Source organism: Sporosarcina sp. P2 (genome assembly GCF_002743255.1).
GTDB lineage: Bacteria > Bacillota > Bacilli > Bacillales_A > Planococcaceae > Sporosarcina.
The window spans coordinates 115,344-173,014 of record NZ_PDYY01000007.1 but is presented as its reverse complement, the minus strand read 5'-3'; the positions used below and the strand labels follow the sequence as shown (position 1 = coordinate 173,014).

General features: G+C 39.6%; 53 protein-coding genes (1 of these 53 only partly in view). 15 read left to right on the top strand and 38 right to left on the bottom strand.

All coding sequences use genetic code 11. The features are described 5' to 3' along the window. Positions 1 to 131: 131 nt before the first annotated feature. The 3 genes from adhP to CSV67_RS09410 all read left to right on the top strand — a co-directional run bounded on the left by adhP (position 132) and on the right by CSV67_RS09410 (position 3,288). The gene (gene adhP / locus CSV67_RS09420; RefSeq protein ID WP_099631359.1) at positions 132 to 1,151 is read left to right on the top strand and encodes an alcohol dehydrogenase AdhP; all 1,020 of its coding nucleotides are present in this window, start codon (positions 132 to 134) and stop codon (positions 1,149 to 1,151) included. A gap of 209 nt (positions 1,152 to 1,360) precedes the next feature. Then, positions 1,361 to 1,591 (top strand): hypothetical protein, encoded by a 231-nt coding sequence (locus tag CSV67_RS09415; protein WP_099631342.1) that lies wholly within the window; start codon positions 1,361 to 1,363, stop codon positions 1,589 to 1,591. 314 nt (positions 1,592 to 1,905) lie between these two features. Then, positions 1,906 to 3,288 (top strand): SGNH/GDSL hydrolase family protein, encoded by a 1,383-nt coding sequence (locus tag CSV67_RS09410; RefSeq protein WP_099631341.1) that lies wholly within the window; start codon positions 1,906 to 1,908, stop codon positions 3,286 to 3,288. Between the two features lie 246 nt (positions 3,289 to 3,534). Here CSV67_RS09410 and CSV67_RS09405 read toward each other — a convergent pair whose 3' ends face one another. The 7 genes from CSV67_RS09405 to CSV67_RS09375 all read right to left on the bottom strand — a co-directional run bounded on the left by CSV67_RS09405 (position 3,535) and on the right by CSV67_RS09375 (position 11,426). Next, a complete protein-coding gene (locus CSV67_RS09405) occupies positions 3,535 to 3,750 on the bottom strand; it encodes an excalibur calcium-binding domain-containing protein (RefSeq protein WP_233192588.1) in 216 nt (71 codons plus the stop codon). Positions 3,751 to 4,040: 290 nt separating this feature from the next. Continuing rightward, positions 4,041 to 6,575 carry a S8 family serine peptidase gene (locus CSV67_RS09400; protein WP_143560702.1) on the bottom strand — a complete coding sequence of 845 codons (2,535 nt, stop codon included), beginning with the start codon at positions 6,573 to 6,575 and terminating at the stop codon, positions 4,041 to 4,043. 224 nt (positions 6,576 to 6,799) lie between these two features. Beyond that, a complete protein-coding gene (locus CSV67_RS09395) occupies positions 6,800 to 7,186 on the bottom strand; it encodes an STAS domain-containing protein (protein ID WP_099631338.1) in 387 nt (128 codons plus the stop codon). A gap of 14 nt (positions 7,187 to 7,200) precedes the next feature. After that, a complete protein-coding gene (locus tag CSV67_RS09390) occupies positions 7,201 to 8,610 on the bottom strand; it encodes a methyl-accepting chemotaxis protein (RefSeq protein WP_233192583.1) in 1,410 nt (469 codons plus the stop codon). A 319-nt stretch (positions 8,611 to 8,929) separates the two neighbouring features. Further along, on the bottom strand, positions 8,930 to 9,334 hold the full coding sequence (locus tag CSV67_RS09385) for an ATP-binding protein (RefSeq protein WP_099631337.1): 405 nt from the start codon (positions 9,332 to 9,334) through the stop codon (positions 8,930 to 8,932). 15 nt (positions 9,335 to 9,349) lie between these two features. Next, positions 9,350 to 10,471: a PP2C family protein-serine/threonine phosphatase gene (locus CSV67_RS09380; RefSeq protein ID WP_099631336.1), complete on the bottom strand. Its 1,122-nt coding sequence runs from the start codon at positions 10,469 to 10,471 to the stop codon at positions 9,350 to 9,352. A gap of 220 nt (positions 10,472 to 10,691) precedes the next feature. Beyond that, the gene (locus CSV67_RS09375; protein WP_158232916.1) at positions 10,692 to 11,426 is read right to left on the bottom strand and encodes an IclR family transcriptional regulator; all 735 of its coding nucleotides are present in this window, start codon (positions 11,424 to 11,426) and stop codon (positions 10,692 to 10,694) included. A 254-nt stretch (positions 11,427 to 11,680) separates the two neighbouring features. Between CSV67_RS09375 and CSV67_RS09370 the strand changes: the two genes are divergently transcribed. After that, positions 11,681 to 13,366 carry a M20/M25/M40 family metallo-hydrolase gene (locus CSV67_RS09370; RefSeq protein WP_099631334.1) on the top strand — a complete coding sequence of 562 codons (1,686 nt, stop codon included), beginning with the start codon at positions 11,681 to 11,683 and terminating at the stop codon, positions 13,364 to 13,366. Between the two features lie 211 nt (positions 13,367 to 13,577). Here the strand turns inward: CSV67_RS09370 and CSV67_RS09365 are convergent, their stop codons facing one another. The 6 genes from CSV67_RS09365 to CSV67_RS09340 all read right to left on the bottom strand — a co-directional run bounded on the left by CSV67_RS09365 (position 13,578) and on the right by CSV67_RS09340 (position 19,276). Further along, positions 13,578 to 14,546 (bottom strand): C-terminal binding protein, encoded by a 969-nt coding sequence (locus CSV67_RS09365; RefSeq protein ID WP_099631333.1) that lies wholly within the window; start codon positions 14,544 to 14,546, stop codon positions 13,578 to 13,580. Between the two features lie 15 nt (positions 14,547 to 14,561). Further along, complete coding sequence (locus tag CSV67_RS09360; RefSeq protein WP_099631332.1) at positions 14,562 to 15,503, bottom strand: L-lactate dehydrogenase; 942 nt, start codon at positions 15,501 to 15,503, stop codon at positions 14,562 to 14,564. Between the two features lie 67 nt (positions 15,504 to 15,570). Then, positions 15,571 to 16,848, bottom strand: coding sequence for a TRAP transporter large permease (locus CSV67_RS09355; protein WP_099631358.1), 1,278 nt, complete (start codon positions 16,846 to 16,848; stop codon positions 15,571 to 15,573). 5 nt (positions 16,849 to 16,853) lie between these two features. After that, positions 16,854 to 17,345, bottom strand: coding sequence for a TRAP transporter small permease (locus tag CSV67_RS09350; protein WP_099631331.1), 492 nt, complete (start codon positions 17,343 to 17,345; stop codon positions 16,854 to 16,856). A 71-nt stretch (positions 17,346 to 17,416) separates the two neighbouring features. Next, the gene (locus tag CSV67_RS09345) at positions 17,417 to 18,454 is read right to left on the bottom strand and encodes a DctP family TRAP transporter solute-binding subunit (RefSeq protein ID WP_158232915.1); all 1,038 of its coding nucleotides are present in this window, start codon (positions 18,452 to 18,454) and stop codon (positions 17,417 to 17,419) included. 57 nt (positions 18,455 to 18,511) lie between these two features. Further along, positions 18,512 to 19,276 (bottom strand): dimethylarginine dimethylaminohydrolase family protein, encoded by a 765-nt coding sequence (locus CSV67_RS09340; RefSeq protein WP_099631329.1) that lies wholly within the window; start codon positions 19,274 to 19,276, stop codon positions 18,512 to 18,514. 263 nt (positions 19,277 to 19,539) lie between these two features. Here CSV67_RS09340 and CSV67_RS09335 point away from each other — a divergent pair, with 263 nt between their 5' ends. Both CSV67_RS09335 and CSV67_RS09330 read left to right on the top strand, forming a co-directional pair. Further along, positions 19,540 to 20,274, top strand: coding sequence for an IclR family transcriptional regulator (locus CSV67_RS09335; protein ID WP_099631328.1), 735 nt, complete (start codon positions 19,540 to 19,542; stop codon positions 20,272 to 20,274). A 24-nt stretch (positions 20,275 to 20,298) separates the two neighbouring features. Beyond that, entirely contained in the window at positions 20,299 to 21,471 is a 1,173-nt protein-coding gene (locus CSV67_RS09330) for an aminotransferase A (RefSeq protein ID WP_099631327.1), read from the top strand. Positions 21,472 to 21,938: 467 nt separating this feature from the next. On the opposite strand, the gene CSV67_RS09325 is transcribed toward CSV67_RS09330, so the two are convergent. The 3 genes from CSV67_RS09325 to CSV67_RS09315 all read right to left on the bottom strand — a co-directional run bounded on the left by CSV67_RS09325 (position 21,939) and on the right by CSV67_RS09315 (position 24,843). After that, positions 21,939 to 22,913, bottom strand: a complete 975-nt coding sequence (locus CSV67_RS09325) for a sensor domain-containing diguanylate cyclase (RefSeq protein ID WP_099631326.1) — start codon at positions 22,911 to 22,913, stop codon at positions 21,939 to 21,941. Then, the gene (locus CSV67_RS09320; protein WP_099631325.1) at positions 22,906 to 23,736 is read right to left on the bottom strand and encodes an alpha/beta fold hydrolase; all 831 of its coding nucleotides are present in this window, start codon (positions 23,734 to 23,736) and stop codon (positions 22,906 to 22,908) included. Before CSV67_RS09320 ends, CSV67_RS09325 begins: the two co-directional genes overlap by 8 nt. 327 nt (positions 23,737 to 24,063) lie before the next feature. Then, a complete protein-coding gene (locus CSV67_RS09315) occupies positions 24,064 to 24,843 on the bottom strand; it encodes a DUF2935 domain-containing protein (protein WP_099631357.1) in 780 nt (259 codons plus the stop codon). A 388-nt stretch (positions 24,844 to 25,231) separates the two neighbouring features. On the opposite strand from CSV67_RS09315, the gene CSV67_RS09310 reads away from it, so the two are divergent. Beyond that, positions 25,232 to 25,507 (top strand): YqhV family protein, encoded by a 276-nt coding sequence (locus CSV67_RS09310; protein WP_099631324.1) that lies wholly within the window; start codon positions 25,232 to 25,234, stop codon positions 25,505 to 25,507. Positions 25,508 to 25,574: 67 nt separating this feature from the next. On the opposite strand, the gene CSV67_RS09305 is transcribed toward CSV67_RS09310, so the two are convergent. Together CSV67_RS09305 and CSV67_RS09300 are read right to left on the bottom strand one after the other, a co-directional pair. Continuing rightward, positions 25,575 to 26,807: an MFS transporter gene (locus CSV67_RS09305; RefSeq protein ID WP_099631323.1), complete on the bottom strand. Its 1,233-nt coding sequence runs from the start codon at positions 26,805 to 26,807 to the stop codon at positions 25,575 to 25,577. Between the two features lie 140 nt (positions 26,808 to 26,947). After that, a complete protein-coding gene (locus tag CSV67_RS09300; RefSeq protein ID WP_099631322.1) occupies positions 26,948 to 27,574 on the bottom strand; it encodes a LysE family transporter in 627 nt (208 codons plus the stop codon). Positions 27,575 to 27,822: 248 nt separating this feature from the next. Here CSV67_RS09300 and CSV67_RS09295 point away from each other — a divergent pair, with 248 nt between their 5' ends. The 3 genes from CSV67_RS09295 to CSV67_RS09285 all read left to right on the top strand — a co-directional run bounded on the left by CSV67_RS09295 (position 27,823) and on the right by CSV67_RS09285 (position 30,432). Then, positions 27,823 to 28,683 carry an MBL fold metallo-hydrolase gene (locus CSV67_RS09295; protein ID WP_099631321.1) on the top strand — a complete coding sequence of 287 codons (861 nt, stop codon included), beginning with the start codon at positions 27,823 to 27,825 and terminating at the stop codon, positions 28,681 to 28,683. A 240-nt stretch (positions 28,684 to 28,923) separates the two neighbouring features. Continuing rightward, positions 28,924 to 29,367, top strand: coding sequence for a hypothetical protein (locus CSV67_RS09290; protein ID WP_099631320.1), 444 nt, complete (start codon positions 28,924 to 28,926; stop codon positions 29,365 to 29,367). 240 nt (positions 29,368 to 29,607) lie between these two features. Beyond that, on the top strand, positions 29,608 to 30,432 hold the full coding sequence (locus tag CSV67_RS09285) for a conserved phage C-terminal domain-containing protein (RefSeq protein WP_099631319.1): 825 nt from the start codon (positions 29,608 to 29,610) through the stop codon (positions 30,430 to 30,432). A 72-nt stretch (positions 30,433 to 30,504) separates the two neighbouring features. On the opposite strand, the gene CSV67_RS09280 is transcribed toward CSV67_RS09285, so the two are convergent. The 8 genes from CSV67_RS09280 to CSV67_RS09245 form a co-directional block, all read right to left on the bottom strand. Further along, positions 30,505 to 30,891 (bottom strand): HsmA family protein, encoded by a 387-nt coding sequence (locus CSV67_RS09280; RefSeq protein WP_099631318.1) that lies wholly within the window; start codon positions 30,889 to 30,891, stop codon positions 30,505 to 30,507. 128 nt (positions 30,892 to 31,019) lie between these two features. Next, positions 31,020 to 31,589 (bottom strand): competence protein ComK, encoded by a 570-nt coding sequence (locus tag CSV67_RS09275; RefSeq protein ID WP_099631317.1) that lies wholly within the window; start codon positions 31,587 to 31,589, stop codon positions 31,020 to 31,022. Between the two features lie 142 nt (positions 31,590 to 31,731). Next, positions 31,732 to 32,775 (bottom strand): DNA sulfur modification protein DndB, encoded by a 1,044-nt coding sequence (locus CSV67_RS09270; RefSeq protein ID WP_099631316.1) that lies wholly within the window; start codon positions 32,773 to 32,775, stop codon positions 31,732 to 31,734. After that, entirely contained in the window at positions 32,762 to 33,871 is a 1,110-nt protein-coding gene (locus CSV67_RS09265; protein ID WP_099631315.1) for a DNA sulfur modification protein DndB, read from the bottom strand. The genes CSV67_RS09270 and CSV67_RS09265 overlap by 14 nt, the downstream gene beginning before the upstream one ends. Before the next feature lie 552 nt (positions 33,872 to 34,423). Next, the gene (locus CSV67_RS09260; RefSeq protein WP_099631314.1) at positions 34,424 to 34,717 is read right to left on the bottom strand and encodes a transposase; all 294 of its coding nucleotides are present in this window, start codon (positions 34,715 to 34,717) and stop codon (positions 34,424 to 34,426) included. Continuing rightward, a complete protein-coding gene (locus tag CSV67_RS09255) occupies positions 34,704 to 35,138 on the bottom strand; it encodes a magnesium chelatase subunit ChlI family protein (RefSeq protein WP_099631313.1) in 435 nt (144 codons plus the stop codon). Before CSV67_RS09255 ends, CSV67_RS09260 begins: the two co-directional genes overlap by 14 nt. After that, positions 35,139 to 35,282, bottom strand: coding sequence for an ATP-binding protein (locus CSV67_RS17120; protein WP_099631312.1), 144 nt, complete (start codon positions 35,280 to 35,282; stop codon positions 35,139 to 35,141). Positions 35,283 to 35,418: 136 nt separating this feature from the next. Next, complete coding sequence (locus CSV67_RS09245) at positions 35,419 to 39,240, bottom strand: S8 family peptidase (protein ID WP_099631311.1); 3,822 nt, start codon at positions 39,238 to 39,240, stop codon at positions 35,419 to 35,421. 251 nt (positions 39,241 to 39,491) lie between these two features. Between CSV67_RS09245 and CSV67_RS16805 the strand changes: the two genes are divergently transcribed. After that, positions 39,492 to 39,710: a hypothetical protein gene (locus CSV67_RS16805; RefSeq protein WP_199173162.1), complete on the top strand. Its 219-nt coding sequence runs from the start codon at positions 39,492 to 39,494 to the stop codon at positions 39,708 to 39,710. 219 nt (positions 39,711 to 39,929) lie between these two features. Here the strand turns inward: CSV67_RS16805 and CSV67_RS09235 are convergent, their stop codons facing one another. The 5 genes from CSV67_RS09235 to CSV67_RS09215 form a co-directional block, all read right to left on the bottom strand. Beyond that, complete coding sequence (locus CSV67_RS09235; RefSeq protein WP_099631310.1) at positions 39,930 to 40,349, bottom strand: HTH domain-containing protein; 420 nt, start codon at positions 40,347 to 40,349, stop codon at positions 39,930 to 39,932. Positions 40,350 to 40,481: 132 nt separating this feature from the next. Then, positions 40,482 to 40,868 (bottom strand): recombinase family protein, encoded by a 387-nt coding sequence (locus CSV67_RS09230; RefSeq protein ID WP_158232914.1) that lies wholly within the window; start codon positions 40,866 to 40,868, stop codon positions 40,482 to 40,484. Between the two features lie 542 nt (positions 40,869 to 41,410). Further along, on the bottom strand, positions 41,411 to 41,716 hold the full coding sequence (locus CSV67_RS09225; protein WP_099631308.1) for a hypothetical protein: 306 nt from the start codon (positions 41,714 to 41,716) through the stop codon (positions 41,411 to 41,413). 335 nt (positions 41,717 to 42,051) lie between these two features. Then, positions 42,052 to 43,629, bottom strand: a complete 1,578-nt coding sequence (locus tag CSV67_RS09220; RefSeq protein WP_099631307.1) for a hypothetical protein — start codon at positions 43,627 to 43,629, stop codon at positions 42,052 to 42,054. Between the two features lie 990 nt (positions 43,630 to 44,619). Continuing rightward, a complete protein-coding gene (locus tag CSV67_RS09215; RefSeq protein ID WP_099631306.1) occupies positions 44,620 to 46,440 on the bottom strand; it encodes a hypothetical protein in 1,821 nt (606 codons plus the stop codon). Positions 46,441 to 46,844: 404 nt separating this feature from the next. On the opposite strand from CSV67_RS09215, the gene CSV67_RS09210 reads away from it, so the two are divergent. Then, on the top strand, positions 46,845 to 48,371 hold the full coding sequence (locus CSV67_RS09210; protein ID WP_158232913.1) for an ATP-binding protein: 1,527 nt from the start codon (positions 46,845 to 46,847) through the stop codon (positions 48,369 to 48,371). A 472-nt stretch (positions 48,372 to 48,843) separates the two neighbouring features. Here CSV67_RS09210 and CSV67_RS09205 read toward each other — a convergent pair whose 3' ends face one another. The 7 genes from CSV67_RS09205 to CSV67_RS09175 all read right to left on the bottom strand — a co-directional run bounded on the left by CSV67_RS09205 (position 48,844) and on the right by CSV67_RS09175 (position 54,916). Next, entirely contained in the window at positions 48,844 to 49,743 is a 900-nt protein-coding gene (locus CSV67_RS09205; RefSeq protein ID WP_158232912.1) for a hypothetical protein, read from the bottom strand. Between the two features lie 29 nt (positions 49,744 to 49,772). After that, on the bottom strand, positions 49,773 to 50,663 hold the full coding sequence (locus CSV67_RS09200) for a tyrosine-type recombinase/integrase (protein WP_099631303.1): 891 nt from the start codon (positions 50,661 to 50,663) through the stop codon (positions 49,773 to 49,775). Between the two features lie 131 nt (positions 50,664 to 50,794). Continuing rightward, positions 50,795 to 51,442, bottom strand: a complete 648-nt coding sequence (locus CSV67_RS09195; protein WP_099631302.1) for a hypothetical protein — start codon at positions 51,440 to 51,442, stop codon at positions 50,795 to 50,797. A gap of 14 nt (positions 51,443 to 51,456) precedes the next feature. Beyond that, positions 51,457 to 52,302 (bottom strand): tyrosine-type recombinase/integrase, encoded by an 846-nt coding sequence (locus tag CSV67_RS09190; RefSeq protein ID WP_158232911.1) that lies wholly within the window; start codon positions 52,300 to 52,302, stop codon positions 51,457 to 51,459. Positions 52,303 to 52,381: 79 nt separating this feature from the next. Beyond that, complete coding sequence (locus CSV67_RS09185) at positions 52,382 to 53,902, bottom strand: hypothetical protein (RefSeq protein WP_099631300.1); 1,521 nt, start codon at positions 53,900 to 53,902, stop codon at positions 52,382 to 52,384. Further along, complete coding sequence (locus CSV67_RS09180) at positions 53,895 to 54,725, bottom strand: bifunctional DNA primase/polymerase (protein WP_099631299.1); 831 nt, start codon at positions 54,723 to 54,725, stop codon at positions 53,895 to 53,897. The genes CSV67_RS09185 and CSV67_RS09180 overlap by 8 nt, the downstream gene beginning before the upstream one ends. A gap of 2 nt (positions 54,726 to 54,727) precedes the next feature. Further along, positions 54,728 to 54,916, bottom strand: a complete 189-nt coding sequence (locus CSV67_RS09175; protein WP_099631298.1) for a hypothetical protein — start codon at positions 54,914 to 54,916, stop codon at positions 54,728 to 54,730. A 139-nt stretch (positions 54,917 to 55,055) separates the two neighbouring features. On the opposite strand from CSV67_RS09175, the gene CSV67_RS09170 reads away from it, so the two are divergent. The 3 genes from CSV67_RS09170 to CSV67_RS09160 form a co-directional block, all read left to right on the top strand. Beyond that, positions 55,056 to 56,015 carry a S24 family peptidase gene (locus tag CSV67_RS09170; RefSeq protein ID WP_099631297.1) on the top strand — a complete coding sequence of 320 codons (960 nt, stop codon included), beginning with the start codon at positions 55,056 to 55,058 and terminating at the stop codon, positions 56,013 to 56,015. A gap of 399 nt (positions 56,016 to 56,414) precedes the next feature. Continuing rightward, positions 56,415 to 56,840: a S24 family peptidase gene (locus CSV67_RS09165; protein WP_099631296.1), complete on the top strand. Its 426-nt coding sequence runs from the start codon at positions 56,415 to 56,417 to the stop codon at positions 56,838 to 56,840. Position 56,841: 1 nt separating this feature from the next. Continuing rightward, positions 56,842 to 57,671: the 5' portion of a replication-relaxation family protein gene (locus tag CSV67_RS09160; protein ID WP_158232910.1), read on the top strand. Its footprint extends 442 nt past the window's final position; the window shows 830 of its 1,272 coding nt (coding positions 1–830); the start codon lies at positions 56,842 to 56,844; the stop codon falls past the right edge of the window.

Genomic DNA, 57,671 nt, shown 5'->3' with positions numbered 1-57,671 from the left:
ATTTTTCACGTAACGTGTACTAATCTGTAATCCTCCCACGTATAGATAGTCGGTAAGAGAAAAGGGAGGAATCATTCATGAAATCAGCAATTCAAAACAGTAACGCAAGAGGGACTACAAAACAGACCACAATGAAAGCAGCGATCGTTAAAGAATTCCAGACAAAGTTGCAGATTGAAGACACACCAAAACCAACACCTGGAGCCGGTCAGGCACTAGTCAAACTAGAGGCATGCGGCGTCTGTCATACAGACTTACACGCGATCAACGGTGACTGGCCTGTCAAACCGAAACTTCCTCTCATTCCAGGTCATGAAGGTGTAGGAATTGTTGACGCTATTGGACCGAACGTCACGGCTGTTAAAGTCGGAGATCGTGTCGGTATACCTTGGCTCTACTCTGCATGCGGTGAATGTGATTATTGTCTACAAGGGAAAGAAACTCTGTGCCACAATCAAGAAAACGGTGGCTATTCAGTGGACGGTGGATACGCGGAGTATTGCCTCGCAGCAGCGGATTATGTCGCGAAAATTCCAGAAAACCTCAGCTCTGTTGAAGCCGCACCCATCCTCTGCGCAGGAGTGACAACATACAAAGCGTTGAAAGTATCTGGTGCAAAACCAGGAGACTGGGTCGCGATTTACGGCATCGGCGGATTGGGCCACGTAGCGCTACAGTATGCGAAAGCTATGGGATTCAATGTAGTGGCGGTAGATATTGCGGATGAAAAGTTAGAGCTCGCGAAGAAACTCGGAGCTGACATAACAGTGAACGGCAAAAAGGAAGATCCTGCCGAAGCCATCCAACAACAAATCGGTGGCGTACAGGCGGCTATTAGTGTAGCTGTAGCACAAGTACCTTTCGAGCAAGCGTATCGTTCCGTCAAACGTGGCGGCACATTGGTTGCGGTCGGATTGCCACACGAAGATTTACCGATCCCTATTTTCAACACCGTGTTAAACGGAATCACAGTAAAAGGTTCCATCGTGGGTACACGAATCGACATGAAAGAAGCGCTTGACTTTGCGGCACGAGGAAAAGTGAAAGCACAGATTGAAACGGCTCCCCTTTCCGATGTGAATGCAATTCTTGAAAAGATGGAAAAAGGTCAAATCAATGGCCGTATTGTGTTGACGTTTGATAGAATGTAAGTAGAGTCGGCACCACATAATCGCATATCGAGAGCATCACAACGAGGCTTCCTATCGGTTTATCGATGGGAAGCCTCGTTTTTTTAATGATGTAGTTGGTAGAATCGCATGTTTTGTAGATAAATACTCTTTTATTATCGCAAACCGAGTGTATTGCATTACATCGCCTTGCTGAACGCGACATATAGTACAGCAAGGAGGTGAAATATATGTCGAAATGTGCAAAACTAAGCAATGAATGGCTTTTCTTCTTCGGGATTTTAGCCGGATATGCTTTGCTCGGCTTATTTTTGATCGTTCCGGGCCTATTGGCAACTCTCGCTGGAAGCTTATTGCTATTTGCTCTTGCTGTGATTTTGGTGATCAGTATCGTCTTGTTCGCCTTGGCGATCATTTTGAAAGGCCTTTCCCGGCTGTTTCATATTCGTAAACACAAATAAGAAAATAACCGTCACTTTAATAGTGGCGGTTGTTTATACATATAACGAAATGAATGATGTCAACGTCCTTTTGTCTTGTGCGTACGTATCAGGAATAACTATCTTAAATTTCTTTAAATTTTCCTATTTAAGCGAACCAATCCGCACTATGTATCCTGCATTTTCCGTTTCTTTAATTATGTTGAGACTTGAAACTGATTTTAAAATTTGCAGACTTTTCAGTATTCGTGTATATTATTCTAGTACGAAAAAGTCAGAAAACTCTTTCGTACACACAACGTATCACGATTCTTACTATCAGACAGGGGGATTCAATGAAAATCAAATCATGGGTAGCACTACTTTTTGCATTCTTTTTAAGTGTAGCGGTTGCTACAACAGGATTCGCGGCACAACCGGCGGAAGGGTATGACCCGGAAGACGGCATCTATGTAAAAGCGGAAAGCGATTACTATTATAAAGGCCGCTACTCTAACGGGCGTGTCTTTCCCGAATATCTGGCAAAGGCATTGACCGGAGATTATGACAACTTGACAAACTATGCAGTTGGCGGTGCTTTTTCAGGCGTTCTATTTGGAACAGAAGGCAGCGAAGATGAACGTTCCAACTATTCCACTTTCCTAAAAGGCTGGAGCGCGGATCAGCAAGTGAAGACGTTCCTCGCAGAACATAACGGGAAAATCGATCCAGACGCTCTGTATATCATAAGCGTAGGTGGAAATGATGGCTATGCAGTTGAAGATCTTGGCGTAGATCGCACCGCCGAACTTGCCAGTGACTTTTACTTGAAGATGGTACAAAATCTACTAGAAGGCGGTGCGAAATACATACTACTGCCGAACCGCTATGAAGATGACCGTAAAGGGTTGACTGAATTTGAAGACATAAGAAATCAGCAAACTGTCCAAAAGATCAATGACTACTTGGCGCTGGATTCTACGCCAGACGATGTCCATGTTCTATATGGACATAATCAGCAGCTCAAAGAAAACATTGACGAACAAGGTTTCGAAAAATTCGGCTACAAAAGTATGGGATTCTATTTAATTTCCGACTGGGTACCAGCATACGGCTATGCAGTGGCTTCTGAAGATAACAGCGATGTTTTCCCGACTACAGAAAATGAGGAAACATACGGTGGCTATGGTCTCTACTCTACCGATAGCAAATACTACACGCCCGAAACTGCAGGATTTGAGCCAAATGATTTTTACTTGTATGACGAATATCATGTAAGCAACAAAACGCACCGCCACATGGCAGCCTATCTACTAAATAAAGATATAGAAACCGAAGACGGCCAGTTCAAGAACATCTACAACGGAGAACCCAACCCATTTGCCGAAGCACTTGCAGATGGCACCATCCTGTCCAAGTATTCAACGATCTATACATTCGGTGATAGCAGTATCGATTCAGGTCGTGGTCTCAGTATAACGACGGAACTTGTAAACAATCGCGATAAACAAACTTCAACTTCAAGTGAAGAATCCCAACAACAAAACCCGTTAGCTTATACTGTAAAACGAGGCGACAATTTGTGGACAATCGTCAAAATCCACTATCCTAATTTGCAGACGAACATAGCAATTTCACGGCAAGTTCAAGAAGTGTACGATGCAAACAAAGTTCAAATTGCACATCCCGATTTGATTTACCCGAACCAAACGTTCACTCTTCCGGCTGCCAACGACTAATTAATCTATCGTGATAATTATGTTGAGAACAAGTAGCTATTATAAAACTGAAAAAGGTTTTCTGATTATATCCATGATCAGAAAACCTTTTAATTATATAGAGACCGGTATCTCGTCTAGATGACACTATAGACGATTCACTTTGGAAATCAAAAATCAGATAACTACGCGATGATCTGTTACTTTCTTTGACATTTCCCTACAGATCTACTATCCAAACGATAGTATGCTAGTAACTATTCTGCCTTATCTCTCGCAAGCAATACCATCTTTATCTCGATCAAGTTTTGTGTGTGAGTTATATATACTAGCCGCTACAGTAGGCTTCAGTTTGGTCTTACCACCTTTATTTTTCACACTAGCATTCTTTGCAACGCCGCCAGGATATGTTTTATTCAACTCCGTACAATTCTTAAACTTCGCTGCTGCCGCTTCGGTTGATTGGACCGGTAGTAAAACCATACTGCATGCTAATAGTGCCGGTAAAACTCTCTTCGTAAATTTAATCATAATCTCTTCTCCTCTTTCTACCACTCTCATTTTTACATCTTATACTGTTGCTTCACCAGTATCCCATCACTATCGTAAAGACCAACAGTTAAATATTTGATTAAACGGATGGAAAATTGAGATAAAGAGTATCCTGACTAGTTACCCGGTCAAAAGACTCTTCTCTCCGTCACGCCCGGAAATTAGTATAACCTCTAATTAGAGGATAAACCGGTACCTATATTGTACAGAACCCGTTGCCCTCAACGCACTTCCTCCAACACACGTACATACTCATCAGGTGCCTCTAATGTTGAAACACTAGACACCACATCAAACTTCATACGAATATTTTTGCCTAATGAAACTAGTTTGTTGTTTTGCAGATTCTGTTTTATGGTCAAATAATGAACCCCTTCATCCCATGCAGAAGTAGGTGTAATCAACAGCTTGTTAGGCGATGTCGGATCCACTTTAGCAGTGAATTTTTTTACAACATTGCTTCCATTTTCGGAACGTGAAATTAGTATGTCTTCACTATAATCTTTGCCTATCTGCAAATCTTTAGAAAATGTTACAGTAAATACTTTTGTAGGTGGCACTTCCATTTCGGGGAAGTCACCTTTGAATTCAGGCTGTACCTCTCCGCCTACTACAGTAACAGTTGTGTTGGCAGTGAAGCTTCCGTCATTCGTTGTAACTGAAATAACGGCTACACCTGACTTTTTCCCTGTTATGATGCCATACTCGTCCACTTCAGCAACCGCTTGATTCGATGAGGTCCACGTGACCGATTGATTAGTTGCATTAGTAGGAAGAACATTTTCAAATAATGCAACTGAATTCGAACTGTTCGCACCTGTTACTTTCACTTTCGCTTCTTTGACCGCCACTTCACTGTTGTAACGAATTGTCGTCACCCCACGACTCAACGCACGTACTAAGCCGCTGGAATCAATAGTCGCAACTTGCGGAACAGAAGAAGTCAATTTTGCGGAAGCCTCCACATTTTTCACAAAGGACCGAGATTGTCCTATTGTCATAAACGCATTATCGAATAGGAATTCCGGCTTCGCTATGGGTTCAACCGGTTGGTCTGGTGTAAATAATGTAGAAATTAGATATCGCTCATTTGTAAACAAGTATTTATAGGATGAGCCTTGAAAAGCTACAAGATAATACGTGCCCTTCTCTAACTGATCTGAATAGTACAACGCACGTGTACCGTCTGATAACCTCTCCAAGTTCGCTACACCTATTATTTTTTGCTGGCTATTGTAAATAGCTACCCGTAAATATTGATTATCTAAGTGGCTGACGTATTTTGATTCCAACCAACTTGCAAGTAAAGAAAATCTTCCTGGTTTGTCAACAGTAAACGAATAATGATCAAGATCATAATAATAATCCGTGATAGCCCCTGCCATTCCTGTTCCTGGATTCAATCGATTAGCAGTAGCAAACGTGTTATTAGGTTCGCGCTCATAATCAACCGCAGCCTCCACATGCTTTTTCTCCAACTCGATCGCGTCAGTTGACATGACACTCGTAGAATTCATTTTTTTATCCAGATTAATCGTCAGTGCATTCGTATTCAATGTAACTCCACGTACGGGAACAGTTGGATTAGATGCGGCTAGTTCTGAATTCAGTTTTTCTAAATTCAACACGCCTCTTCCATAATATCTATCTATGCCAATCGACCCTAAGTCAGTCGCTGTATCCTCCAACATTTTTTTGATTTGCGATGGAGTGGCTTCCGGACGGATCGATTTCACTAACGCTGCTGCCCCCGCCACAATAGGTGACGAAAATGAAGTGCCATTCACCGATTTATAGCTATTGTAATTACTGGTAGTGAAGATGTCCATTCCCGGCGCGACCAAGCTGACGTAGTCATTGTAATTGGAAAAATACGCACGGTTATTTTGACGATCTACAGCACCCACAGAAATTACATTAGAGTAAGAAGCTGGGTAAGAAATAGGATTCCCTTCTTCTGCCTCATTTCCTGACGATGCGACCACTGAGATGCCCGCTTGAATGGCACGCTGTATGGAATCATTAAATATAGCGGAATAGTTTGGACCACCTAAGCTTAGATTAATAACATCAACGTGATGATCGATAGCATGACTCATAGCCAGAAGCAATGTGGCTGTTGAAGTATAGCCTCTACTATCAAACACTTTTATCGGAAGGATTTTCATATTATACGGACCAGTCACTCCAGAAACGCCTATATTATTTCCAGTCGTGGCAGCGATTACTCCCGCTACTTGTGTACCGTGCCCATCCAGATCCGTGATATTCGTATTGTTATCGGTAAAGTTATAACCTCCGGATTGAATACGCCCTTGTAAGTCTTCATGACGGCTATCCACACCTGAGTCAACTACCGCAACGATTGTATTCTTCTTTTGTTGCTGGACATTCGACCATATAGACTGTGATTTAACATGCGGTATCCACCATTGCTGACTTAAGTATGTGTCACTTAACGCAGTACTATGTTTACGGTATTCATAGTTGGGTTCGACACGTGAAATACTCTTCTCTTCAAGCAATTGCTGTTGAAGAGTTTCTAAATCCACTTCGTCACTAATACTCCATAACTCGACTTGAGAAGTAATGTATTCCCGCTTCTCAACCCCTGGTGCCGCTTCATGGATAGTAGATGACCGATAGCCTTCTGCATATTCTACTAATAACTCAGAACTATGAGTCTCTCCTTGCATTTCTGCATTGCCAGTGGCAGGATGAATACCTAACATTCCCAGTAATACAAACAAAAACACACGTACAATACTCCCCTTTAATCTCAACACATCCCTCTTCTCTAGTTATTAATAATCTTATAATAACACAATATTACATTTTTATAGCATAAAAGATTCGTGTTAGGTTCTAGAACCTTCCTCCATATACGTCAATTATCAAAAGCGTCAACTCCGATAATTTGGAATTGACGCTTCTTCTTTACAAGGGGTATTATGTGGAGACCTAGCACCTCTGTTACCATTCAATAATCCGTAATAGACAACTCCGTCTCAATCGGTTGCTTAATAATCCCTAACGCTGCCGCTTCGCTTTCGACAATCGGGAAAATTTTATCGCATTGGGAAATGGAGAATAATCTGCGGACAAATTTATCTACGATAATAATGGCGATTTTCTTATTTTTTTGAGAAACTTTTTTGGCAAAGTTGACGATCATGCCAAATCCTGTACTGTCGATATTTTGTACATTGCTCATATCGAGGATGAAGTTCCGTCCTTCTGTAAGCGGTGTCGTCTGTAACTGTTTTTTTAGCTCTTCTATCAAACCGTATTGCAAATGACCTGAAAACTCGATAATCATATACGTATCTTTTTCTGCTACTTGCAATGTTGCAGTTTTCTGTTCCATACTATATCCCCCCATTACATTTTAAATTTATTAACTTCTTCACGTAAATGATCAGCGACCTCTGCCAAACTGGTTGTATTGTCAGCAATTTCAGCTACTGTGGCATATTGTTCTTCAGATGAAGCGGCAATTTGCTCTGTTGCTGCGGCAGACTCCTCGATGATTGCGGAAATATGATGGATAGCATCTTGGACATTCTGTGAATTGGAATGAACCGCGTCAAATGCATCTTTTATATGCAAGATGCTCGACTCTGTCACGCTAACTTTCTCCACGATATGCTTAAGCGCTTCTCCACCTTGATTAATAATGACCCCTTGTTCTTCCACCGCTGTTAAATTACTTTCCATCGTTCGCACAGTCACCGATGTCTCCGCTTGAATATCCGTAATCAGATCGGTAATTTGCTGGGCAGCTCCTGTTGATTGTTCAGCCAGTTTGCGAACTTCTGCTGCAACGACAGCAAATCCTTTTCCGTGTTCCCCTGCTCTAGCTGCTTCAATTGCCGCGTTTAGCGCGAGAAGATTTGTCTGTTGTGAAATTGCTGTAATGACGGTAATAATACCGCCGATTTCTTCTGAACGCATACCTAATTTTTGAATCGAATCCGTTGCATAGCTAACCGTTTCTGTTACCGTGCCTAAATGGGCAATCGCTTTGCTAATTGCCTGTTCGCCTACATGCGCAATAACTGTAGATTCCTGTGCATTCAATAAACTCTGTTCGACATTATCTACATTTCCTACTACTTTTAAGATCGTATCACGCATCATACCTGCGATTCGTTCCGCTTGTTCAGATTGATTCGTCACACCTGATGCGATTTCATTCATCGTAGAAGCGATTTGGCTAGCGGTTTCATTCGTCTGCTGGGATGATTCCGCTAATGCGACGGATGAATGAGCAATTTTATTGGCATTACGCGCAACGTTTTGCATCGTTGCGGTTAACTGCTCTTTCATATCCCGAAAAGCAACGGATAATTCAGCAATTTCGTCCGTTCCTTTCGCTTCGTAAAGCTCGACGTTCAAATTCAAATGGGACAATTCGTTCGCATTATCACGCAACCGGTTGATTGGCCTAACCAGCATACGCTGGATGAAAAAGCTCGCGCTTAGAATAATAAGCAACGCAAGTCCAAGCGAAATAACGATGGTCTGTATGGCAGAAGACGTCGCGATTTTTATATAAGGCGCTGTAGGAACCGCTACTGCGATAATCCCGATCACTTCTCCGTCTTTATCTAGAATCGGATTATAAGCTGCTTGAAATGACTTGCCGAGAACATCTGCGGTACCAAGAAAACGTTCTTTTTTCCCTAGTACGAGATCTCCCACTTCCTTCGCTATCTGTGTCCCTAAGCGTCGCTCCCCATTTTCTATAATATTTGTCGCAATACGTGTATCCCCTTGGAATATGGACATCGTATTACCTTCCGTTAATTCTCCTAACTGATCAGGAATAGCTTATGCCTCGTACATATCCATTTGGCCTTTATGCAATGAACCATTCGTAATGGACCATTCGTAATGGACCACTCGCCCGGCACGGAAGAATCCAACAACTCCAAACTTAGCATCAAGTCAGATCGCAGCTTAGCCTCTGCCGCCTCCAATAAATTGTCTTTCGTCGCATTATAATTCAGACCACTTAAAATGCCTGAAAGCAGTAAAATTGCTAGTAAAATAACTGCGTTAACCCTTCTCCCAATGGATCACTTCATTTAACTTTCCCCCGCTGTCACTATTTTTTCTCCACACCGACTAAAAACTGCGCATCGGACACTTGTTCAAACCACAGCTGGTCCACCATATGCTGAATGAACAAAAAACCACGGCCACGCTCACAAAAACTGTCACCCTCCGCACTCATATCGAGCACTACCGGCCACTGTTCTTCCGGAATTCCTTTCGCAAAATCAGACACTGTAATCCGCAATTTCTCGTCTTCATTTCGCATATGTACTTCAATTGACTCGGACCGTCCTTCTTTCTCCATTGCCTCAACTGCATTAATGACCAGCTCGTGCATCACAAAACAAATTTCTCTGGCACATGGAATCGAATACAGCTCCGAATAGCTCTCCATTAATTGGTCAATCAACAGGACCGATTGCTGGCTTGGTGTAATAGCGAACGTGAATTCCATAATTGCTTCCCCCACTTATAATGAAGTAGTTCTCGATACTACTGTAATATCATCTTCCAATGGCAAATGTGACAATCCATACTTTTCAGTGAACTTCCGCAACATGGCGCGACTAGTTTGTGAACTGTACGAATGAAAAAAGCTCCAGTCAATTTTTTGTGTGGGATATAACGTAACTAATCCGTCCTTATATAAAATAATGCGGTGCCAACCCGTCAAACGGATACTTTTCGCTTGCACTTGAATCGACGGAAATAGCCTGAGAATAGGAGAATTCGCATGCAACATCACAGTCTCCCCATACTTCCCGAACATGACCCCTTCAGGATGTGGAGCGTTTACATATTGCAATGTACCGTTTTTCTTATCAATTACCGCATAGATGGCCGTCACTAAAAACGAATCCAATCCGTCAGTGGAAAACAGCTCATAGATTTTTCTGTTTACTTCCTTCATCACACTAACGGGATCGATCAACTTTACGATGATTTCCTTCAATAAAGAACGAATCGACATCGTAACAAGCGATGCCGCCACCCCGTGCCCCATCACATCAAACAGCATGACCGCTGTTAAATCATCATCGAGCTGAAACCAGCAAAACATATCACCGCCAAGAGACTGGGAAGTGAAATAAATACCATTCACTTCAATATGAGGTAGCGATAATCCAGGAGTCAATGCGCTTTTCTGGACATTCCTCGCTATAGATAAATCTAACGCAAGCTGAAACTCATGCTCTTTCCGCTTTTTCGTTTCCTCATAATATTTGAGCGCAATGCGAATCCGCGTCTTGAGCTGAAAAAAGTCAAACGGCTTTAGAATAAAATCAAATATCCCAACCTCCAATAAACGCTCAAAGACAATCAGCTTCTCACAAGACGTCGACAACAAAATAGGTACATCCCGCCATACACACAGCGCTTCAATTTCCCGGCAATGCGCTTCACAATTATCTACATCTAAATTTGCATCATATATAATGAGCTTAATCTCTTCTTGTAAAAATAAATGCTCGTATTGAATCGCTGTATAGGCACTTTGAAATACATGAATCGTATGCAAGTCTAGTTGTAGTAAGTTTTTTTGAATTTTAAGGACATCATTACCTACTTCACCGATAATTAAAATCATCATGATTCAGTGGCTCCTTAAAATTAGTAATTTACTGGTTCAAATTAATTATACTTTATGACCATGTGGAAAGATATAGAACTTTTATGAAAAAAGCCTTCCAAATCATTTTTATGATCGGAAAGCTTCACTCTTTCACTATATTTTATTGGATAATTCATTCCAATGAAATATGGTGAATGTGACATAATTGTATGGGGACCTGGTAGCTGTTTTACACTTATTAATGTTTTCCCATCTCTCCCGAAATCTTCTCGGCGACTTCGACTACTTTTTCGATAAACAAATCTTCTTGCTCAACTGTCACCTGGCTTTCGATCGCCTCTACACTTACAGCGGCGAGTACGCGTCCTTCGAAGTCAAATATAGGTGCGGCAACAGCAACAGTACCTGCTGTTTTCTCTCCTCGGCTGATTGAGAATCCCTTTCTTTTAATCTTTCTTAATTGTTTTTTAAATTCCTCCTGCTCTTCTATCCTTCCGACCAGCTGACAAAGTATCTTTTCTGATTCTATTTGAGGTAGATTTGCAAGCATCACCTTATTGGCAGCTCCCAGGTGCATGGGAATTCGCTCTCCTATACCGTCTATGATTCGAATACTGCGCGGGCTATCGATGCGGTCAATAATAATAGAGACTATTTCGTTCGGAACGTTTAAATAAACCGTCTCACGCACATCTACGGCTAGTTTCTCCAAGCTCGGCCGTGCAACGGCACGGACGTCAAGCTTCTCATATTTTTGCAAACCAATTTCTACCCATTTATAACCTAGTTCATATTGTTTCGTATCTGAGTCAAGGGAAACGAGGGCGTGCGACTCCAAAGATTGTAAAAGCCGATAAACTGTGCTGATTGGTAAACTTGTAGACTCGGCCAACTCTGCTGGCAACCACTTAGTCTTCTTTGTATCTGACAGTACATTTATAATTGCCATTGCCCGATCAATCGATTGAATCATAGCCATTTCTCCTCCTATCTTTCCAATATTGTATCAAATATCTTCCATTTCGTCCGCAGTAAGTTCATAGTCGTTTAAAAGACGTAAATGATGTTGACATGAACCATCATTAAGAGCTAAAATAAAAGTATTATTCCGATTAGTGGAATTAATTCCACTATGCGGAATTCAATAAAAACTCTTATAGTAAAGTGACCTTTTGGTAATACATTCTTAAAATCACTTAAATGAAATGATAAAGGGAGGAATAAATTATGTATGAACAGCTAAAGAATATGAAGACACATGAGCAAATTGAGTTGATTACTCAATATCTTGTTGGATTAAACAGCATTAACGGTACTCTCGGAGAAGTACGTATTGTCCAAGAGATTTACAGAATTCTTTCCACATTCCCGTACTTCCAGGAACACCCAGAAAACCTCTGGTTGCAGAAGATTCAACATGATCCGATAGGACGACAGAATGTCTTTGCGTTTGTTGAAGGTGCACACAATTCTTCCCAGACCGTGTTATATCACTCCCACATTGACACAGTTGCGGTTGAAGACTTCGGACCTTTAAAAGAATACGCATTTTCACCAAATGAATTGGAAACTTTCTTCCGCAACTATGACAACGACCCAGAACTACAAGCCGAAGCAAGCTCCGGAGACTGGATGTTCGGTCGTGGTTCAGTTGATATGAAAAGCGGAGCTGCTGTTCATATCTCAAATATCCTTTATTTTTCAGAACATCTTGAAGAGTTGGAAGGTAATGTGCTTTTGCTTTGTAATGGAGACGAAGAAAGCGAACATCGTGGAATGGTCGGGGCTCTTAGTGAGCTTAACCGTATACAACTTGAACTGGGGATTCATTTCATTGCTGCGATCAATACTGATTTCATCACGCCACTATATGACAATGATACGAATCGTTATATATATACAGGCGCTGCTGGCAAAATTCTACCTTGCTTCCACATCTATGGACGTGAAGTACACGTTGGAGACACTCTTTCAGGGATTGACCCGAACTTTATTTCAGCTAAAATTACTGAACGCATTCATAACCGCTACAAGCTTGCCGAAAAAATTCCTGGCGAGATGGTCTTGCCGCCGACTGTATTAAAACAGCGTGATATGAAAGAACTTTATACTGTTCAAACAGCTATTTCGAGCCATCTGTATTTTAATTGCTTCGTATATGAAGATTCCGTTGGTATTATCTTGGAGAAATTTATGCGTGAAGCGAAGGAAGCTTGTCTGGAAGCGGAAACTTATCTGAAAGCGCAGTTTGAAGAATATATTCAAGTAACAGGCCTTCCGACTCGTGATTTATCGTGGAAAATTGATGTCACTACTTATGAGGATTATGTAGCTTACCTGACAAGCAGAGACATTGATGTTCGTGCGATCATTGACGGTGTTCTTGCAGAAAAGCAACCGGCTGACTTACGAGACCTCTGTTTTGATATTGTCAGAGCACTTCAAGCAGAAGATCCTGAAAAAAAGGCAAGGGTAATTTTATTCTTCGCACCGCCATTTCTTCCACATAACTATTTGAGAGCGGAAGATGATCACGATACACATATTCAATCAGTAATTTCTAGTGTACTCCAAGAGGTCGGTGACGCGACTGGTGAGAGCTTTGAATTAAAAAAGTTCTTCCCTTATCTTGCGGATGGTAGCTTCTTGTCCCTGCATGAAAAAAGGGATGAACTGGAACCACTCACACATAATCTCCCGGAATGGGGCAACTTGTATGAAATTCCTTTTGACACAATAAAAAAACTAAACATCCCGTCTATTAATATGGGTGTATACGGCAAAGATGGACATAGATGGACAGAACGTGTATATAAGCCTTATTCATTTAGTATATTGCCTGACTTGATAAGAAAAACCACATTAAGAATGCTCGAGCAACAAACAAGTATGGATATTCCAAAAATTGGTTGAGTGGGTAAATCTTATAACAACTCCCTTTTAAAATTTTCTTGTAGATATATGAATAGAAGCGGCCTGCAAATCCTTTAATGGAGAGTAGGCCGCTTTAAGTCATGATTGAATAGCAAAAAGAGCCTGCACCCCCTAATTTATCGAGGATGAAGACTCTTCTTTTGAGTTGGATGGCGTCTAGACATGCATTACCTTCTCGATTAACATAACTCTATAACCTTACACTATTAACAATTTGACATTTGCTGTAGTCGCCTTCCGCAAAATGTTTTACATTCATAGCGCATTCCATGGTCGCCTCGCGTAATGATTCCTGCGAGTAATAGGCTATGTGTGGAGTAAGTATAATATTTTCCCTCTGTACAAATGGATGTGTTTGCAGATTCGGATCTTCTTCCTGTAAAACATCAGCTGCATAATATGCCATCTTCCCCGAATCAATCGCATGTACAATAGCATCCTCATTTATCACTTGACCCCTTGCCGCATTAACTAGAATGACACCGTCTTTCATCTTTGCAATACTAGAATTATTGATGATTTCCTTCGTCTGCTGATTGGCTGGCAAATGAAGACTGATTAAATCAGACTGCTGTAGAACATCGTCAAAAGAGAGAAGTTCCACACCATATTCCGCCGCTTTTTCATCACTAACAAACGGATCATAGGCTATTACCTTGCAATCGAATGGTCTTAAGCGTTGTGTAACAAGCCTAGAAATATTCCCAAACCCTAGTAGCCCGACAGTTTGGTTCTCAAGTCTTCGCATAGCCGGAAACAGGTTATAATCCCAAACAAGATCTTCTTTAACACTTTTATTGAAAGGTAGTATCATGCGATTCAACATGATCAGCATACCTGCCGTATAATCGGCAACTTCTTTGACACAGTATTGCGAAATATGCGTAACAGGGATATTCTTCTTTCTTGCATAGTCGACATCCGCATAATTAAAACCAATCGTTCCAAAAGCAATTAATTTTAATTTAGGAAGCGCATCAATTACTCTTTTTGTAAATGGTTCATATGCACAAATGACAGCATCCGCATCACGACAGTTCTCAATGATTTCATCTTCAGTTGCAGAGGGGATCTCAAGTATCTCCAACTGATTACCAAATATCTCTTTTTCTATTTCCAATGCACCTGGAAATGTAAAGGTACGCACAACTTTAAACAATTATAATCGCCTCCTTCAAACCTCGTCTTGATTCAACATTTTCAGTAGCGGGGCCAGTGTCTCTTTTAAAGTATCGGCTGATGTTTTAAATTTACGATGTTCGTCTTCGTTCAAAGAAAGTTCATAAATTTCCTGCCATCCATTACGGTTCACCAAAGCGGGTACACCAATATAAATGTCGCGTTCCCCATATTCTCCGTTTACATATGCCGAGATTGGTAAAATCGCATTTTCATTCTTTACTATAGCTCTTGTCAATCTCATCAACGACATTCCTATACCATAATACGTAGGGCCTTTCAATTCACTGATTAGATAAGCGGCCTGTTGAGCTTGAATAGCTATTTCATCTATATCAGACCAATTATACTTTTTATTATTTTGAATTAAATCCTTAATATTCTGTCCGCCGATTGTCAATTGGCTCGTGACAGGGAATTGAGAATCTCCATGTTCACCAAGAATATATCCTTGAATATTCTTGGTGTCGACTTCGAAATAGCTACCTAATAAATGCACGTATCTCGCTGTATCAAGTATAGTACCAGAGCCCAGCACTTTATTCTTTGGAAGACCTGAAACCTTCCAAGACATGTATGTCATGACATCTACTGGGTTGGAAGCTATCAACAGTATACCATTGAAGCCTGATGTCATAACACATTCAACGATTTCAGTAGTAATTTTAGTATTTTTCTCAGCAACTGTCAGGCGTGTTACTTCTTCACTTTGACTAACACCGGCAGTAATGCAGACAATGTTGGCGTCTCTGCAATCATTATAATCTCCTTGCCATATTTTCGTTGGAGAAGATGCGAAAGGAACGGCATGGTTCAAGTCCATAGCTTCTCCTTCTGCTTTTTTACTGTTCATATCAATGAGAACTATCTCTTCAGTAACCGATTGATTTAATAAAGCAAAGGCAAAAGTAGATCCGACAAAGCCGGTTCCAACAATAACTACTTTTTTCTAGTTACTTCCAGAACTGGTCACCTCCCGTCATAAGTATCCAATTCATTTTAATTTACTTTGCAAATGCAAGTGAAAGAGCTGGTAAGTAGGTAATAATCATAAGCCCAACTATCACGTACATGATAATCGGAACCATTTTCTTTATAATGTCTTCCAATGGAGTTTTCCCGACATTGGAAGCTATGAACAAATTCACACCAAAAGGAGGAGTGATGAAGCCGATTGCAAGATTAACCACCATAATGATCCCGAAATGAACCGGATCTACACCCGCTTGCACTACGATTGGCAATAGAATCGGTGTTAACATTGCGAGAGCAGGAATCGTATCAACAAATGCACCTACCACAAGTAAAAACAAATTAATTAAAAGAAGTATAATAATCGGATTAGTCGAAAACGAAGCGATTGATTCGGCTATAGTCGCGGGAATTCGTTCAACTGATAATAGATAGGCAAATGCGATTGAAGTTCCAATCATATACATTGTAGCGCCTGTTAAATTGATTGTTTCAAGCAAGCTCTCTTTGATTTCTTTCCACTTTAATTCCTTATGAACAAATGCGCCAATAATAAATGAATAGATTATTGCAACTACGGATGCTTCGGTAGGAGTAAAAACTGAACCGTAGATTCCACCTAAAATAATAATGGGTGCAAGCAGTGCCCATTTTGCATCCCAAATTGATCTCACTAATGCAGAGAAACTGATATCAATTTCTTCTTTTACAATCTCATCGCCCTGTTTCTTAATTGTCCTGTAAGAGACGAACATTAAAATCACAGCAATTAAAAGTCCTGGCAAAATACCTGCTTTAAATAACTCGCCAATGGATGTACCACTGATGACACCATAAAGTATTAACGGAATACTTGGAGGAATAATAACGCCAATACAACCAGCTGCTGCTGTAATAGCCGATGCAAAAGCGGGATTGTAATTTTTTTCTTTCATTGAAGGGATCATGAATGAACCAATTGCTCCCACAGTAGCAGGTCCGGAACCTGACAACGCAGCAAAAAATGCGCATGCAACAACAGTAACCATTGCCAGACCCCCAACCATCCAACCGACAAGCTGTTTAGCCAGGTTTAGTATTCTCTCCGAAATACCACCCTTCCCCATCAACAGACCACCTAGCATAAAGAAAGGAATAGCCATTAGCGGAAAGGAATCAAGAGAAGTAAAAAGTTTCTGAATGAGCATGGGAAGACTTACTGAGTCCAAGAAAAAAATAACTAGCATGGAAGATAGGCCAATTGCCACACCTATCGGTACACTTAATAGAATAAAAGCAAAGAGACTCCCAAATAAGATCAACATAGTCATATGCATCAATCCCCACTTACGACAATTTTTTCAGGCTTAAAAATAAAGTACAGTCGTTGAACTAAACGTATGAGCATTAACACTCCACCAATTGGAATGATTAAATATACTACCCACATTGGCAATCCAAGCGTTGAAGTTTTTTGTCCCATTAATTTAATAGTTTGCACAACCTGAGTCCCTACTATAGCCATCACAAAAGCAAATACAGACCACAGTAAAATTACAATTACTTGTACTATTTTTTGTACATTCACTGGAAGTCTGTCTACAAGAAAGGTTATTTTAATATGATCATTTTTACGAATTGTGTAACTCATACTGATCCACGTAATCCAGATAAGCAAATAACGTGCCAGTTCAGCGCTCCAGCCAACCGATATATTGAAAACATAACGGGCGAGAACTTGAAGAAATACAAGTACTACAATAAAGAGCGTTGAAATTATAAGTAACCATTCTTCCATTTTAATATCTATGAGCTCTTTCCATCTCAAGGCGTATCCCCCCTTAAAGGCAACTTTAGGATTTATGAAAAAAAAGGAGGCTGGCCGCCTCCTGTTTTTTATTATTCACTATAGCTTTTAGCTAAATCAATTAAATCTTTTCCAATAATATCTTCATACTTTTTATAGACCGGTTGAACCGCCTCGATAAATTTCTCTCTCCCATCCGCTGTTAGTTCAGTAACTTCAATTAAATTCTCACTTTTGAATTTTGTAGACATGGATTCTTCGTCTTCATCAACAAATTGATAGTATTCTGCTTCTGTTTTTTTACCAGCTTCTGTAATAATATCTTGAATATCAGCAGGCATCTCATCAAATAACTTGTTATTGAACAAAATGGCTAAACCTGAATACTGATGGCTTGTTAATGTCAAATATTTTTGCACTTCGTAAAACTTACTTGAATCGATAAGTGATAATGAGTTATCCATACCGTCATACGTCTTCTGTTGCAATGCGCTATAAAGTTCGCCAAATGCTAACGGAGAAGCATTCGCGCCAAGATTATTGAATATATCCTGTTGAATTTCAGACTCTTGTACCCGAATTTTTAAGCCTTTCATATCTTCTGGCTTTTTGATCGGCTTTTTATTATTTAAGACATGTCTAAATCCATCATAGCCGTAACCAAGAGCTTTTAGATTGATACTTCCTAAGCCATCAGAGAGCTCTTTTCCTAAATCACCCGCTAGAGCCTCTCTAGGTGCTTCTTTACTTGCGAATAAGAAAGGGAGATCTAGTACATAGAAACGTTCATCGAATGTTCCTAGTGACGGTGTTCCAACCATACTAATATCCGCATTTCCAAGCTGTATGGCTTCAATAATTTCACGATCTGAGCCATACAACTCGCCATTCGCAAAAACTTCTACTTTTACCTTGCCGTCGGAGTTCTTTTCTACTTCATCTTTAAAAACAAGAGCTGCTTTATGGGCTGGATGATCAGTCGGTACAATATGTGGAAACTTTAACGTATAAGTAGCGTTTTCACCCTCAACTTCTTCGCCTGAAACAGGTTTGACGTTATCACCGGAACAAGCAGACAGGAAAACCGCGAATAATGCTGACATTGCTATCAATGACCATTTGTTCTTCATACAATTACCCCCTATTTTTTTCATAAGTATGGAACAAAGACGTGAATGCTTACTTAGTTAAAAACGCAGTGACAAACAACTTAGACCACCATCATGTTTCTGAAACTCTGTCATCTCTACTTCAACTACATTAAAGCCTGCTTCTTCTATTTTCTGTTTTGTTTCAGGAAAACCGCTAGGAACGATAACTTTGTCATTCACACGAATAGTATTTGCTGTATATTCTTCTCTAGCCGGCACAACTATTTTTTTATATCCAGCAAATGTCGGATGGTTGATAAATTCCCCTGCTACCACTACTGTTTGATCACCAAGGAATGTAATTCCTGTTTTCAAGTGGAAAAATTCTTCCAACGTCAAAATCGTTACATGATATCCCGCATCTTCAAGAATTTTCTCAAGCTGATTCGCTCCCTCTTGATTGGTCCGATCGGAAATACCGATATAGAAATTTTTATCAATTTGCATAACATCTCCGCCATCCAATGTGCCGGGCCCCTGTATGTAGCGGAATTCATCGTAATAATTCTTTAACACTTCTTCTATCTCAATAATTTCTTTGTTACGTGAATCCGCTCCAGGGTTTGTAATCACCGCAAACTCCGGTACGACCACCGCCGCATCTTCCACAAAGCAAGAATCCGGAAACTCTTCACTCGGATCCAGTTCATGAACTGCAACTCCGCAACTTTTAAGTGCTTTCACATATTCTTCATGTTGTTGAAGAAGCTTTTCAAAGTTTGGTTCCCCTAAGTCTGAAGTCGTCAATCCATTTAAATAACTTTTTCCGGGCTTCTTTACAATTGTCTGTTTAAATAACATATTGCATTCCTCCTAATTTTTTGTAAAAAACTAAAATGTAAACGGTTTCAAACACGAACAAATTTATTAACAAAACAACATTCCACTATACGGAAAGTTTTTGTTGTAAACGAGATATATTTTCATTATAATGAAACAGAATTGAATGTCAATACAGAATTTTCAGTAGTTTTTAGAAATTTATTTTAAATATATTTTTCTTTATAGGGTTCTGAATATTCTACTCTCTCTAGAATTTTATTGTAAAGAAAGGCGAGGTGCTTATGCAGACAATTACTCGGGCGATGAAAATAGTTGATTGTTTTATTACTAGCGAACCAAATCGATTCTTATCAATTACCGAGCTCTCCAAACAATGTAATTTACCTGTCAGTTCTATTCATCGCATACTTAACGCAATGATCAAGCACGAATTAATACAACAAGATAAAGAGCGTAAATTATACGGACTCGGCATCACTTGGTTGGAATATGGATTGAAAATGTATGACACTATGGATTATGTCAGTATAGTACGGCCTGATTTAGAATATTTAATGAAGCAAGCAGAAGCTAGCGTCTATTTACGAAAGCCGATTGGTTCGGAATCAATCATCATTGAACGAATTGATTGTACGAACCAAACCATTCTTGCTCATGAAAAACTAGGATTGCGAGTTTCTTTGCATGAAGGGCAAGCTAATTTGGCTATGTTAGCTCATATGAAAAGAGATGAAATAGAAGAAATCATTCAAGAGTTGATTCCAGAAAACGAAAAAGATGACTTTATTCTTCAGTTAAACAACATCAAGCGAGATGGCTATGCTATTGGCGAGGATAATGACGACCAGATCACTACTGTTGCAGCGCCTGTATTGAATCATTATGGGGATATTATCGGAGCCGTGAATGTGAAGATTAAAAGTTCTACAATGACCTCCGAAAAAAAAGAACAGGTCATTGACCAAGTCACTAATACAGTAAACAAAATCTCTTGGAAAATGGGATATCAAAATTAAAAGCATAGAAGGGAAGAAACAGTTATGAAACACTTACTGAATAAAAACGTGAAAAACATCGAAATCTCAGGTATTCGCAAGATTTCAAACATGATAGATAAATCGTCTGACACCGTCAATATGACCTTTGGACAACCTAATTTCTCTACACCTGATTACATTAAAGATGCGGCGATTAAAGCTTTGAAGGATAATCATACAGACTATACAGAAACAGCAGGAGTATACGAACTCCGCCAGGCCGCTTGTGATTACGTGGAAAAACTGTATGGATTGAATTACAACCCTGAAAACGAAGTAATTGTCACAGTAGGCGCAAGTGAGGCTTTGGATATTACACTACGGACGATTCTCAATGAGGATTCGGAAGTCATTATGCCTGCTCCAGTGTTTGTTGGCTACGAACCTTTAATTAAAATGTGTAACGCGAAAGTCGTCTATGTAGACACAACTGATACTGATTTCAAAATGACCGCCTCTATGATTGAAGAGAAACTTACAGACAAAACCCGTTGTGTTCTACTGCCTTATCCAAGCAATCCAACAGGTACCGTCTTGACAAAAGAAGAAGTAATGGAGATTGGCGAATTACTTCGAGGGAAAGATATCTTTATTATTTCTGATGAAATTTATAGTGAACTAGTGTATGAAAGTAAGCATTTTTCAATCGGAGCAGTACCAGGATTAAAAGATCAGACCATTATCATTAACGGTCTTTCAAAGTCCCATGCGATGACAGGATGGAGAATTGGTTTCGCCTTTGCACCGGCTTATCTAGTAGATCAGTTTTATGCCGTTCACTCGTTTAACACTATTTGCGCCCCTTCAATAAGCCAGTATGCATCCATCGAGGCTTTAAGACAAGGCGTAGAACGTGAAGAAATTGTGATGATGAAAGAGGATTATAAAAGAAGAAGAGACTTCGTCTACTCGCGGATAAAAGAAATGGGTCTGACAGTGACTAAACCTGAGGGTGCTTTTTATATTTTCCCTTCCATTAAGAATACCGGGCTAACTTCTGAAAAATTCGCCTCTCGCCTGCTTGAAGAAGCGAATGTGGCCGTCATTCCGGGTAGTGCATTCTCTTCATACGGAGAAGGATATTTACGAATCTCATACGCACAGTCTATGGAGGAATTAGTAAAAGGCATGGATGGTCTAGAGCGCTTCTTGACTAAACTGGCACAAGAAGCTTAAATTCCTATTAAAATACTTTTTTTAAGCGTACCTGTAAAACAGAATCAGAACAAGCGCTGTAATAAAGCGTTTGATGTATCCTCATGACATTGGCGAATCGTACTATATGACCACCAATTGCGATATACGCATGGTCAGTCAACTTCCCTGTTCCTTCAAACGTCGATAGCGTGTATTCATTTTAGGATTACGATGGGCTACATATTTACCAGTCGACGCTTCACTTGGTTCTTTCCATCCTTCCGAACATTCATAACTTTATCTGAATACCATGATGTATCCTTTCATTAATTGGGTAAACATACATGAAGTTTTCCAAACAAGTATTGTTTTTTTATACGCTAAATGTTAAAAAGCGTCAACTCCGAAGTTTTGGAGTTGACGCTTTTTTCTTTATAGTGGCTGTTTTCATTTTCCTTTCCAATTACCCGAATTGTGTTTGAATTGTGTGGGGACCTGGCACCTCCTCACTCTTCCGTCCCAAATGTAACTCGATTCCGTCCATGATCTTTTGAGTAATACAATGCCCAATCTGCCCTAGATTGCAAGGAATTCTCTGTATCTCCCGGCACCTTGGTCGCTACCCCGATACTGATCGTAACACCATAAGTATTCCAGTCCGCATTCTCGACTTGGCAACGAATTCTCTCAGCTATTTCTAACGCCTCTACTTTCCCTGTTGCGGGGAGAACTAACGCAAATTCTTCTCCCCCGTAACGAGCAGCCACATCATCTTTTCTCGTTCCATCCCTCAACAAATTCCCCAACTTCTGCAATATGCTGTCGCCTGTCAAATGACCATATGTATCATTGACCTTTTTAAAATAGTCTATATCGATCAACAGAAAAGAAAGAGTCAGGAACTGTTCAGTGTCTGGCATGAAATATGAAGAAAGACACTCTTGTAGATAGTGACGGTTCCTAAGACCTGTCAGTCCATCCGTATTGGCCATCTCCAGAAGCGATTCATTTACTGCCAATAACTTTTTCTGCTTGGACTCCAATTCGATTCGCAAGCTCTCTAACTCTGCTATTTGCTTCGCCTTGAGTAGATTGCGTTTTTCGGTGTCTTTTTTGGCCGCAAGAATCACTTCCTCGTACTCGATCCTGTTTTTCATGCGCAAACATGCACAGTCATTGAACACCTTTCCATCTCGTTCATTACGCAGTGCGTTCAATAGCACGGAAATTTCCTGCCCATCTTTAGACTTAAATGAAAAATACATCTCTTCTACTTTATTTTGTAATCGAATCATTGGAAAAAAGTACAGCTGGTAAAATGACCGGCTAGCGTTTGGCAATAGTAAATTGATGTGTTTCCCCTGTACCTCATGAAGCTGATAACCGAGTAAACGAAGCAGCGTTTGATTGACTTCCATCAACATCCCTGCATCATCAAGTGTGAAATAGCCGAACGGCGCAGAATCTAGCTGTCTATCCATTTGTGACGGGACGTTTGTATGCGGAAGTCAAATAATGGCTAATCAGCTGAACGGTTTCTTCTGGATGACTCATATGAGGGCAGTGGCCAGTCGCCTCCATGATTTCGAGCGTGCTATTCTGTAAGTGTCGATGCATATAACGCCCTACTTCAATAGGCGCAATACTATCATCCGAACATTGGAGAATGAGCGATGGCACCCTAACCTTCTTCACATCCTCCCGATGGTCAGAGAAGAAAGTCGCAATCGCAAAACGGTGGGCGACTTCTGGGTCCGTCGAGCAGAAGTTATCCTCCAATTGCTGTGAAAGTTCTGGTCTTTCAGGGTTTTTCATAATAACTTGTGCTAGATAATTCGCCCAACCGATATAATTCATGTCCATCATCTGAATCAAACCTTCTAAATCTTCCTTCTCAAACCCGCCGTAGTAATTGGGCAATTCATTTAAATAACAAGGAGAAGGACCTATTAATATGAGATGTTCAAATAAATCAGGCTCCTGAATAGCCGCTAGCATACCGATAATACCGCCGACAGAATGTCCAACGAATATCGCTTCCTTTAATTCTAAAGCATCACACACATCGAGCACGTCTTGCGCATAGCCATTGAGATCTTGATATTTTTCCGCACGGTACGCTTGATAATCAGACTGTCCCGAACCGACATAATCGAATAAGACCACTTGGAAATGGTCTTCAAAGTAAGGCGCTGTCAAGCTCCACACGTTCAAATCACATCCGAAGCCCGGTGCAAACAGTATGGTCTTTTCCCCTTTCCCCGTAACTTTCACATTATTGCGTAAGAGAATATCTTGATTCATCGAACAACCTCCATTTTTCAATTTACTATATTTAGTCATATAGTCGCTATATATCTAGTTCATTCATCCCAACTTCAGTATATAGTAAATTTCGATCTCTTACAATTCAGTATATTTATTGTGTTCATAACTCGTGGATGAATCATCATGCCGTTTTATTCCTAACGGTTCATACCCGGCGCGACTTCTTTCGCTAGTATGTGGGGAGCTGTACATCACATAAAAAAAAAGCGTCTACTCCGAAATTACGGAATGGATGCTTTCTTCTGTATAACGGTTTTATTTATCTCATGTTTAACTAACCAAATGATGTGAGGGCCCGGTACTTCACTCTCGTGATTTCGTCGGATCTCCCTTTGGCGCTGGAATATCCGTTAACTCAGCTAATTTCATTAAATAATAGATTTCTTCACGCGCCATATGATCAGCCATTAAAGGAGTGAGGGTTCCGAGCGTTTCTTTCTTCAAATCCATCTCTTCCAGCTCTTTCAAAAACGCTTTGAAAATCGTCATTTCTAAGTTAATGTCCTGGTGAAATCTATTTAACGCGGGGAACTCCATCAGATTCGTACGTACATAACCCGCCATCTCAATCGCTTTTAAATAAAAGGCTTCCCACTCTTTAGTAAATCTTTCACTTTTCTTTTTCAAATGCGTTTCCACACGGTCTAAATTTGTATCCAGAGCGTTTGCATGCCCCACCGCATCTAGCAACCAAAGCAAGTCATGATGAAGAGGATGCACGGTGGGCGGCTTCTTTCCTTTCGCAAAACATGCGAATAGACGTATAGCTTCTTCTACTTCATTCACCATATGATTAATAAAGGTAGGCGGCAAAGAAATTTTGATGTTTCCGACTAAATGCCGCTCGATCAATAGCAATTTAAACTTGCGGATTTCTTCAGCCGCTTTTTGAGTTTCTTGCGCTACTGTTTGCAGGGTTTGTGTATCAGCACCTTCTTTTGCTTTAGCTAGAAGACCATCAAACACCTGTATAAAATAACTTGCCGTCTGAATAGTTTCCACTTCATCCGGCGCTAATGAATCATGAATGAAGCGTGCATGATCACCTAATATCTGCAACCAAAAACGCAGTTCAAAGGACATCTCTTCCTGTAAACTCTTCAATACATTCCCTCCCTATTCGTCGAGGTTCCTGGCGAAAACCTTCTCTTCACACCAACAAATGTGAGGAGCTTTCCATTTTCAGTCACCTGCAACCTTCTTCCCTATTCATACTATGTTGCGTTGCTGATTTTATGTATGTTTGGCCAGAGTACTCATGTCATCAGTTGAGCATGCAATGCGCATATAACCGATCTATATTCAGGGCACAAATAACTCATGGACACCTTGCATATAGATAGCATTAATACAATTAAAGGACGTGGTTTCCATCATAGAAAGAACGCTACTTTTCATTATCATATTATGAGTAAATTGTGTGGGAATTGTGTGGGGACCTGGTACCTCCCACCAAATACAATGAAAGGACGTGATTTCCATCATAGAAAGAGCGCTACTTTTCATTATCATCTTACGAATCATTTCAGGAAGCATCGAAATATCCGCTGCTGCACTCATGTTTAAATTCAACGACTTGGAAAAGGCGTTTTACATTAACTCGTTACTAGCATTAGTCGGTCCATTTATATTAATCGTGACAACAGGAATCGCCTTGCATGGCCTCACGGAAAAAGTATCTTTGTTACGTATGATTTGTCTATTCGCAGGGATCTTCCTCATTCTTTTTAGTTTAAAGTCCAAGTAACTTCTTCCCCTTGTACATACCTGTAAATGAAAATGAACCTGACAGCAATGAACTGTCAGGTCCTTTTTCAATTTTTTTCATTAGATTCTTCAATTTCTTCGACTTGTATGAACTTAAAAACCAGAACAGTCAAAATAACTCCCAGTACAGCGGCCAAGATATAACTGCCGTTCAGAAAATCTTTCATAGCAATCGACATCAACGGAGGACCTGCTGCTACACCGATAAATCTGGCTGAACTGTAAAAAGAGGAAACGGTGCCGCGCAGTTCTTTTTCAATATTCTCTGTAATAATGGCATCCAACGCGGGTAACAATGCGCCAATCGCTATTCCCACTATACTCGTCACGATCAACAGGAGAATTAATTTTCTGCTTGTAAATCCAACAAAAATGACACTAGCAGACATGGCGATTAAGCAAATGACCATGACTCTTTTTATCGTTTTTAGCTCTCCTTTAATTTTCCGGCCCGATAAAAAGGAAGCAATACAAAGGAATAATAACGGAATAGCCAACACAAAGCCTTTCTTAATCCCTTCAATATCGTGGGTTTTCTCCAGGTTTTCCGATAAAAAAAACAACATACTGAATAATACTAGCATGACCAGAACACCATTCAAGAACACGGTATACAACCATTTACCTTCTGACGCAAATATGTCCTTCGTGTTCTGTAGAAATACCTTAAACTTTACTGGTTCATCTTTTTCTTTCGGAACTTTAACAAAGAACAAGATTAGAACAAACGAAATGACACTGAGTGCAGAAATAGAGAAGAATGGCAAGAACCATAACGCAGCGGCTAATGCTGAGCCTAAGATAGGAGCTAATACTTTTCCAAATGTGTTCGACGTTTCGATAATCCCTAAACAATTACTGCTTTTTTCACCATCATCTTTATACAAATCACCCACGAGCGGTAAAACGATTGGCATGGCACCGGCCGCTCCTATACCTTGTAATACTCGGCCAATAATAATCATCGTATACGGGTCATCCATCTTCCACGACGCAAACCCCGCAATCAGACCTCCGATCAACGCAAAGACCAAACTTGGCAATATGACCATCTTCCGTCCGAAACGGTCTGACAAATACCCAGCTACCGGTATAAGAAATATAGCCGCTACCGAATAACTAGTAATGATCATACTCGATTGAAACGATGAAATACCCACTTTATCTTCCAATAAAGGAAGCACGGGTATCAGCATAGAATTCCCAAGCGTCATAATTAGAGGAATTGAAGCCAGACTAACAATGCACCAGACACTTACTTTGTCCGCACCTTTTTCCATTACCACACCTCGTCTTATTGTGTTCAAATAATTACAGGTATGGTCTCCTAACTTGATCTTTTTATACTTCATGACTTATTTTTCATCGTCGCTAACCGTATAGTATGTAAAAAATTACGCAAATACCCAGTGGAAATTGATTAAAATAACGCTTGATACGCTTGAATGCCGAAGTATAGTCCAAAACCGATCATAGATAGAGAAGAAATAAGGGTAACGATGATTAACAGCCTGACAGATAAGAACTTACGTGCTCCACTGGATAAACAGGCCATCATCACATCCACAATGATAATTCCCAACATAATCGCACCACTGTTGAGGATGATTTGATATCCCGTTGATCCACCAGCTGTTTTGGCAAGAATCGAACCATATATACCTAACCAAAAAATAATCGTAAGCGGATTCATCAATGACATCAAAAAGCCGGTCAACATAGAAGTTCGTAGTCTGACTCGTTTACCGAATTTCAAACTCATTTCCACTTTATTCAACGTAAGCAAATTTTCTATCCCTGTGTACAGTAACACAAAACAACCAAACGACCAGAGAATGATTTTAATTAAAGGTGATTCAATAAATTGTCCCACTCCAAAGTAGACGATGAACATATACAGAATATCCGCCGCCACCGAACCCAAACTAAAAGCCCAGGCGTGAAAAAAACCTCTTTTAATTCCTGTATTTAGCAGAACCGTTTTAACAGGACCGATTGGCGCAGCTAAAGATGCTCCAAGGAACATATAGACAACTAGTGAATTCACAAATCAACCTCCTATAAAATGATGTCCTACATTTTATTCGAAGATAATGACTAATAGGACTTTATAAGAGGTAATTTTGAGGAAATATTTTAGCATACATAACTCGTCATAGTAGTATCTTTCTGATGAAAATTGTGTGGAGACCTGGCACCGGACTGCATAATCACTCCCCTTTTGTGAATACTACAATCGAAAAAGGGTATGCATAAGGCAAGTGACTTTTTAAAGACAATGAAAGAGGTGTTTTCTTGGATAAACAACTATCTAACGGAGAAGACTATAAATATATACCAGCTACGTCCATTGGAAGTGGAAAAGGACTAGAAGTGTTACCGGATCTATATTGCCACACCATACAAATTGTGAATATTGTTTTAGTGGGCCATCCGAACTCAAAAGACTTCGTGTTAATTGATACCGGCATGCCGTACTCGGCTGAGAAAATTATAGCGGTTGTAGAAGAGCGTTTTGGTGTGAAGAGTCGGCCGAAAGCTATTCTATTGACGCATGGACATTTCGATCACGTTGGCGCAGTAATTGAACTAGTGGAACATTGGAATGTGCCCGTGTATGCCCATGAATTAGAGCTGCCATTTTTAACCGGCGTATCCAGTTATCCAGACCCCGATACGAGTGTAGAAGGCGGGATGATTGCCAAAATATCCTCTATTTTTCCAACCGATCCTATTCAATTAGGAAGCCATATCCAAAGCTTACCGCCAGACGGCAGTGTACCTTTTTTGCCGGAGTTTAAATGGATTCACACACCAGGGCATTCACCGGGCCATGTCTCGTTCTTCAGGCAGAAAGACGGTGCTTTAATTGCCGGAGATGCATTTGTGACTGTAAAGCAAGAATACCTCTATAAGGTGCTAACGCAAGAACAAGAAATAAGTGGACCACCGCGCTATTTAACTACAGATTGGGGCGCCGCTTTACAATCCGTTATGAAACTGGAAGCCTTACATCCATCTGTCGCCATCACGGGCCATGGATTACCTATGGAAAAGGAGTTACTTGCCAAGAGTCTAAAGAAATTAGTGAATGAATTTGAACGTATTGCTGTTCCGGATTATGGGAAGTTTGTCGACGAAGACACGGATGGATAAGTCATCCTGCTCGCTACATCATCTTCTGTATAATGAAAATTACATGCGTACAGGCATAGTAATTTCATTATACAGAAGTTTTTTTATGACTACTTATCGTACAGTCAGCATGGTCACCATCCTTTATTTTATCCTTATAGAACCCCAACTAAAGTGCTGAAGGACTATTGCACCTTTCATTAAATATCTAAACTATTAGACTAGTACGGGAACGAGTAATGAAGAAATGGGGAATGTCTAATGAAAACAATGAAAAGAAATTGGATGATGATCATTGCGTTTGCGGTAATCATTAGTGGTATCGGAGGTTTAGTTTCACCTAAGACAGAAGCAAATTGGCTTTATAAAAGCAGAAGTGGTTATTTTACTAATTACGTCGAGACACAAAATTATCAAGGAAGTTATGGCAGTAATGTAAAAAGTTTCACTGTAATGGAAGGTGCCATCACAGCGAATAGTACAGCGAGCGGATCATTCATGCTATACATACAGAAGAGACCATACGGCAGTTCCAACTGGCAGACAATTAAAACGGTTATAGCCAATAAAAACGGAACCACTCGTTTTGATTCCCCTAAATTCTCACCACGGGATGGATATAGATTCAAGTTGGTGAATCTTGGAATAAAAAATAGAGTAAATTACAAAATGCAATGGATTCCATGGGCTTCTGCTTATAAATAAACAGCAAGTCATCACATGCGCAAAAGTCTAATAGTAAAAAGGATCAACCGTATCGATATGGTTGATCCTTTTGTTATGAAAAATACTAGGTGTTTATTGGATTCAGAATGGCACTTGCAACAATCCATGACCTTTTACCTTCTTTTAAAAACAGAGTATCCTTTTCGAGAAATCTCCCTATATGGAGTATAAGAAGTACAAATTGAGTACTCCAAAAATTTTCTCTAGGGGGATCACGATATGAAATTATTAATCAATGAAGAGCCGATTCCATTATTACCGTCATTGGCAATGAAAGTTGGACTAAACGCAGCGCTATTTCTGCAGCAACTACACTACCGCTTGAACATTTCAAAAAACATTCGTGAAGGTCATAAATGGGTCTTCAATTCATACGACGACTGGAAGGAAGAATTTCCATTTTGGTCACTAAATACAATCAAACGAATTACATACGACCTAGAACAAAAAGGATATCTAGTTTCCACTTCGAAGCACAATAAGATGAAAATCGACAATACGAAATGGTATCGAATCGATTACGAACAGCTGCCTTTTTCCTATAAGCCAAACGACATACCCACTAACCCAAAATGGGATGCGGCACCACCCCAACACGAGACGACTGCCAACCCACAATTGGACGCTGTGCCCACTCAAACTGAGACGGTGGCGTATCCCACTATGGGACGGCCTATAACCAAAGAACTTAAGAATATAAAGAATAAACCCATTGTCGAGAAGAATCTCGACGTCGCACATTCTGTGATACAGTACCTGAATGACAAAACCGGAAAACAGTTTAAACCACAATCCGCAGCCACCCGTAAATTCATCAATGGGCGAATTAAAGAAGGTTATACACAGGAAGACTTCATTCGTGTCATCGACCTTAAGGTCAACCAGTGGTTAAACCGCCATGAATTCAGTGCATTCCTGCGACCTTCCACGTTGTTTAACGCAACGAACTTTGAAAACTATGTCAATGAACTCGTCACGTTTAAGAAACAAAAAAGACACCTACTCGTTGCACCCGTGCTCGACTTCAACAGAGGTGATGAGTAAGTGTCTTATATCATTCTAGTGGATAATAGTTATCAGGATTGTGTGGAAGTTGTGTGGGGACCTGGCACCGATTTAAATAACCCCAATCCCAAGCAAAATACCCAGCACAAACGAAATAACCCAAAGTATCCACACACCTAAGCTAAACTTGTGAAATTGGTGCTTAGCTTTTTCATCGCCTTTGTTATAGACCCGGATTGCCCACACTAAATGAAAAGCCATTAATACAAGCGCGGCACCACCCGTGATTTGATGAAGTCCAAATGTCGAACCTCCGTCTTGCGTAGCAATTCGGTTCATAAGCGTAGTACCGATCGTATCGAAAATCAGCCCACCCACAAAGAATACTAGATGTTTGAATTGAATCGTGCCACTGATTTTCTCACCGAATACGCCAATACTGTATAAAATGAGAGCGACTACCATTGCAGACGATGCAACTATTAATAAAGTACTCATGTTCTTCATCTCCATTCATTCTGTATAGCTATACTATATACGGTGAATATGAACAGAAGATAAACTATTCTGAACTACTGAAACTATATTTGATGACTAAATAATTGTATTAAGAACTGGTACTTTCTTTAATTGTGTGGAAGTTGTGTGGGGACCTGGTACCCGCTGTCACTCGTATCCCGACTGATCAAATACGTCGCAGACTGCGGACTCTCACATACCATCAGGGACTCTGTCCTTCTATCCATCGCGTGCATCAGCCTGCAAGCTCGTACATATTTGCCATCAAAATTCGTATACGAAATGTCCGCAATAAAGTATTCCCCATTATCGAACATGACACGTGTTTGTTTTTTATTCAGACGATGATAGCTGTGGATCCGTTGCAGTGCAAACCATGCACAATCTGGTCGAGATGGAGAGTAAAGAGGAAACCAATACATATTCAGCTTCTCATTGACTATAACCGGTATCATGGCGAATCTTCCGCCCAGAATGACGCGTGATCCTTCCCACGCACCTCGCAAACTGGATCCATGGTAACGAATGTTTTGGTCCAGTAAATCTGTCGGCTTGAAATCAACATGAATCAACTCTTTGTTTTCCATCGCCACCGACTGTAGTTTACCTACCTCGTTGAACGTAGGATAAATCATGCATGTTGCCTTCGTAATCATAAAGTTCGTTTCGACTTTCATTGTGTTTCCCCCTTTTTTCTTTATCTCTTTAGAAATTAATAAAAAAAGAGTATACTTGATATAGATTGGTATACTCCAATCGGTAATCCCCGAGTGAGTCTCCGCAGACTGCTAACACTCGGGGATTTTTTCCTGTCATTACCTACTCACCTCCTTCAAGGCGTAGCCAGTCAATCAATGCCTTATTGGTTTTCTTATCGTGTTTTAGATAATAGAATTTGTCCTTCCCTCTTACATCGCCGTCGAACTTCTTCCAGACATCCCGTTTGGGTGACCAGTCCACATGAGAAAGCTTTCGCATACGCTCCTGGATCGTTTGCTGTTTCACTGCGTACGTTTCGTTTTCCACTCCACTGTAGGCATACTGAGTTAGTGCTGACAAGACTGAATAGCTTGCCAACATAGATACCGTATAGTCTCCTATCGTTTTCGCATCGTGCAAATTGAACAATTCATCAAACCATGTCATCAGTAGTTCGTAAGTTTCTTCCACTTCTCCTGTATTTTCACTATGCATCGCAATCTTTCCGCTCACTACTTTACCTGTCATAAAATAGCCAACCAATCGTCTCAATTGCGATAACGAAACCAAATTGGTATTACGTGGTCTCATGACGGCAGCCTTCTCCAGCTCCACTCCCGCTTTTCGAAGCAACTGATGACTCTTAAGTAGCCTATTCGTAAGCGAGTTTACTTCATTGCGCGAGTCATAAGAAATCCGCTTCGACAGTGACACCTTTTTACCTTTTGTATTGAGATCTATGTATAGCTGATCCATTTCTTTTGGCGACAGCCCTTCAAACACTTGCACGGCTACTTCGATTTGATTGAGCATATAATGTAACGTAAAACCTTTCTTCTGCTCCGCTGTATCATCACTACTCGTCATGCGAGAAACTGCCGATTCAAGTTGTGAGAGCGCTTTCATACGCTGCGAACCATCTATTATGATCAATGAATCCGGCCGGCCGTCTGCAAGACTTCCAGATTCGATTGCCGCAACGATAGGTGGAAGATAAATTTGTTCCTGAATAACATTGTCAAGTATATACCGTCGAATCATTCGAGCCTGCCCCGCATTGACTTCCCTAAGTACCAAACGTTGATCGTCAAGCATTTTCGTCAACTCTTTCACCGTATAGACGACTATGGTCTGTCTCTTCGCAAATATCTCATTGACGATCATTCAAACGCTCCCTTTCCTCACGAATGATGAGTAAAAACTCCAGCATCGTTCGCTTAATCGCTGTGGAATTCGAATGATTCCGTACTTGTTTGGATGGTTTATTGTACATATGGTCAAATGCAGGATCATCATGTTTCCATGTGCATCTCTTCTTCAACAGTTGCAGTTGCTGAATAGCTTCCATATGCGTCAATGACTGCTCTCGCGTTAGCGTATAAACCGTATAAGCAAGAGCTACTTGAACTCCCGTCACGCCACACGCATAATTCTTTCGGTCCGTCATGCGTTTAGGAAACAGTTGCAACCAAGAGGAAAAGAATGCTTCTGCAATAGCTGGTACTTCACTCGCTTTACAACCTTTGTAATACGGATTACCTGTTTTCACCGTTAAGCATCCTTCAAATAACGCTAGCAGACACTTCTTCATCGTAATCAAAGAAGTAATAGACGTGTTCGCTTCCGTGAGCCGCGAACGCACCTGATCAATATCTAGCCGCGTCTTCATCTGCTCTGCTATAGTACGCGTCAGCTCGGTATAGGCGTCCCGTTGATCATACAACAACATGAATCCTGGATGCGCTTCTCGTCGTTCAGTATTATAATCCGTAAACAACTGCCGTTCTTCCTGTTGATTCAAATCCAAATACACTTGCATCGAAACAGGATATCCCGCTAGTATTTGAATGAACTTCCGCGCCTCCTCAGCTTCCGCCTGATTCCCCGTCTCTTCCGCTGCTTCCTTCTTCGATTTCAACTGACTAATAGCAGAAGCAATCGCAGACATTCTGTGCTGTGCGTCAAGGACATAAATACTACATCCCGGTTTCAACATGAAACCGCCATCTATTTCTTGTATATTTCCCCGACTAGAGAACACAAATGGTGAAAAGTAAAACGGCTCCCCTTTTTTCAGACTATCAAGTATGAAATCCCGAATATCCCTACGCTTCTTTGGGTCCAATTGCCTTTGCACTTCATGATCTACTTCGAACATCGCCTCCAGCATGGAAAAGTGTATTTGAGTGCAAAGAACTTCTTTTCCGAACTGTTTATAACTACTACCACTCATCCGGGTAGTAAGCCCTGCATCCAACATGAGCCTTCCTCCCCGTGCCATTTTGATTAGTATAGCGCAAAAATAATGCTTAGTCCACACAATATTCTAACTAGTCGTTTATTTTAGTGTGAAATTTATTTTAACTACACATTTTTCTTAGCTCTTGACGGAAACTTGATATCGTGATAATTCACATTTTCTTGAAATAAAAAACAACACTCCACTTCACAGATTTAATCTGTAGGGTGGAGTGTTGGGATTTGATACTTCTTTTTCAAAAGGAGGATTTTTACGTTACTGGAAGATATACTCCTCCACACTGACTATTTCTTTAACTTCCATCAAACAGTACCGAACATAGCCTGAATTGGTCTTTTCAAACGGTGGTGGCAATCAACACAAAATGGTTTTGTTATCCAAGTAAAGCGGGGGAGTTGTGTCGGAAGAAAGATAATACCGAAAATAGCCAAACGGATAATCTTCCAGTCTTTCCACCATTGGCACCTTGGTTTCAATCGGATTGCGATGAATATAGTGGCTGACTGCAAGCAATGCTTGAGGAGTATCCACTTCTTTGGAAAAATAACGACTTTAATAAATACGACCTACATGCCGATAGCGCTTCGAGTAATAATCACTGTACCGACGATTGACCTCGCGCATAATTTTGGACATCTCATCTTCAGACCGGATTAGCAAATGATAGTGATTCGTCATAATACAGAATGCAATCAAAGAAAATGTATATTTCTCATGGCTATATGAAATACAACGCGTCAGGTGATACGTATCCTCTTCGGTAGAAAAGATATTCTGTCGGTTGTTTCCACGCATCACGACATGATAATACGCATTCGGCTGCCAATTTCGTTTACGTCTGACCAACTCCTTCACCCCCTATTATCTGCAATCTTGAAGGTGGATTTTTCCATTCAATAGCTTCTTCTAAAGCCATCATCGATTTATCAGGCGTTCCTTGCAAGTCTGCTATAGTTCGAGCAATACGAATAAGCTTCACCTGCGTTCGATTGCTCCATTTTCGTTCAAAACAGACACGGCCAATTCTATTCAACTGCTCAGCCGTAAGTCCCCCAGTCCGCTCTAGTTGTTGAAATGAAACTGTGCCATTTCGAAGATTATTTCCGTATCGCGAACATTGCAGTTCACGTGCTTTCTCTACACGTTTACGAATATCCAAAGAACTTTCAGATGTAGTTTTTTCTTTCAGTCCACTGCTCTGCAACGACAAAACAAAATCTAACTTATCTAATATAGGTCCCGATAATTTCAGTTGATAGTTCGTCACTTATTTAGAAGTGCACGTACAGTATCGTTCATGAGATCCATAATACCCACACGGACAAGGATTCGTTGCAGAGATTAACGTAAAAGAAGCTGGATAACTGACCGTCTGTTTCACACGGCTGATTGTCACTTCTCCTGATTCCATTGGCTACCTCAACATATAATTGTGTATGGCACAGGTACCGGTTTCCAAAGAAATAGCAGTTTCCGATTATAGTCAAAATCGGAAACTGCTTTTTTAATTGACTTAGTTTTTTGGTTGAACAGAGTGTACCCACATGTTACTTCAAAGACTGGATAGCTTTCACAGTATCTAACAAACCCCAACCGTATTTCAAGTCATATCCAGTATCACCCAGATCAATATGATGATCTGAAATCAAAGCTAATGCCCGATCAGAGTCCATATCCTGAGCTAGTGAGTAGAACAAAGCAATTTGAGCTGCCGCGTAAGGTGTTGCCATCGAAGTACCAGACGCAAACATCACTTCACCGCTCGTTACTAGGCTGGGAATACTCTCTCCCGGAGCAACGAGATCGATCCCTTGTCCATAGTTTGAGAAGTCTGCCAGGATGCCAGCACTTGTTGTCGCACCTACGGAAATTGTATTTGCGGATGACGCAGGATAAGAAATTTTACCACTACCATCATTTCCAGCAGCCGCGACTACAGTTACCTCATGTTGAATAGCATAGGTAATTGCATTTTCGATTGTTTGCTCTTTTGAACCTGTTCCAAGACTGAGATTAATCACTTGCGCTCCGTTATCTACAGCATGCACAATTCCACGCGCGATATTTATAGATGTTCCTCTTCCGTCTGAATTAAGAACTTTTATAGGAATAATTTTCGTATGCTGATTAAGTCCTGCCATTGAATATCCATTATCAGCCCGTGCTCCTATTATACCTGCTACATGTGTACCATGATCATTATCATCCATGGCATCCTGATCATTGTTAACAAAATCATAACCTTTATCCGCCAGCACAATATTTTTAAAATCAGCTAACTCATGATTTACACCTGTATCTACAACTGCTACGATTACATCCTTCATAGAATGATTTTTATTTTCTCTTATAAGTGATTCATATTGTAAGTCCCCACCAACTACTGAATTACTATTCGAAAGCGGCCATTGATAGGAATAATTAACATCAGAAGTTTGAATCGTATACGGTTGATTGAGTTCAACGTATTCCACTGCCTTTGTATTTTCCAACTCTGCTATCAGTTGCCTTACATGCTGACCGTTCTCCACTTTAACTACAAACGTATTGGCTAACTCCCCACTACCATTTGTATACAGAGGCTCTGTTTGTAGCTCCAAATCCGTTTCTGCATAAGTTGCATTGGATACAATCGATTGAGCTTGTGCTAATGGATTTTTTAAAACGTCTTGATCCTTCAGTTTCACAATTATTTCACTCGATAGATTAAGCTCATCCACTGCACCTATTAATTCAGATCCTTCGAGGAATACAGTTAACTTCTCATTTGCCATATTTTCAACATTCATCTCATCTTGCATGTTTTCCAACTTAACAACCTGTTGTTCCGGTAAATAATCCTTAATCGTCTCCAAAATACTTTGTACAGCAATGGCCTCTTCTTCCGTAATAACGTAGGAACTATCTTTACCTTCAGCCACTTTATATAGTTCGACTATCAACTGATCTATACTCTTCAAATCATTAAGCAAATTGTTTCTAAGTGTAGAATTTTTCATAATACTCCACACCAATGTAGGCGACAATTTATTATACAAATTTACAATATTTTCTCCCTGCTCCGTTTTAACCAAAAACTCATCACGAATATATTGTAAACTTCTTATAACATTTCTATCTGTAGTTGTAGTTTCAACGGCACAAGCTCCGCCATTCGGATGATCTTGGGGCGCATCAGTTTCATAAGCAGGCTCCGCACGGAACTCCCCTTCCCTTTTAGAAGTTACTTTTACATAATAAGGTCCTTCAAACGCCAAAGGTACTTTGATGTATTCTGAAGAAACTTGATACGGTTTATCCATCTCAAGCTTTTTAGCACTTGTATACAGCGAGACTTGTACTGCAATATCGCTTTCAAAACCAATCATAGCATGCGTATGTGTCTGTAATTCTTCTTTTGAAGGTATGAACTTGAATACGCTGTCGCTATCTGGACTGATTTTACGAATAATACTTTCACCCATGGTTATTTTATCAAACGTATCGCCACTATCCACTTCTTCTTCTAAACCTTTTATCACTAGTGGCAAAGATTTTTCGATTTCTGTATGTGTGGTCTTATACCTCATTATTATTTGTGAGTCTGCACCTGATTTAATGTTTTCAGACACTTTTATATATCCTCGAGAGTCCACTTTAATATCTGGATTTGTAGAAGAAAAACTAATAAAGTCATGTGGTAGAAGAAAATCTATTTTACTTCCATCTAATAGGTTACCGTGTATAGCTAGCTTTTTTTGACTACCGGCGTCTAATTCTAACTTTTCTTCTGCAAAGTTTAAGTCCTTAAGCTCACAATTTGAAAATCTAGCTACTGAATATTGCCCTTCAAATATCTCATAACTCTTCGCTAATACATTTGCAGTCATCGCATAGTTTAATGATGCACCAAAGTCATAACAATACTGTTCTATATCTGCTGTTTCAAATAACTTCCCTGCCTCTACACCGACATCAAAAGTTCCCTTATTTTGTAAAGCTACTAAATCCCATTGTAAAATGACACCTGCTACATCTACTTGCAGACCTTTATTCATTCCTAAATGACCTTTTAAGTCTTCCACTTTAAATACAGGATCTTTTCTTTCGAAGGTACTATAAGGTTTATACTCTCCTTTATCAGTACGATTGAGTCCAGTACCTGTTAGATATTCCTGACTAACACTGAAATGTGCTTTACCTTCCGCATCATATTTCATGAGCAAAAACAATCTAACAAATACGCCGGCTTTGGCGAATTTACCACCTTTAAGAGAGGCGTATGGAACCGGAACATCTGCTAATGGAAACTTCATATCCACCATTGCTTCACCATACATATCTGCTGCTAGTTCTAACTTTTGTTCCGCAGAAAATCCTAGATTGTGTACTACAGGTATTGAATACCACTTCTCTTTTTCTACATCTAATGTTGTTACTGGATTATCAAAATCAATTGTACCACTCAGTCTAATGCCGCCTTCACCATTAATAGTGACGCCATCTACCGGTTTTCCTTCTTTTTTGAATTCATAACCCACATCAGATAAATGGATAGAAAAACCCGTGTCTTTCTCAATAACCTCTATTTTAGGCTCTAGCAATCCTAGCTGATCAACAAATGACGACGAAAACTGTCCATCTAGTAACTCGTCTGAAACCACTACATCACCAGCATCGACTTCGTTTTTTTCGGAGATATCAAACTCCGTAAGAACCTCCTCAAGATTAGGTTCTACTATTTTCAGAGTAAATCCATCTGTAACCGATTGTACCGAAACTACCTTTGCAGCGTAGCCGAATGGATATTGATCTGTAGGAGGTAATATAATAATATCTCCTGTAGTGTATATACGAGAAGAATCCACACGAATGGTGTGTGTATCATACTGATCTGTCAGCACTACTTGCTCTTCTAAAAAAGTTACATCCTCTTCAAATAACACATCATTGGTAGATTCCTTACGTTCTTTGAATTGTTCTTTGGGAGTGAACAATTCACCTGTTGTAAATGGCTTTTTTACAGTCTTGTTCATTTTTTGTTTACCCTTTGACTGCAATCCTTCTTCTATTACAAGGGTATAATCAGATTGCGGAGTATATCCACCACTAGGAGCCTGCACACGAATTTTTTGTACTAGCTTATCATAGTAAACATGGCTATCTAATTTTTCTCCTTTAGAATTTAAAACATAGATAAAATCATCTAACAATAAACCCTTATTTAACTCTTGAGAAAAGGTAATTGTCCATTCTTTATCTAATTCAACATTGGTTGATTTATCCCAACCATTTGTATTTCCATTCTTTTTTGCATAAACTGCTGAAGTATCCCCAAAAATACTAAACACAAGTATGCTTACTAGCAATAGACTTAACCATTTTCTCATCCATCTTCCTCCTACGTTATCAAAATATAAATAGACATAAATTACATATTAATGCTAATAACCATTATGATTGTACCACAACCAATGAACTATTTTATTAAATAGCTGAACAATATAAAAATTTATTACTTCTCTGTAATAGAGATTGGTAATAATCTTAATTAATAATAAAAACCTCATCTAATATTACAGCAAAAAGAACCGCCTAAAGATCGCCATGGCAAAACCCATATGCCTAAAGAGTCAATGGCATGATTAAAAGAGAACTGTTGGCCCAAGTAATTCCGTTAAATCAGAAACATTTACATAAACTGCTCCAAGAAAACATTGAAGAATACTACAATACCGACCGAACACATCAAGGAATAAATTGCGGGACACCCATTCCTTCTGTCACTTATATACCGACAGCAATAGAAGATACGAAATTAGAAGCGACACCCGTATTAAATGGTCTCTATCATACCTAAAAGAAAGTAGCATGATTTTATTTCACAATAAATTTTATCCCTCTAAAAAGACTTCTTTGGCATGCCTTTTTTTATGTATTCACTTTCTTGGTTATATGTATTCCGATTTATTGAAGCAAATCGGCTAATTTCTTGAGTGAAAATAAATATCCATCCGCTTCAAATTATACTTGTTAACGGTGTAATGAATTAATTCAAATTTCACTCCTGATGGGATTTTCATTTCATCTTCAACGCCTGCCTTTCGAGTAAATCGAGCTTTTTTAGTAATTCATTCTCTGCACGTAATAATTGATTTTTGGCTTCTAAACGAGCAATCTTCTCCTCAAGTGTTAGTTCGCGATCTACTGGACGACCAGCATTACCTTTACGCGTGTCCTGTAAACCGTTCACACCCTCTTTTCGATACGCAGCACACCAACGCTTACTAGCGGAATGTACACGCTCTTTACCGATTAGCTCAACGTCAAGACCTGCTTCCTCAAATATCTCCCCTGGCAATTTAACTTTTTCGTATTCTGTAATAAAATGACGTTTAAATTCATCTGAATAAGTAATTCCTCTTTCACTGACTGCTTTCACATTGGGATTACATTTTAGTTGATCCTGTTCTTTTTTAGTAAATAATATGTTAGTCATTTGATCCCACCCTCGACATCATTTTTCATGTATACATAAAAGTACCCTATAAGAGGGACTTTTTCAAAGTGTCCATCATATAGGGTACAGTTTATTAAAGGTAGCTGACTTTTCTTCTACATCGTCAATATTTCAATTCGCATTGTAATCAAGTTCAATGCCAAGATCAATTAACTCCCCTTCATCTACCGATATTACACTCTCTACATACTGATTCAATTGTTTAAGTAATTCCATGAGTTCCACGGTATCACGACTTAGACTTGCTGTTGAGTCAACGAGCAAGCAATCAATTTTCTCTTCGTTAGCCCGTAAATCATTGAGTATCTGTTTGACACTGGGTCTGTCCATGTCCAATCCAGAATAGCCAATGTCGGCATACTGTCTCACGATTAAGATCTCTTGTTCAGATGCATAACTTTCAATTTTCTTTTGACGTGTTGATTCCTTTTCCACATCGCTTGCTGATTGATCTGTAGCTGCAATTCTGAAATAACTGATACCAATTTTCTGATTCACTTCATCATCTCCTCCATTTATTCTTCATTTCATCTTAAGAGGATTGTCCAGCACGTGTCTCGACATGTAACTGGGACCTTCTTATTTACACTCCTTTCGTGCTAATCTAATTCTGCCTAATGAATGGTTGTTTAATACGTTGATATTCATTACAAATTATTACTCATAGAGTTGAATCTTTTCAACCGGTGTTAAAACAGATGCTTCCAATTAAAATAGACCTTACTCCGATGGTGGCAGTAAGGTCTTTCGATTTGTATTCAGATTATAATATATGAATGATAAGGAAAAACAGTAGACAAAAGAAAGAGTCTCTTTTTTCTAGAAGATCAAAAAATATCCTACTTATCAATTAAGCTATTCGATAGACAGGATAATTTATAAATCCCGTGACATATTAATATACATTCCAAATAAATTATATTGTTTTTTTACAGTCTCATGTCCACTACACCGGAAAAGTAGTTTCCATTGACTATAACATATACTATTTCAAATACATTTGATTCATCAGTTTTACTTACTTGCACAAATCCTTCATACTAACCATTTTGATAAGCTATTAAACCAAAGTCATTTTTCACGTTTCTTTCCGTCTCCTGCAAACCAAGCCGATTTAATCTCATATACTTTGTACAATGCTCGCTTAACACATCGGTTAGTTCTTTTCCTTCTGAGGCTATCTCTGAGAACATAATATACTTACCTTGCATACCCACTTCTGGCACTAAGAAGCTCATGAGCTTTTGTTCGGGTTCATTGATGAATGCAATAACATCCCCAATTTCTTCTCCAATAGGAGTAAAACCCGTTTGTAAAGCTATTTTTGATATACCGGTTTTAGACATACCAAAATTATAATCTACAAAAAAATAATTTATTACATCACTATTCTCTTCTTATACCATCATCACTGTGGATTTCGATCGAGCCTTCACCGTGCAGGTGACTTTCATCGCACACGGCGATCCGTCAGCAATAGATCTTTACAACTTATTTCCCCTATGTCAATTATAGTATACGTATATTGATTTGAATATTGAGAGATGTTAATTGTTTTGCAATTTTTTACTATTTGTGTAACGCACTAGAACATATTCTTTCATAATTATGTCGATCAGAAGACTCTTCGTTCTCTTCTACACCGTCAGAGTAGTGTATTTATTACGTAATGCACAGCGTTTCATTCAAAAAAATCTGCTTTGTTTACACCATCGATTATTATAGTTCCTGTTGATAGTGTTGACGTGATTTTGAATTGTGTCGTACCTACTTTTTCGGCTTGGGCTTTTACCCCGGCATTTGCTATCCGACTATTAAGGAGGTTTACGAAAGCATCAAATGTTGAATAGTTGGATGTCAATTGTATAGTAGCCGTGTGGATGCCATCACTAATGGTAAAATTACGATTCTTAGATGTATCTGTATCTGTTCCTTGTGCGGTGGATTGTTCAAAAAAGTATGACCAGTCCGCACCTTCTAAAGAAAAGGATGAAGCTGAACCTGGTTGGAACGCACTGATTTGGAATGTATCATCAAACCCATATGCTGCAATCGGACGATTCATAATTCCATCTGCTCCACCTTTTTGATAATAGAAGTCTTGAATGTGGCTCTCCACAATACTTCCCATTGATGCACCTTTTGGAAAATCGGTTGATAACTTCCAATTTACGTAAATAGGAATGCGATCACCATTGATTCTAATTGCAAAGTCTTTCCGATTACCGGTGAAATCACCTATAGTAACAGGCTTACTCACAAGTTTTGCTTGTGTAGTTGGTACAGTTGAAAAATCTAAGCCCGTCATCATTCTGCTTGTTATACTCATAGGAGCTGCAGGTAAGGTACTCACTGTGAAGGCACCAGTTTTAGTCACCACTCCATCTTTTTTCACTTGAACTGCGATAATAATCGGTTCGCCCCATGCAACACCAGTTACTTTAATGGTTCCTACAGGGTCTTCTGTTACCGTTGCGACAGTTTCATCGCTGGATGTAAGAGAAAGTGATTCACCAGTCTCAAGTGCGATGCGATTGCTAGAATCCATCGCTGTTCCTGTAATAGTTACATTTGTTAATCCTGATAATGCGATAACTATACTCTTATCAAAAACAACCACCGCTTGCTTCAATGTATTTCTTGCATCCAATAGTTGTTGAGCGGTTTTGTTTGATGCATCGTCTAACACCGATTGAGCTGTATCAATCGCTACTTGTAATGTAGCTTTCGAGCCGACTACATATTGACCTGCTACTGTACCTTCCACTGCGTTCGCGTGAAGCGTTGTTGCTTCTTGGATAGCTGTAGTCAATGTCGTGGCATCTCCTGCCTTGACTATTCCATATTCAAATACGCCTACAGCTTGATCCAATACGTCTTTCGCATCGCTTAGTTGTTGAATAGTTTTGTTTGACGCATCATCTAACACCGATTGAGCTGTATCAATCGCTGTTTTTAATATCGCTTTCGAGCCAGCTACATATTGACCTACTGATGTTCCTTCTAAGACGGTTGTATGAAGTGTTGATGCTTCATTAATCGCTGTACTTAATGCAGATGAATCACCTGCTGTAATGATTTTTCCTTGAAATGTAGTGATAGCATCTTTTAAAGTTGTGGTGGTTGCATCTATTTGTCCTTGTGTCTTATTCGCTCTATCATCGTACAAACCTTGAGCTGTTGTGATAGCTATAGCAAAAGTATCCTTATCTTCTTGGGAGACTTGACCTACTCCTACTCCTACAGTCGTTACTCTCAAAATTGTTGTTGAACTATTGATTTTATCAGTTAAAGCGGTTGTATCGACACCATTCCCGTCTTATACCACCCAAAATTACAGTGGCTTTTGTATCGGGCCTTCACCGTGCAGGCGACTTTCATCGCACACGGCGATCCGTCAGCGACAGATTCTTTAAAACTTATTCCCCATATTCAATTTTATTATGCATTTATTTTTTTTAATACTAAAGAATGTTAATGATTTTGTAAATTTATTTATTATACTTTTCAGTCTCCTATAGTTCAAAGAAAAATAGCCAGTCACAGAATATTATCCGGACTGGCTATCTAAACGTATTGCACTTATTTTGGGGAATTAGGTTATAAGACTACTACTGACTGAGTTCCTTCGCTACTGCTAGTTTTCTCCTTCTCGCATGTTACCATACAAGTCCAAACGGCTAGCGATCAACACTACTATGAACTCGTTGCCATCTTCCTAGCTTCACTAGTGCTAACACACCTCTTCCAGCAAGACTTCAAACGTTCCATTACTTCCATCCCTTGATTTGATGACCGTAGGTCTCCACTATCCAGGAGTGAGAACGACTGGTTTAACAGCCTGAATTGTTCCAATCTCCACGATATGATTGCACATATCCGGATGAATACTAACCTGCTAGCTTATGTCATGGCATTCACTACCTCACCCTGCCTACATGGATTCGTCTACCTGACCATAGTCACCTTTTAAGGAGCCCCGCCTCATTCTCTGAGTACGACTTCACCTGACTTCATCCCTTCGTGTTGTTAGACACTCACTGGATGCAGGAGGATTAGGCACATAACAAAAGGCTGTTGTTATGAGTAGGAATTCCACCCACTAATTGGAAGTAATAGTTAGAAAAAACACCCTATGTAATTGGTAATACAAATTGTAATTCGTATGCAATCACATAAGGTGTCTTGTCCACCTTTTTCACTATATCAATAGATTAACATAGTTTATAAAGTAACGTTTCGTTTTGTTTTATTCAGCAGGAGTTTTAGCTGGATTCCCAGTTAACCATTTGTATTGATTACCAATTACTTTCTTCTCGAGCTTTTCTAAACCATTTACTTCATACTGACCTTTGTATTTTATGAAATCATCAGTATAAACAGCTACAGATTCACCAAATGAATTTATACCTGTGAAGTTAGCAATAACTTTACTACCGATTTGTTGTGATACGATTCCAACTCCAGCATCCCAGCCATTTGAAGCAGTTGTGATGTCTTTGAAGTTTACTGTAATCGTATTTGCTCCATCATTATTTACATAGATACCTACTTTTTTACCGCCAATTGTAGTTACATTGTCAAGTGTAGTACTACCATAAATTTCAATTAGATTGTCACCATGTGTACCTACTACTTTTAGATCTTTAATTACTACATCTTTCGATCCTGCAGTAACTTCAATACCCTCAGCAGTAGTAGCCCCCGCATCAGAACCACCTACATATAAAGTATGATTGTTACCTTCAATTGTTACTCCAGAAGTTAACTTGATTGTTGCATTATCAACTTCAATACTTTTTTCTAGTTTAATTGTTTTAAACTTTGCACCAGTAGTTTTATTAGCTTCCGCGAGTGCAGACACAAGTTCTTCTTTCGTATCAACAAGACCGTTAGCTGCATCTTGTGCATCGTTAACTGTACCAATCAATGTATTAATTTCCGTTGCGTCAAGATCTTCTGCTTCTACAACTGCTGTTTTATAAGCCTCAGCATATGCAGAGTTTACTTTGTTTGTTTGCTCATGTAACTCTTGGCTCTTTTTAAGAAGAGCTACAACGTCTGTTGCTGCAGTTTTTGCATTTACTTCGTTAAGTTCTTTAAGAACTTTAGTTTTTGCTGAACTTACTGCTGCATCATTTGCATCAGTAACAATTTTTTGGATATCTTTACGTTGGTTTTTCTCTCCAACTAAAGCTTCACCAATTACAGTTCTATAAGCTGTAAGGTTAGCATCTTCGACTGTTTTGATATCGAATTCATCAATTTTGTCAAAACCTGCTACATCCTTATACTTCTTAAGAAGAGAATTCTCAAGTGTATCAAGATTTGTCAATGCTGATTTTAAAGTGCTGTTTGTTTTTGCATTGTTAACAGCAATCAAAGCATCTTCAAGATTCAATCCATCAAGTACCAATGCTTTTGCTGGAACTGAATCTTCTTCGTCAGCTGGAATCCACTTAGTAACAAGCGTTCTAGCTTCAGCTACTTTTTCACTGTCAAGAGACATATTAGCTGCTGTAACTTTAGGAGCTACTTTGTCAAAGTTAACGCCATTAATAGCCGCCTGGATACTTTCAACAGTTTCAAGTGTAGGATCTAATTCTGCAGCAAAGTCGATTGCAGCATCATAAGCAACAATCCATTCAGGATTTACAACGTCAAAGTTATCTGATAGAGCTTTCAACAATTGAGCTTGAGTTTTTGCATCTACAACTGCTTTAACAGCTGCTTTACTTGCTTCTTCATTAGCTGCATCTTCGTCAACTTTAGTGATTGCTTTTTGAACTGCTTCTAGTGATGCAGTTGCACCCTCTTCTTGAAGAGCACCTAAGTAATCAGCAATCCGTAGCTCGTCAGCATATGTAATGCCCGCTGCATCTAAAGCTGTTTGCAATTTAATTTGATTAGGAGTTGTAACCGCTGCATCTACGATATCAGCCAATTGGTTAATAGCATCGAAATTGTATTTTTCACCGTTTACATCCCAAACACCAGTAAACTTGTGGTCAACTGGGAACGGTGTAACGAATTCAAAATCAGCTTGTGTTGTTCCTTCAGCAAGCAACATTGGCTTAGTTTCAACAACTTTACCTTCTCCATCTTTAACAACAACGTTTGCATCTTCAATAGCAGTAGTAATTTCAGGGAATGTTACAGTTACAGCGTTATTGTTAATCGCACTTAACAGTTACTAAGGTAAAGCCATAAATTTGGATCGATTCTATCTACCTCCCCTATACAATCCGCCTATCATTGAATTTCCTACCAATCATATAGGTAGCACTTCCACTCGCATACACACAATAACAGTTCTCCTTTTGTTTCATGATGAATTCCAAAATGCACTCATATTTTCAAACAAAATATGCCGTCACCACCGTCATCATCGTCACCTTTTTGTCAAATTATATATCTTTTTCGGGTCTCTGTTGTACAATAAGAAGACTATATAGTTATATAGAGGAATCTCGTTTGTTTAAACGAATTAATAAGACATATACTAAAGTTATTGATCAAGAAGGGAGCATGAGTGTGTTTAAAACGCCGGATATTGAAACAATGACAATTGATGATGTGTTAACACTCCCCGAGAGTCAGTATTTTGAACGTAAATCGGCTGAATTGAAGGCAGCTAAGCTGAACGTTCCATTAACGGCTATGGCAAATGCTGATGGCGGTGTCATTGCTGTTGGTGTTAGCGACGGGAAGATCGAGGGGATTTCAAGGCAAGGGAATATTAAAATCAATGATTATATACAGTGTAAGATGGCTCATTGTCATCCAAATGTAAGAGCAAAAGAACGCTACTTGGACGTTATTAATGAGCATGGTGAGGATGATCGCGTATTGCTCATACAAGTAGAACCATCACCTAATACGGTCCATAAAACCGCTGGTGATGATGTATATCTGCGTATTGGTGATGAAAGCGTGAAGCTTAACCACGAACAGCGTCTTGGCCTTGAATTTGATAAAGGAGAGCGTTCTTTCGAGGATCAGATTGTTGAGAACTGCAATCTAGACGATCTAGATGAAGAACTACTGCGCCAGTACAGCAAAGCAGTAGGCTATGAAGGTGACGATTTGACACAACCTTTATATGCTCGCGGCTTCATACATCCCATGGTAGATGGCGGTATACAGGTTACTGCTGCAGCTGCGCTACTCTTCGCCAAATATCCAATACGATTCTTTCCTAACTCGAGAGTCCGCTTCATTAGATACGAGGGAAGCAGTGAAGAGGTAGGAACGTCTATGAATATCATAAAGGAAAGTATGATTGAAGGACCATTACCTACTATGCTTGAGCAAGCTAAAAAGTTCATTTCATCGCAATTACGTGATTTTACCAGCTTAGACCCTTTGTCAGGCAGATTTGCAACTGTTCCTGAATATCCTGAATTTGCATGGCTAGAGGGTGTTGTAAATGCCGTTACACACCGAGCTTACAATATTACAGGCGATGACATTAAAATTAAGATGTTTGATGATCGTTTGGAAATAAGCAGTCCCGGTCGGTTTCCTCACATCGTCAATCGAGATAATATTAAGCAAGTCCGATACTCAAGGAACTCCCGTATAGCACGGGCTTTGACCGATTTGGGCTGGGTTAGGGAACTCGGAGAAGGTGTAAAACGTATGTATAAAGAAATGGAGGTCCTCTTCTTGGATGCTCCTGAGTACAAGGAAACTGAAAGCTCCGTTATTTTAACTTTGAAAAACAATATTGTTATGAGAAGAATTCGCCGTGAAGAACGAATCAGCACTTTGATTTCTGCAGAATGGGATGATCTTAGCGAGCACGAGAAAAGAGCTATTGAATATACCTATAGCAAGGGAAGTATTAATACTTCCCAGTTGAAGGAAATTATAAATAGGAGCAGAACTTCATGCAAAAATACATTGAAGGGATTGGTCGATAAAGACATTTTCGTACTAAATGGCACCTCTCCTACTGATCCTAATCAATTTTATTCTCTGAAAAATATTGAAAAGTGATTTTCATGAACATGAAAAGCTTAACAATTTCCGGCCATAGCTTAACATCTTTTTATTGAGCTATGGTCTTTTTTATCGACTTCTTCGCTTTAGAATTGCATTATAGCCTTTTATCTGAAGTTAGCTTAGCTTTTTTCATTGTCAGCTTAACACTTTCTTGAATAAGCTTAGCTTATTTTTAGCTATTACGATCACTAAGATACAGGTTTTTCAGCTTTTTAACGTTGATGCTTAGCTTTTTTCGCTATCAGCTTAACAATTTTACTTCATAGCCTGACACCACTTTAATGAGTTTTATCTTATAAACACTCGGTATTGTATCTTGAAAAGTCTTGCCTTAGCATTTCTATAGCTAAGCTTCGCATTATTAACTTTCAACTTAACAGCTTAATTTCAAACTTATCACAAAAGCACAATATTCATGTAGCATCACTCAAAAAGGCTGCCAGAGAACTTCTCTAGCAGCCTTCCCTTAATCTAAAAACAAAACCTGCTTCTGACTAAATACTTCCCCTTTAATATCCAAAAAGCAATAATCTTTTCCTTTCATACGAAACTCAGCGCATCGAATATTCGCTAAAACGGCACCCCTTTTCTGATACTCACCCTCAAAATTCTTTAAAAGCCTCTCTTTCAGTATTTCATCACGAATCAAAAAGCTAACACTCGGAATTTCCCGAATACCTTTCGTATTCCGATCTCGCACTAAAGCCTTTTCGAGCTCCAAGCGATAAAACCCTTTATCTTCTCTAAGGTGAAAATTTCCTTCAATGCAAACAATAGAGTCCTTGTGCTGCTTCCCATATCGGAAACACTTTTTTAGTTCCTCAAGTTCTTCTCTGTAGTGGAACTGATCCCATCTGACCATCTTTTCTGCAATCTGTACTCTAATTTTCTTTCGAAAAGCATCGTCACCACCGTCACTATCGTCACCTTTTTCTATTTTGTTATTGATTTCCATAATACGTTTAATGGTTGTAATATATCTATCGAGCTTTTCTTCCTGCTGGGGATTGCTATATATTAGTCTTTCATTCTTTGACCGTACAGATCGCACAAGTATTTTATCTTGAATGCGTTCATTCAAATCGATTTGCAAAAGAAACTCTCCAACTTCATTTTCAGTAAACCAATCATCAGCATCTTCTACTAGCTGCCGTAACTTTCCTAGGACATTAAATTCACAGTCATCCGAATGCTTCCAGGTTGCACGTAAACAAGAGCGTTTCAATGTCCCGTCTCTTAAGCGATGAGACTTTACATATGAAATCCTATTACCGCATCCAACGCATTGCAAGGAGTCCTTTAAATCTGGTCTTGCATCCAATTGATGAAGTGTCATAACCGTATCACCAACAAGAGCAGAACTCATACTTATATTCAAAGCTTCTCACTTTCCCTTCACATTTTATTCAGCGCATCAATCAATTCTTCACTGCCCGGCTCAATATAAATGGCGGTTGTCTCAATCTTCTCGTGTCTCGCTAGCCTGCGAATCATTTCAATCGGCGTTCCTTGCCGAGCAAGGTTTTTGCAAAAGCTGTGGCGGAAGCAGTGCGGAGAGACAGCTGGCAGCCCTGCTAATCCACTGTATTTTTTCACGAACTTATGGATGCTGCGCACATTCAACTGCCCTGAACGTTCAGATACGAACAAGCTTTTCGAATCTAGATGAATCGTCTTCGACACCTGCTTTCGAAGTTGCAGCCACTTCTTCAGATTGCGTGAATACTTATGGATCAGTTTCACAACTGCATATTTCCCGCGTTTCCCGTCGCGCACAATGATGCTTATATGCTTCCCTTCAGCGCTTACGTCAGAGACCGTTAAGTCAGCTACTTCCTGAACACGAAGACCCGTATAAAGCATTAAATCGATGATTGCCAAGTTTCTAGTACGCAGCCATTCGTTCTGCTCCAATTCCGCGTACATCATGAAGCGTTCTTGCTCAGCAACAGACAGCCATTTCGTTTTGTCCAGAAAAACATCAGAAACAGGGATACCTTTTAGACGCGTTGTCGGATTCATCATGAGCGTACTGGTTTCTTCTATATAACTATAAAAAGATTTGAGCGCAGCAATATACTTATTGACCGTAACCGCACTCAAACCTTTTTCATGTCGTAAATACGTGATGTATTCTTTGATCGTGATTGGCTTGGCATTCAGTACTTCGTGTTCACTGCCAATCCAGCCGCAGAAATCTTGTATAATCTGCCGATAAGAATTTACCGTCTTCTGATCTTTTGCTTCCTCACTTAAAAATAAAGCAAACGAATTTACAATATTCATTTCGTCACATCCTTTACAAACTGTTCTCGGAACTGCTCGGATAAGCCTATTTCCCGTTCTCGGAACAAAAGCCAAGCAATTAAAACCGCTTTGTTCCGAGAAGGGCTATTCTACGCACTACAAAGACTTTCTCATTTCCTGAATAAAGCTTTTACTTCATGCGCATATCCATATCTTTGAAAAAAGTCAATAACAGCCGTTTCAAATATCTCACGCTGTCTAATATTCTTCTCTCGTGCGAACTCAATTACCATTTGATTTAAAAGGTGACTGATGTGAATATTCTTCCCTTGCTGGATGCCAGGAATTAAATAACGCGGAATCTGTTCTACTGTACCAAGAGAACTTGCCATATCCAATTTCGCATTTTCTACTTTCCCGTCTTCTATTGAAACACCATACCCTCTTTCATAATTGTTTTCCGCTGCAACCCACTGGTATCCTTTATTCTTCATGTATTCTGCAAGCGCACGGTGACTCTGGAAAAACAATTGCTCAGCGACTGCCTTTGCATCCAAACCTTTTGCGAATAAACCGATAATCTGCGCCACTTTCCCGCCGTGATTTTCTTGCGTGGTATACGAATCGGTTTTCGTCTCGCGCTTGATATAGCATTGCATTTCAGAATCCCATGTGAAGCCACGTCTACGCATATAGATGTCAAGGCTTCGATAGTCCCTGTGACCAAATTGTACCGCTAATTCATCGCGCGTCTTGCCTTCCTGCAATGATTCAATGATAAGCTCAACACGATCCTCATTTTGTAATTCAGAAACCATATTTTCTCCTCCTCTTAATCTAATAAATCAACAGCATTCCGTAAATCCAGATCGACTATGTTCAAATAAATACTCGTCGTACGTAAACTTGCATGCCCAAGCAAATGCTGAATCGTTACGATATTAACGCCTTTCTTCAGCAAATTCGTAGCAAAACTACGACGCATAGTATGATTTGTAATAATCTTGTCCCAACCTAGAACTTCACTAGCAATTTTCAATTCGCGGTTAATATATTGAGCAGAAAGCCGACCTGTCTTCTTAGTTGCAAAAAAGTATTCCGAATCTGCTTCTCTTATCTGCTCCACGTACTTAATCAATTCCGTACGTAAAGATTCAGCAATTGGCACTTCTCTGTACTTTCCGCCTTTCCCCTCGACTACATAAATGATATTTGTTTCAAAATCTACTCCTGATAGCTTCAACATGACGACTTCGTTAACACGTAAGCCAGACTTCGCCATGAACAGAATCGCCATTCTTAACAGCGGTTTCTCAACAGAGTCTACTAATTGAAAGATTTCTTCTTCTGTCAGAGAAACTTTCTTCCGATCGGTTACTCTGGCAGTATCCATGAAGACTGCCGGGTTCTTATCTATCCACTCTTTTTTCATTGCATAGGTAAGCATTGAAGAAACCGTTGATAAATAACGATTCCTGCTACGTGGCTTCAGCGTTTTTTCTACAGCCAAATAATGAAGATACTGTTCGATATCGTCTATAGTGATTTCATCTATATAGATGGCAGCGTTATATTTCTCACTCAAAAAGTTATTGAACTGAAGTAAATCACGCCGATAAGCTCGCATCGTTTCTCCGCTGAATCCCTTTAATTGTATGAATTTTAAAAAAGAAGCCATTGCGTCACCAAATGTCACCAAACACCTCTCCTTTCTTACCAATACAAGCAATAATAAAGCAAGTATGGTTAATAAAAAATCATTCTACTTTTGAAATCTTGTGTATGCGACCATCCTTTTTTCGTATATACTCATACTGCATTCCATTCTTCACTAATGTAGGCTGCAAGCGCTCAAGGGAGTTTTTTAATTGATTTGACGGAACCCAATGCTGATAGCGCATGTCTTCTTGAGACACGAATGTCTTTAAAATAGACAAGACTTCATATGCGGTACCCTCAATCATATCCGTTGTTTTCAAGCAGTTTTTAATCGCAATGCCCAGCAAACTCTCTTCTAGTGCATCAATAGCTGCCGATGACTGATTTTCTTCGAGTGCCGCTAAAAATGCTCCTTTTTCAAAACCAAAGTGCTTCTCAGCTGCGGAAGATAGCAGCGCGAAGTCTGCCAATCTGGGATAGTACGGTAGGTCGACACTAGGCAGATCATGAATCGCTCTGCTTAGTACATCGAAAAATGCTCCTAGAATATCAGCTTTCACCTCGTCAAACCTTTTCCAAAATGTACGTTCATCAAGTCTTCTTCCAGATAAGCTGGGCAGATTAATAATAATTGCCCGGCTTGCTAAATCCGATCTGTGGGCCACATAATCTATGCCGTTTACAATCACCGGCCGCATTGCTGAGTGTATAAACTCTCCTCCATTTGAAAATAATGTCCGAGTAGATATACCTGCTCCGGTAGTCAAGCGGCAAAGATTATCAGACGCTTCATTTTTAATCGCGCTTAAATTGTCAAAAACTAGTAGGTTAGATTCCTTGGCCGCTATCAATAGATCCTCTTCACTATTAGGTAACGTTGCTATTTCCAGTGAGGAAGGATCTACTAGCTTTTTAATAATCCTCGAATGAGTAGACTTTCCTGAACCAGAGAGGCCCTGGTATATCAAAATTGGAAACGGTCCTCTTCCTCGCAGAACTGTTAATATAAACGATACGAGTAAAATCCACTCCTGCTCGCCTTGGATATTCAAGAACTCTCTCAACTTATTTATATTTCCGTTTTTCTTAGGCTTCGGCATCTCCGACAGCTTATTTGGCCGGACAAAATTAATCGGCACTTCATTATTTTCAATTACTTTCCATCCCTCTTTAGAAATTATAACGGCTTGTCCTGCCTTATTTGCTAGATCGATATAAATCTCTTCATTTTTCTCTGCTGTCCGTATAGCGATGTTTTTTATATTCTCCGACGAGAGTTCTTCTCTTGCAATTACCGTTTCAATCGAATCTTTTAAAGCGCTTGAAGAAGGCGCTTTATCAAAGAGTTCATAGTACTCTTTTAGAAGCCACTTGCGGAATTTTCCACTTTCAAGCGATACGTGTTCCAGCAAGCTTCTAACTCTGATGGTGGCGTAAACCTCTGAAGATTCAGTCACGAATAATTCTTCTGCAGTATAGACAAGTTCAATCAAGGCTTGTCCTTGGTTAATTTCCTTTTGTTCGACGCGCACTTTGATTTGCTCTTTTATCGGAAGCGTATCAAGATGCTTCACTCCCCCTAATTGCATCTTCTCTTGCTTCTCTTCGTAATCAGACATAAACATTTTCGCCTTTCAGCAGTCTGATTGCTTGATGACGCGAGATACCGTTCAGTGTTTGTACTGCTTGTAGCCCACTTCCCTTACCGCAACCTGCAAAACAAGAGAAACTGCCATTTTTGATATTGAACCCAAACGAATTTTTACTGTCATCATGAAAAGGACACGTACAGCTGCGCCACTCTCCATTTCCTCGTATATTCTTTACGAATGTCGAGTAAAAACTAATCCAATCAATTTGTTCCCAATCGATTGCTCTGTTCATTTGCTTGTTTTTTGGATATACTTTAGATGTAGAATTATTTTTTGTAGCGAAAAGTAATTCTACTAACCATGTTGGTAAATCCGCTTTCGCTGTCATTCGTGGTGAAGTGATCCAGCCATAGATTTTTCCACTTGGATGACGCGATGGCGGTACTACTACTTGCTTGCCGTCCGATAAAACATCAATCGTGTTCCATAATTTCATGGATGGGATTCGTTCGTCATAATTGAAGTACAGATGTATCCCTCGGTTAGACTGAACTGACCAAGTAGTCGGTATTTCACCGATCTGCTTTAACTTTGTAAGCGACGACATGTCATCAATATCTAAAACAATGACATTCGATACACTGCCTGTAACGATGCCAAGATTCATACCTGCATAGCTTGTGACCTTTCCAGCTCTATCAGGTAGACCATGAACAATTTCCTCTTTTGACAGTGGAGAGCGCAGAAAACGAGTAGACCATTGTTTTACAATTGGTCTCTTTCCTGACAGTGGCATTGGCGTGAGACCATAATCGTACAGCTGCAAAGCCGAGCGAATTGTCTTGTCCATAATTACACGCTCCTTTCATTCTGTATTCTGGTTGCAACATCGATGATTTGCTGCTTTTGTTCATCTGTCATCTCTGTGCGAAGCAAACGGTAAAAACTGCTTTCATGCATTTCTAGCTCTTTTGCTATTTCCCAAATGAAGATGCTTGATTGTTTCAAGTATGCTCTGACATCGGTGTTTGCTTTTGTCATTATATCAACTCCTTTGACTAAACAATAATTTAAATGGACTTTAAAAAGACCACTAATTTTAGTTGTTTTTTTAAAAACAACTACTTACACTCTCATCATAAAATCTTGTAATGGATTTGTCAAATGAAAAGGAGAAAAGATGAAACTCTATCATGACTTTTTAAAAGAAAATATTTCAAAAAGCAAGTTAACTCTTAGCGACATTTCAGAACAACTAATTAATATGGGTTTTTCTACAAAGAAAGAATATCTTAGCAAATTGCAGAACGGTAAAATACCGCCTGCTCGTGATGATTTAAATACTGCATTAGCTCATATACTCGGCATCAATGAAAGCGATTTAATTTCGTCAGCACATTTTTCCAAATCACCGCAAGAATTCAAAAATATTGTTTCAGAATACAATCATTTGGAAAAGGCGCTAATGAAATCTATCAAGCAACTCTTTCTTACTTTTCCTGTTGAAAGTTTGCTATCTCAGGAGGATATCAAGCATTTGACGTTCGATAACTACACTATTCAAGAACCCGATATATTCTTATCAGAAATACAGGAAAAAATGAATATATTAGAGAAATGGTCCTTGTATCAATCTGCTATAAAAAAGTTTGAATTTACTCTTGATATGACTGATTCTATAACTAAAAACCTTACAATAAGCTTAACCGAACTCGAAAAAATATCTTCTAAACAAATTAGGCAGACTATTCCTTTCTACAGAAAGATGTATCGAGATTATTATACAAATTTTGAAGATTTTATTCGAGATGAAGAGATTGATTCGAGGGGAAGTTATCAAGAGTTTGTTGAAAGTGTAGATTTGTTTTACCTAGAGGCATTAGATGAAGGAATGGACATAGAGGGGATTAGTGCTGGAGATAAACTTTTGATAGCGAAACAAACAAATCTCGCCAAGACAGATATTGTTCTTCTGACTATTGATGATCAACCAGCAATCCCTAGAAGGGTGCAAATTATAGAAGGCTCTTACTTAATAAATGCTGTTAACCCGTTATTTCAAGCAATAGTTTGTCAAAAGGATCGAGTCAGCATTTTAGGAAAAATCATTTCAGTCCAGAAAGAAATCTTTTTCCCATGATATTTTTAACTCCTATTCTTATTTGACGACTACTTCCTCTTGCTAAAGAGCTGTTTTATGCTAGAATGGAAACTAACAAAGAAACTTGAGTAATCTAAACAATAGTAAGTTTATGTGTGAAACCTGATCAATGAGAACAACTTCTTAAAGTTATCTATGTGTAATAAACAATTTTGTAATAAGGTATTTTCTTCGGGGAGAACTTATCTTTATGCTAGTGTATGTAGTTAACAATAATTCCGTATTGCGGGACTCTTGTTGGAGAATAAATACCTTCTCGCTACTGGTGTGTCTAAAAACTAATAGTGTGTACGTTTCTAAAAGCTTTGCGAGTGATTCGCCAAAGCTTTTTCGCTTTATAAACTACTCATTCCCCGATAACTTAGGAGGACACACTGCATGACAAAAAATCACCTATTCATACCTTATTACACAGCACTTGTAGGCCATTACCACACAACACCGGATCAATTGATAGGCAAGGAACGTCTCCAGATAGATCAGCAAATAGCTGAAAAATACAAACCGACAGACTTGTTATACCTTCAAGCTTCCGACAATGGCATGAGCCGGTCTGGAATTCAGAAAGGCTCTAAGTTGCTAGTCGCAGTCCACGATGAATTTACATCAACAGACCTTGTCGTCCTGACATTCGAGAATAAGCCTGCCATCATTCGCTATATACAAGAAGAAGACAACCATTATATTACGAAGCCGACCAATCCTGACTATCTTGCAAACATGCTACCTAAAGAAAATGTTCAACTATTCGGTATCGTATTGAAAGCATGGCAAGAAATATCATTTGATGTGGAGGTGGGATAACATGGCATACGCACTCGGCTACTCACTTGCACCAAAAACCGAAAGAATCTTGAAGCTGTTACTTTGCTACCGCGGGATGACCGCAAAACAACTGACATTCATCTTTTTTCAAACAGAGCAAATTACGCTATCACAAGAAAAATCCATTTACAACGATCTTGCTAAGTTGAAAAAGCAAGTGCTGGTGAAATCACTTCGCCTGCAGCAAAACATCTCAAAAGGCTCGCTCTATTATCTGAGCCAAGCAGGCTACGACTACGTCAAAGACTTGCTAAATATCGAAGCCGATCAAACAGCGACTGGATGGCTGCCGGCCGACTACGATGAATATGACGTGGCGGATTTATCCTATGACGTATACTTACCACCGCTCAAGCAAACCGCCCATCATCTGTTACTCATCGATTTCTTTAAAGAACTGCATACACATAGCGATGAGTTAGGCGAGACGATTACGCATCGGCACAACTTGTACGCCGCCCGGAAATATAAGACGCAAGAAGGTATGATACGGTACCGGCCGGATGCAGAAATTATCATCAATAATAAAGTTTTTACCATAGAGATTGACCGTGCCACTGAATCACATGAACAGCTCAAACAGAAGTTCCAGACATACAGGCAATACTTTGAAGCCACAGCTAATGAAACAGACGCAGAGCATCCTGTAGGCATTCTATTCGTTGTGGAATCACGTCGCAGGGAACAAGGCATACAAAGACGCTGGCATAACATCCTCTCTGCTTTCTACAGCGTCCTGAGAGACTACAGTCATCGCCTGAACTTAATCTTAACCACTATCGACCAAGTAACCGACACGATCCTATTGGA

What these genes read in the sequence shown, in the direction of transcription:
- CSV67_RS09225 (WP_099631308.1), bottom strand. Translation starts at nt 41,716, where the DNA reads ATGTCTAAAACCGGTATATCAAAAATAGCTTTACAAACGGGTTTTACT.
- CSV67_RS09170 (WP_099631297.1), top strand. Translation starts at nt 55,056, where the DNA reads ATGAAACTCTATCATGACTTTTTAAAAGAAAATATTTCAAAAAGCAAG.
- CSV67_RS09370 (WP_099631334.1), top strand. Translation starts at nt 11,681, where the DNA reads ATGTATGAACAGCTAAAGAATATGAAGACACATGAGCAAATTGAGTTG.
- CSV67_RS09330 (WP_099631327.1), top strand. Translation starts at nt 20,299, where the DNA reads ATGAAACACTTACTGAATAAAAACGTGAAAAACATCGAAATCTCAGGT.
- CSV67_RS09345 (WP_158232915.1), bottom strand. Translation starts at nt 18,454, where the DNA reads ATGAAGAACAAATGGTCATTGATAGCAATGTCAGCATTATTCGCGGTT.
- CSV67_RS09265 (WP_099631315.1), bottom strand. Translation starts at nt 33,871, where the DNA reads ATGTTGGATGCAGGGCTTACTACCCGGATGAGTGGTAGTAGTTATAAA.
- CSV67_RS09355 (WP_099631358.1), bottom strand. Translation starts at nt 16,848, where the DNA reads ATGACTATGTTGATCTTATTTGGGAGTCTCTTTGCTTTTATTCTATTA.
- CSV67_RS09275 (WP_099631317.1), bottom strand. Translation starts at nt 31,589, where the DNA reads ATGAAAGTCGAAACGAACTTTATGATTACGAAGGCAACATGCATGATT.
- CSV67_RS09380 (WP_099631336.1), bottom strand. Translation starts at nt 10,471, where the DNA reads ATGATGATTTTAATTATCGGTGAAGTAGGTAATGATGTCCTTAAAATT.
- CSV67_RS16805 (WP_199173162.1), top strand. Translation starts at nt 39,492, where the DNA reads ATGATTAAAAGAGAACTGTTGGCCCAAGTAATTCCGTTAAATCAGAAA.
- CSV67_RS09215 (WP_099631306.1), bottom strand. Translation starts at nt 46,440, where the DNA reads ATGTTGCTTGCTGAAGGAACAACACAAGCTGATTTTGAATTCGTTACA.
- CSV67_RS09405 (WP_233192588.1), bottom strand. Translation starts at nt 3,750, where the DNA reads ATGGTTTTACTACCGGTCCAATCAACCGAAGCGGCAGCAGCGAAGTTT.
- CSV67_RS09245 (WP_099631311.1), bottom strand. Translation starts at nt 39,240, where the DNA reads ATGAGAAAATGGTTAAGTCTATTGCTAGTAAGCATACTTGTGTTTAGT.
- CSV67_RS09385 (WP_099631337.1), bottom strand. Translation starts at nt 9,334, where the DNA reads ATGGAATTCACGTTCGCTATTACACCAAGCCAGCAATCGGTCCTGTTG.
- CSV67_RS09285 (WP_099631319.1), top strand. Translation starts at nt 29,608, where the DNA reads ATGAAATTATTAATCAATGAAGAGCCGATTCCATTATTACCGTCATTG.
- CSV67_RS09305 (WP_099631323.1), bottom strand. Translation starts at nt 26,807, where the DNA reads ATGGAAAAAGGTGCGGACAAAGTAAGTGTCTGGTGCATTGTTAGTCTG.
- CSV67_RS09185 (WP_099631300.1), bottom strand. Translation starts at nt 53,902, where the DNA reads ATGTCTGATTACGAAGAGAAGCAAGAGAAGATGCAATTAGGGGGAGTG.
- CSV67_RS09205 (WP_158232912.1), bottom strand. Translation starts at nt 49,743, where the DNA reads ATGAGTTCTGCTCTTGTTGGTGATACGGTTATGACACTTCATCAATTG.
- CSV67_RS09375 (WP_158232916.1), bottom strand. Translation starts at nt 11,426, where the DNA reads ATGATTCAATCGATTGATCGGGCAATGGCAATTATAAATGTACTGTCA.
- CSV67_RS09290 (WP_099631320.1), top strand. Translation starts at nt 28,924, where the DNA reads ATGAAAACAATGAAAAGAAATTGGATGATGATCATTGCGTTTGCGGTA.
- CSV67_RS09190 (WP_158232911.1), bottom strand. Translation starts at nt 52,302, where the DNA reads ATGGCTTCTTTTTTAAAATTCATACAATTAAAGGGATTCAGCGGAGAA.
- CSV67_RS09280 (WP_099631318.1), bottom strand. Translation starts at nt 30,891, where the DNA reads ATGAGTACTTTATTAATAGTTGCATCGTCTGCAATGGTAGTCGCTCTC.
- CSV67_RS09180 (WP_099631299.1), bottom strand. Translation starts at nt 54,725, where the DNA reads ATGGACAAGACAATTCGCTCGGCTTTGCAGCTGTACGATTATGGTCTC.
- CSV67_RS09235 (WP_099631310.1), bottom strand. Translation starts at nt 40,349, where the DNA reads ATGACTAACATATTATTTACTAAAAAAGAACAGGATCAACTAAAATGT.
- CSV67_RS09315 (WP_099631357.1), bottom strand. Translation starts at nt 24,843, where the DNA reads ATGTCCTTTGAACTGCGTTTTTGGTTGCAGATATTAGGTGATCATGCA.
- CSV67_RS09390 (WP_233192583.1), bottom strand. Translation starts at nt 8,610, where the DNA reads ATGTCCATATTCCAAGGGGATACACGTATTGCGACAAATATTATAGAA.
- CSV67_RS09320 (WP_099631325.1), bottom strand. Translation starts at nt 23,736, where the DNA reads ATGAATCAAGATATTCTCTTACGCAATAATGTGAAAGTTACGGGGAAA.
- CSV67_RS09335 (WP_099631328.1), top strand. Translation starts at nt 19,540, where the DNA reads ATGCAGACAATTACTCGGGCGATGAAAATAGTTGATTGTTTTATTACT.
- CSV67_RS09395 (WP_099631338.1), bottom strand. Translation starts at nt 7,186, where the DNA reads ATGGAACAGAAAACTGCAACATTGCAAGTAGCAGAAAAAGATACGTAT.
- CSV67_RS09195 (WP_099631302.1), bottom strand. Translation starts at nt 51,442, where the DNA reads ATGGTTTCTGAATTACAAAATGAGGATCGTGTTGAGCTTATCATTGAA.
- CSV67_RS17120 (WP_099631312.1), bottom strand. Translation starts at nt 35,282, where the DNA reads ATGGAATCAGGAGAAGTGACAATCAGCCGTGTGAAACAGACGGTCAGT.
- CSV67_RS09165 (WP_099631296.1), top strand. Translation starts at nt 56,415, where the DNA reads ATGACAAAAAATCACCTATTCATACCTTATTACACAGCACTTGTAGGC.
- CSV67_RS09325 (WP_099631326.1), bottom strand. Translation starts at nt 22,913, where the DNA reads ATGGATAGACAGCTAGATTCTGCGCCGTTCGGCTATTTCACACTTGAT.
- CSV67_RS09200 (WP_099631303.1), bottom strand. Translation starts at nt 50,663, where the DNA reads ATGAATATTGTAAATTCGTTTGCTTTATTTTTAAGTGAGGAAGCAAAA.
- CSV67_RS09415 (WP_099631342.1), top strand. Translation starts at nt 1,361, where the DNA reads ATGTCGAAATGTGCAAAACTAAGCAATGAATGGCTTTTCTTCTTCGGG.
- adhP (WP_099631359.1), top strand. Translation starts at nt 132, where the DNA reads ATGAAAGCAGCGATCGTTAAAGAATTCCAGACAAAGTTGCAGATTGAA.
- CSV67_RS09270 (WP_099631316.1), bottom strand. Translation starts at nt 32,775, where the DNA reads ATGATCGTCAATGAGATATTTGCGAAGAGACAGACCATAGTCGTCTAT.
- CSV67_RS09175 (WP_099631298.1), bottom strand. Translation starts at nt 54,916, where the DNA reads ATGACAAAAGCAAACACCGATGTCAGAGCATACTTGAAACAATCAAGC.
- CSV67_RS09340 (WP_099631329.1), bottom strand. Translation starts at nt 19,276, where the DNA reads ATGTTATTTAAACAGACAATTGTAAAGAAGCCCGGAAAAAGTTATTTA.
- CSV67_RS09410 (WP_099631341.1), top strand. Translation starts at nt 1,906, where the DNA reads ATGAAAATCAAATCATGGGTAGCACTACTTTTTGCATTCTTTTTAAGT.